This window comes from Bradyrhizobium sp. LVM 105 (genome assembly GCF_003957705.1).
In the GTDB taxonomy this organism is placed as follows: Bacteria; Pseudomonadota; Alphaproteobacteria; order Rhizobiales; family Xanthobacteraceae; genus Bradyrhizobium; species Bradyrhizobium frederickii.
This window is the reverse complement of record NZ_QZMV01000005.1, coordinates 280,579-338,249: the sequence shown is the minus strand read 5'-3', so window position 1 is coordinate 338,249 and position 57,671 is coordinate 280,579. Positions and strand designations below refer to the sequence as shown.

Annotated in this window: 48 protein-coding genes and 1 tRNA gene (2 of these 49 only partly in view); 25 read left to right on the top strand and 24 right to left on the bottom strand. The window is 63.8% G+C overall.

The genetic code is table 11. The features are described 5' to 3' along the window. The 17 genes from fusA to D6B98_RS16880 form a co-directional block, all read right to left on the bottom strand. Positions 1 to 1,197, bottom strand: the 5' portion of a protein-coding gene (fusA, locus tag D6B98_RS16960; RefSeq protein WP_126258103.1) for an elongation factor G. Its footprint begins 876 nt before the window's first position; 1,197 of the gene's 2,073 nt are visible here — the first part of the coding sequence; it begins with the start codon at positions 1,195 to 1,197; its stop codon lies beyond the left edge, outside the window. Between the two features lie 33 nt (positions 1,198 to 1,230). Next, entirely contained in the window at positions 1,231 to 1,701 is a 471-nt protein-coding gene (rpsG, locus tag D6B98_RS16955) for a 30S ribosomal protein S7 (RefSeq protein WP_008136420.1), read from the bottom strand. Positions 1,702 to 1,716: 15 nt separating this feature from the next. Next, complete coding sequence (gene rpsL / locus D6B98_RS16950; protein WP_007603006.1) at positions 1,717 to 2,088, bottom strand: 30S ribosomal protein S12; 372 nt, start codon at positions 2,086 to 2,088, stop codon at positions 1,717 to 1,719. A gap of 884 nt (positions 2,089 to 2,972) precedes the next feature. After that, a complete protein-coding gene (locus D6B98_RS16945) occupies positions 2,973 to 4,994 on the bottom strand; it encodes an ABC transporter ATP-binding protein (RefSeq protein ID WP_126258102.1) in 2,022 nt (673 codons plus the stop codon). Between the two features lie 133 nt (positions 4,995 to 5,127). Further along, on the bottom strand, positions 5,128 to 7,188 hold the full coding sequence (locus tag D6B98_RS16940; RefSeq protein ID WP_126258101.1) for an FAD-dependent oxidoreductase: 2,061 nt from the start codon (positions 7,186 to 7,188) through the stop codon (positions 5,128 to 5,130). Positions 7,189 to 7,381: 193 nt separating this feature from the next. Then, complete coding sequence (rpoC, locus tag D6B98_RS16935) at positions 7,382 to 11,578, bottom strand: DNA-directed RNA polymerase subunit beta' (protein ID WP_126258100.1); 4,197 nt, start codon at positions 11,576 to 11,578, stop codon at positions 7,382 to 7,384. Positions 11,579 to 11,707: 129 nt separating this feature from the next. Continuing rightward, on the bottom strand, positions 11,708 to 15,826 hold the full coding sequence (rpoB, locus tag D6B98_RS16930) for a DNA-directed RNA polymerase subunit beta (RefSeq protein ID WP_126258099.1): 4,119 nt from the start codon (positions 15,824 to 15,826) through the stop codon (positions 11,708 to 11,710). Positions 15,827 to 16,341: 515 nt separating this feature from the next. Beyond that, positions 16,342 to 16,719 (bottom strand): 50S ribosomal protein L7/L12, encoded by a 378-nt coding sequence (gene rplL, locus D6B98_RS16925; RefSeq protein ID WP_100177007.1) that lies wholly within the window; start codon positions 16,717 to 16,719, stop codon positions 16,342 to 16,344. Positions 16,720 to 16,773: 54 nt separating this feature from the next. Next, positions 16,774 to 17,292, bottom strand: a complete 519-nt coding sequence (gene rplJ / locus D6B98_RS16920; RefSeq protein WP_126258098.1) for a 50S ribosomal protein L10 — start codon at positions 17,290 to 17,292, stop codon at positions 16,774 to 16,776. Between the two features lie 586 nt (positions 17,293 to 17,878). After that, complete coding sequence (locus D6B98_RS16915) at positions 17,879 to 18,832, bottom strand: 2-hydroxyacid dehydrogenase (RefSeq protein ID WP_126258097.1); 954 nt, start codon at positions 18,830 to 18,832, stop codon at positions 17,879 to 17,881. Between the two features lie 90 nt (positions 18,833 to 18,922). Next, positions 18,923 to 19,615: a 50S ribosomal protein L1 gene (gene rplA, locus D6B98_RS16910; protein ID WP_126258096.1), complete on the bottom strand. Its 693-nt coding sequence runs from the start codon at positions 19,613 to 19,615 to the stop codon at positions 18,923 to 18,925. 6 nt (positions 19,616 to 19,621) lie between these two features. Next, positions 19,622 to 20,050 carry a 50S ribosomal protein L11 gene (gene rplK / locus D6B98_RS16905; RefSeq protein WP_006611824.1) on the bottom strand — a complete coding sequence of 143 codons (429 nt, stop codon included), beginning with the start codon at positions 20,048 to 20,050 and terminating at the stop codon, positions 19,622 to 19,624. Between the two features lie 131 nt (positions 20,051 to 20,181). Then, the gene (gene nusG, locus D6B98_RS16900) at positions 20,182 to 20,736 is read right to left on the bottom strand and encodes a transcription termination/antitermination protein NusG (protein ID WP_007602985.1); all 555 of its coding nucleotides are present in this window, start codon (positions 20,734 to 20,736) and stop codon (positions 20,182 to 20,184) included. Continuing rightward, positions 20,736 to 20,927 (bottom strand): preprotein translocase subunit SecE, encoded by a 192-nt coding sequence (secE, locus tag D6B98_RS16895; RefSeq protein WP_028137033.1) that lies wholly within the window; start codon positions 20,925 to 20,927, stop codon positions 20,736 to 20,738. Before secE ends, nusG begins: the two co-directional genes overlap by 1 nt. Before the next feature lie 369 nt (positions 20,928 to 21,296). Beyond that, positions 21,297 to 22,565, bottom strand: a complete 1,269-nt coding sequence (locus D6B98_RS16890) for a class I SAM-dependent methyltransferase (RefSeq protein WP_126258095.1) — start codon at positions 22,563 to 22,565, stop codon at positions 21,297 to 21,299. Between the two features lie 85 nt (positions 22,566 to 22,650). After that, the gene (locus D6B98_RS16885; protein ID WP_126258094.1) at positions 22,651 to 23,670 is read right to left on the bottom strand and encodes a lysylphosphatidylglycerol synthase transmembrane domain-containing protein; all 1,020 of its coding nucleotides are present in this window, start codon (positions 23,668 to 23,670) and stop codon (positions 22,651 to 22,653) included. 12 nt (positions 23,671 to 23,682) lie between these two features. Further along, on the bottom strand, positions 23,683 to 24,270 hold the full coding sequence (locus D6B98_RS16880) for an SIS domain-containing protein (protein WP_245481408.1): 588 nt from the start codon (positions 24,268 to 24,270) through the stop codon (positions 23,683 to 23,685). A 165-nt stretch (positions 24,271 to 24,435) separates the two neighbouring features. Between D6B98_RS16880 and D6B98_RS16875 the strand changes: the two genes are divergently transcribed. The 18 genes from D6B98_RS16875 (at position 24,436) to D6B98_RS16790 (ending at position 42,874) form a co-directional block, all read left to right on the top strand. Continuing rightward, complete coding sequence (locus D6B98_RS16875; RefSeq protein ID WP_126258092.1) at positions 24,436 to 25,452, top strand: SDR family oxidoreductase; 1,017 nt, start codon at positions 24,436 to 24,438, stop codon at positions 25,450 to 25,452. Positions 25,453 to 25,534: 82 nt separating this feature from the next. Further along, complete coding sequence (locus D6B98_RS16870) at positions 25,535 to 27,100, top strand: PfkB family carbohydrate kinase (RefSeq protein ID WP_126258091.1); 1,566 nt, start codon at positions 25,535 to 25,537, stop codon at positions 27,098 to 27,100. Positions 27,101 to 27,127: 27 nt separating this feature from the next. After that, entirely contained in the window at positions 27,128 to 28,129 is a 1,002-nt protein-coding gene (locus tag D6B98_RS16865; protein ID WP_126258090.1) for an NAD-dependent epimerase/dehydratase family protein, read from the top strand. 5 nt (positions 28,130 to 28,134) lie between these two features. Continuing rightward, positions 28,135 to 28,746, top strand: a complete 612-nt coding sequence (locus D6B98_RS16860) for an HAD family hydrolase (RefSeq protein WP_245481407.1) — start codon at positions 28,135 to 28,137, stop codon at positions 28,744 to 28,746. Then, positions 28,743 to 29,780 carry an aminoglycoside phosphotransferase family protein gene (locus D6B98_RS16855; protein WP_164718670.1) on the top strand — a complete coding sequence of 346 codons (1,038 nt, stop codon included), beginning with the start codon at positions 28,743 to 28,745 and terminating at the stop codon, positions 29,778 to 29,780. Before D6B98_RS16860 ends, D6B98_RS16855 begins: the two co-directional genes overlap by 4 nt. After that, a complete protein-coding gene (locus tag D6B98_RS16850; protein WP_126258088.1) occupies positions 29,755 to 30,603 on the top strand; it encodes a transketolase in 849 nt (282 codons plus the stop codon). Before D6B98_RS16855 ends, D6B98_RS16850 begins: the two co-directional genes overlap by 26 nt. A gap of 10 nt (positions 30,604 to 30,613) precedes the next feature. Continuing rightward, positions 30,614 to 31,573: a transketolase family protein gene (locus D6B98_RS16845; RefSeq protein ID WP_126258087.1), complete on the top strand. Its 960-nt coding sequence runs from the start codon at positions 30,614 to 30,616 to the stop codon at positions 31,571 to 31,573. 8 nt (positions 31,574 to 31,581) lie between these two features. Next, positions 31,582 to 32,688 (top strand): DegT/DnrJ/EryC1/StrS family aminotransferase, encoded by a 1,107-nt coding sequence (locus tag D6B98_RS16840; RefSeq protein ID WP_126258086.1) that lies wholly within the window; start codon positions 31,582 to 31,584, stop codon positions 32,686 to 32,688. Further along, positions 32,678 to 33,796, top strand: coding sequence for a DegT/DnrJ/EryC1/StrS family aminotransferase (locus D6B98_RS16835; RefSeq protein WP_126258085.1), 1,119 nt, complete (start codon positions 32,678 to 32,680; stop codon positions 33,794 to 33,796). The genes D6B98_RS16840 and D6B98_RS16835 overlap by 11 nt, the downstream gene beginning before the upstream one ends. Further along, positions 33,793 to 34,599, top strand: a complete 807-nt coding sequence (locus D6B98_RS16830) for a sporadic carbohydrate cluster 2OG-Fe(II) oxygenase (protein ID WP_126258084.1) — start codon at positions 33,793 to 33,795, stop codon at positions 34,597 to 34,599. The genes D6B98_RS16835 and D6B98_RS16830 overlap by 4 nt, the downstream gene beginning before the upstream one ends. Continuing rightward, positions 34,592 to 34,984 carry an LIC12192 family sporadic carbohydrate cluster protein gene (locus D6B98_RS16825; RefSeq protein WP_126258083.1) on the top strand — a complete coding sequence of 131 codons (393 nt, stop codon included), beginning with the start codon at positions 34,592 to 34,594 and terminating at the stop codon, positions 34,982 to 34,984. Before D6B98_RS16830 ends, D6B98_RS16825 begins: the two co-directional genes overlap by 8 nt. 25 nt (positions 34,985 to 35,009) lie before the next feature. Continuing rightward, positions 35,010 to 35,675 carry a class I SAM-dependent methyltransferase gene (locus tag D6B98_RS16820; protein ID WP_126258082.1) on the top strand — a complete coding sequence of 222 codons (666 nt, stop codon included), beginning with the start codon at positions 35,010 to 35,012 and terminating at the stop codon, positions 35,673 to 35,675. Next, the gene (locus D6B98_RS16815) at positions 35,653 to 36,240 is read left to right on the top strand and encodes a WbuC family cupin fold metalloprotein (RefSeq protein ID WP_126258081.1); all 588 of its coding nucleotides are present in this window, start codon (positions 35,653 to 35,655) and stop codon (positions 36,238 to 36,240) included. The genes D6B98_RS16820 and D6B98_RS16815 overlap by 23 nt, the downstream gene beginning before the upstream one ends. Before the next feature lie 4 nt (positions 36,241 to 36,244). Continuing rightward, positions 36,245 to 38,005 carry a hypothetical protein gene (locus tag D6B98_RS16810; protein WP_126258080.1) on the top strand — a complete coding sequence of 587 codons (1,761 nt, stop codon included), beginning with the start codon at positions 36,245 to 36,247 and terminating at the stop codon, positions 38,003 to 38,005. 202 nt (positions 38,006 to 38,207) lie between these two features. Further along, the gene (locus tag D6B98_RS16805; RefSeq protein ID WP_126258079.1) at positions 38,208 to 39,179 is read left to right on the top strand and encodes a lysylphosphatidylglycerol synthase transmembrane domain-containing protein; all 972 of its coding nucleotides are present in this window, start codon (positions 38,208 to 38,210) and stop codon (positions 39,177 to 39,179) included. Positions 39,180 to 39,416: 237 nt separating this feature from the next. Continuing rightward, a complete protein-coding gene (locus D6B98_RS16800; protein ID WP_126258078.1) occupies positions 39,417 to 40,634 on the top strand; it encodes a class I SAM-dependent methyltransferase in 1,218 nt (405 codons plus the stop codon). After that, positions 40,627 to 41,820: a class I SAM-dependent methyltransferase gene (locus D6B98_RS16795; RefSeq protein ID WP_126258077.1), complete on the top strand. Its 1,194-nt coding sequence runs from the start codon at positions 40,627 to 40,629 to the stop codon at positions 41,818 to 41,820. The genes D6B98_RS16800 and D6B98_RS16795 overlap by 8 nt, the downstream gene beginning before the upstream one ends. A gap of 13 nt (positions 41,821 to 41,833) precedes the next feature. Beyond that, positions 41,834 to 42,874: a Gfo/Idh/MocA family protein gene (locus D6B98_RS16790; protein WP_126258307.1), complete on the top strand. Its 1,041-nt coding sequence runs from the start codon at positions 41,834 to 41,836 to the stop codon at positions 42,872 to 42,874. Here the strand turns inward: D6B98_RS16790 and D6B98_RS16785 are convergent. Beyond that, positions 42,858 to 44,519, bottom strand: coding sequence for a hypothetical protein (locus tag D6B98_RS16785; RefSeq protein WP_126258076.1), 1,662 nt, complete (start codon positions 44,517 to 44,519; stop codon positions 42,858 to 42,860). The genes D6B98_RS16790 and D6B98_RS16785 overlap by 17 nt on opposite strands. A gap of 168 nt (positions 44,520 to 44,687) precedes the next feature. Here D6B98_RS16785 and D6B98_RS16780 point away from each other — a divergent pair, with 168 nt between their 5' ends. The 3 genes from D6B98_RS16780 (at position 44,688) to D6B98_RS16770 (ending at position 46,604) form a co-directional block, all read left to right on the top strand. Continuing rightward, positions 44,688 to 45,188, top strand: coding sequence for a hypothetical protein (locus tag D6B98_RS16780; protein WP_245481405.1), 501 nt, complete (start codon positions 44,688 to 44,690; stop codon positions 45,186 to 45,188). Between the two features lie 8 nt (positions 45,189 to 45,196). Then, a complete protein-coding gene (locus tag D6B98_RS16775) occupies positions 45,197 to 45,703 on the top strand; it encodes a hypothetical protein (RefSeq protein ID WP_126258074.1) in 507 nt (168 codons plus the stop codon). 139 nt (positions 45,704 to 45,842) lie between these two features. After that, a complete protein-coding gene (locus D6B98_RS16770; RefSeq protein WP_126258073.1) occupies positions 45,843 to 46,604 on the top strand; it encodes a glycosyltransferase family 2 protein in 762 nt (253 codons plus the stop codon). A gap of 666 nt (positions 46,605 to 47,270) precedes the next feature. Here the strand turns inward: D6B98_RS16770 and D6B98_RS16765 are convergent. Further along, a tRNA-Trp gene (locus tag D6B98_RS16765) sits at positions 47,271 to 47,346 on the bottom strand. 150 nt (positions 47,347 to 47,496) lie between these two features. On the opposite strand from D6B98_RS16765, the gene D6B98_RS16760 reads away from it, so the two are divergent. Next, positions 47,497 to 48,732: a serine hydrolase domain-containing protein gene (locus D6B98_RS16760; protein ID WP_126258072.1), complete on the top strand. Its 1,236-nt coding sequence runs from the start codon at positions 47,497 to 47,499 to the stop codon at positions 48,730 to 48,732. Between the two features lie 189 nt (positions 48,733 to 48,921). On the opposite strand, the gene D6B98_RS16755 is transcribed toward D6B98_RS16760, so the two are convergent. Both D6B98_RS16755 and D6B98_RS16750 read right to left on the bottom strand, forming a co-directional pair. Further along, on the bottom strand, positions 48,922 to 49,689 hold the full coding sequence (locus D6B98_RS16755; RefSeq protein ID WP_126258071.1) for an SDR family NAD(P)-dependent oxidoreductase: 768 nt from the start codon (positions 49,687 to 49,689) through the stop codon (positions 48,922 to 48,924). 120 nt (positions 49,690 to 49,809) lie between these two features. Continuing rightward, positions 49,810 to 50,508, bottom strand: a complete 699-nt coding sequence (locus D6B98_RS16750; protein WP_164718669.1) for a histidine phosphatase family protein — start codon at positions 50,506 to 50,508, stop codon at positions 49,810 to 49,812. Positions 50,509 to 50,640: 132 nt separating this feature from the next. Here D6B98_RS16750 and D6B98_RS16745 point away from each other — a divergent pair, with 132 nt between their 5' ends. Further along, positions 50,641 to 51,426 (top strand): SDR family NAD(P)-dependent oxidoreductase, encoded by a 786-nt coding sequence (locus D6B98_RS16745; protein WP_126258070.1) that lies wholly within the window; start codon positions 50,641 to 50,643, stop codon positions 51,424 to 51,426. Between the two features lie 1,112 nt (positions 51,427 to 52,538). After that, a complete protein-coding gene (gene argE, locus D6B98_RS16730; RefSeq protein WP_126258068.1) occupies positions 52,539 to 53,717 on the top strand; it encodes an acetylornithine deacetylase in 1,179 nt (392 codons plus the stop codon). Between the two features lie 150 nt (positions 53,718 to 53,867). Here argE and D6B98_RS16725 read toward each other — a convergent pair whose 3' ends face one another. From D6B98_RS16725 to D6B98_RS16715, 3 genes are all read right to left on the bottom strand, one after another. Further along, the gene (locus D6B98_RS16725) at positions 53,868 to 54,494 is read right to left on the bottom strand and encodes a LysE family translocator (RefSeq protein ID WP_126258067.1); all 627 of its coding nucleotides are present in this window, start codon (positions 54,492 to 54,494) and stop codon (positions 53,868 to 53,870) included. A 63-nt stretch (positions 54,495 to 54,557) separates the two neighbouring features. Continuing rightward, complete coding sequence (locus D6B98_RS16720; protein WP_126258066.1) at positions 54,558 to 55,616, bottom strand: phosphotransferase family protein; 1,059 nt, start codon at positions 55,614 to 55,616, stop codon at positions 54,558 to 54,560. 160 nt (positions 55,617 to 55,776) lie between these two features. Beyond that, positions 55,777 to 57,012, bottom strand: coding sequence for an acyl-CoA dehydrogenase family protein (locus D6B98_RS16715; protein WP_126258065.1), 1,236 nt, complete (start codon positions 57,010 to 57,012; stop codon positions 55,777 to 55,779). A gap of 334 nt (positions 57,013 to 57,346) precedes the next feature. Here D6B98_RS16715 and D6B98_RS16710 point away from each other — a divergent pair, with 334 nt between their 5' ends. Next, positions 57,347 to 57,671, top strand: the 5' end (the start) of a protein-coding gene (locus D6B98_RS16710) for a TetR/AcrR family transcriptional regulator (protein ID WP_126258064.1). The gene runs 338 nt beyond the window's last position; the window shows 325 of its 663 coding nt (coding positions 1-325); the start codon lies at positions 57,347 to 57,349; the stop codon falls past the right edge of the window.

Below are 57,671 nucleotides of genomic sequence, written 5' to 3'. Positions count from 1 at the left end.
CTTCTCCAGGATCACCTGCTTGTCGGGATCGCACAGCGTGTCACCGGTGCGCGCTTCCTTCAGGCCGGCCAGCGCGACGATGTCGCCGGCATAGGCTTCCTTGATGTCTTCGCGGTTGTTCGCATGCATCAACAGCATGCGCCCGATGCGCTCCTTCTTCTCGCGCGTCGAGTTCACGACGCCGGTGCCGCTCTGCAGCACGCCGGAATAGATGCGGCAGAAGGTGATGGTGCCGACGAACGGGTCGTCCATGATCTTGAACGCGAGCAGCGCCAGCGGCTCCTTGTCGTCCGCCTTGCGCACGACCTCGTTGCCGCGGTCGTCGGTACCCTTGATCGCGGGCACGTCGATCGGCGACGGCAGATAGTCGACGACGGCGTCGAGCAGCGGCTGCACGCCCTTGTTCTTGAAGGCCGAGCCGCACAGCACCGGATAGAACGCGCCGGTCAGCACCGCCTTGCGGATCAGCCGCTTCAGCGTCGCCTCGTCCGGCTCCTTGCCGTCGAGATAGGCGGCCATGGCGTCGTCGTCGAGCTCGACGGCGGCTTCCACCATCTTCTCGCGGTATTCCTTGGCCTGCTCGACGAGATCCTCGGGAATGTCGACATAATCGAACTTCGCGCCGAGCGATTCATCGTTCCAGATGATGCCCTGCATCTTCACGAGGTCGACGAGGCCCTTGAAGTTGTTCTCGGCGCCGATCGGAAGCTGGATCGCGATCGGCTTGGCGCCAAGGCGGTCGACGATGTCGGTCAGGCACTTGAAGAAGTCGGCGCCGGTCTTGTCCATCTTGTTGGCGAAGACGATACGCGGAACCTTGTACTTGTCGCCCTGGCGCCAGACGGTCTCGGTCTGGGGTTCGACGCCCTGGTTCGAGTCGAGCACGCAGACGGCGCCGTCGAGCACGCGCAAGCTGCGCTCGACCTCGATGGTGAAGTCGACGTGGCCGGGGGTGTCGATGATGTTCAGGCGCTTGCCGGCCCAGAACGCGGTGGTCGCAGCCGAGGTGATCGTGATGCCACGCTCCTGCTCCTGCTCCATCCAGTCCATCGTCGCGGCACCTTCGTGCACTTCGCCGATCTTGTGGCTCTTGCCGGTGTAATAGAGGATGCGCTCGGTCGTCGTGGTCTTGCCGGCGTCGATATGCGCCATGATACCGAAGTTACGGTAGTCCTCGATGGCATGTTGGCGGGGCATGAGTCGTTCCTTGCGAGTCCGAGTGTGTCGCCGTTACCAGCGATAATGCGAGAAGGCGCGGTTGGCTTCCGCCATCCGATGCACGTCTTCACGCTTCTTGACGGCGTTCCCGCGGTTGTTCGATGCGTCCAGCAGCTCGGCCGAAAGCCGCTCGGTCATGGTCTTCTCGTTGCGCTCGCGCGCGGCCGAGATCAGCCAGCGGATGCCCAGCGCCTGCCGGCGGGTCGAGCGAACCTCGACCGGAACCTGGTAGGTCGCGCCGCCGACGCGGCGGGAGCGAACCTCGATCGTCGGCATGACGTTCTCGAGCGCCTGCTCGAACACGCCGAGCGGGTTCTGCTTGGTCTTGGATTCGATGATACCGAACGCACCGTAGACGATGCCCTCGGCGACCGACTTCTTGCCGGCATACATCACCGAGTTCATGAACTTCGTGACGATGATGTTCCCGAACTTCGGATCGGGAAGGACTTCGCGCTTTTCCGCTGAGTGGCGACGAGACATAGAGCTGGTTCCCGCTTACTTCGGACGCTTCGCGCCGTACTTCGAACGACGCTGCTTACGGTTCTTGACGCCCTGGGTATCCAGAACGCCGCGGAGGATGTGGTAACGCACGCCGGGCAAGTCCTTGACGCGGCCGCCGCGGATCATGACCACCGAGTGCTCCTGGAGGTTATGGCCCTCGCCGGGGATGTAGCCGATCACCTCGAAGCCGTTGGTCAGGCGCACCTTGGCGACCTTACGAAGCGCCGAGTTCGGCTTCTTCGGGGTCGTGGTGTAGACGCGGGTGCAAACACCACGCTTCTGCGGCGACTGCTGCAGCGCCGGCACCTTCTTGCGCGACTTCTGCACTTCACGCGGTTGAGCGATCAGCTGGTTGATCGTCGGCATCCTGGCCTTACCCTTTGTTCTGTCGCGGCCCCTTCCGGATCCGCTGTCTTGCCGCAGCCCGTTGCCGGGACTGCAAATTCTTTCGAGCCACCTGCCCGACGAGGCCGCCTTCCGCGGAACTATCCGCACAAAGCGAAATCGCGCCAACCGCCCCATCAACGGGCGGAAAGCGCTTCGACGCCACAGAGGACCGCAGCATTAAGGCCGGTCAGCGTAGAGCCGCGGCCTGCGTACTGAGGTCATGCATCCGAATTCGATCTCAAGAGAACTTGCTCAAGAGACCTAGAATCGCACTGGCATTGCCTAGCTATGATCGACAGCGTTTGAGCGGCATTCGTCGAGGTTGGTGCCCGCCTTGAGCGATCCCTTGTGGACTTGGTCCTTGGGGATCTAACGGGTGGCCCGTTCCGACGCTGGCGATGCTCACCGCCTGTCGTTAAGTGAGGCGCTTTCTATAAGTGAGAGTCGCTCAAGTCAAGGCGAAACGACAGTCACGAAGCGCTTCAGGAGCCTGTCAAAATCGCTGTTTGCCACCCTTGCCGCGCTCCCCTGATATGGGAGGCCAGTCTCCACTTGGCCAGCCTGGTTGCAATTTATACCCGGGTAAAACGCAACTTTATAACCATTGGCAGGGCTTTTTCTTGCTCGCCGTGCGTTAAGGGGCGTTAATCTCTCCGCTTCGGCAGTCATCGGCACCAGAGATTTCACCGGGGAGCTCCCGAAGTTGCCGCGCGACCAACGCCCGCGACGGCGGCCACGCGGACGTTTCGACGCTGACGATCAATTCGAATGAGAGCTCTCCGACAAAGTTTTCGAATCGAAAACTCGTCGTCTGGTGCGGACCGCGCCGATGCCGGTCACCGGAATCACCGAATCGCGGCCGGTCATTCCTCGTCGTCGTCTTCGTCGTCCTCGTCTCGGCCATCGTCGACGGGGGCGGCTGCGCCGTGCGGCTGGTGGATCTGGTCGTTCCACAGCTTGCGATAGGTCCCGTTCTTGGCGAGCAGCTGGGCATGAGTGCCGCGTTCGATCGCCCTGCCCCCGGAAATGACGATGATCTCGTCCATCTCGACCACCGACGTCAGACGGTGGGTCGACCAGATCATGGTGCGGCCCTTGGCGACCTTGAGCAGCGTGCGGTTGATCGCAGCTTCCGTGGTCTGGTCCAGCGCCGAGGTGGCTTCGTCGAGCAGCAGCACAGATGGGTTGCGGATGATCGCGCGCGCGATCGCGATGCGCTGGCGCTGGCCGCCCGACAGGGTGTCGCCGCGCTCGCCGACCGGCGTGTCGTATCGCTGCGGCAGGCTCATGATGTAGCGGTGGATCTCGGCCTTCTTGGCCGCCTCCTCCACCTCCTCGTCGGTCGCGCCCTCCTTGCCGAGCCGGATGTTCTCCCGGATCGACATGTTGAACAGCATGTTCTCCTGGAACACCACCGCCATGCTCCGGCGCAGCGAATCCAGCGTCACCTTGCGGACGTCGACGCCGTCGATGGTGACGCGCCCCTCGTCGGGCACGTAGAGCCGCAGGATCAGGTTGAGCAACGTGCTCTTGCCGGAGCCGCTCGGGCCGACGATCGCGATGCGCTTGCCTGCGTCGAGCTTGAGGCTGAGATTATCCAGCACCGGCGTCTGACTGCCCTCGTACTGGAAGGTGACGTGGTCGAAGGTGATGTCGTTGGTGATGCGCGGCAAATCGGGCGCACCGGCCCGATCGGCGCCGCGGGTCGGCTCGTCCAGCAGCTCCTGGATATGGCGGATCGCGGCGGCCGAGGAGATCGACACCGGGATGAAATGCATCAGATGGGCGATGTTGTAGGAGACCTCCCAGAACGCGCTCTCGAAGGTGACGAAGGTGCCGATGGTGATCTGGCCCTTGGTCGCGAGATACGCGCCGATCGCGAGCACCACGAGGTGCAGCAATAGCACCGAGATGGTGACCGTCCGCTCCACCATCGTCGACAGGAAAGCGGCCGAGGCGATCCTGCTGCGGGTCTCGTCGTTGCGGAAGGCGAAGAAGCCGAACATCTTGCGCTGCAGGCTGAATGCCTTGATCACGGCCTGCGCCGCCACGTTCTCCTGCACCATGCCGAGCAGCGCGCTCTCGTTGAGCTTCTGCTCGTAATTGGCCTGCACTGCCTTGGGCGTCAGGATCCGCGGGCCGATCAGCGTGATCGGAAACACGAGCAGCGCGACCACCGCGAGCTGCCAGTTCAAGAACACCATCAGGACGATGCCCGCGATCAGTTCCAGAAACGGCAGCGCGGCGCTGTTGGCGAAGGTCTTCACCGAGCCTTCGAATGCCGAGAGGTCGACCGAGAAGCGCGACAGAATCTCGCCGCGCTTGGTGCGGCCGAAATAGGCCGCGGGCAAGTCCTGAACGTGCTCGAACAGGCGTTTGCGGACGTCCGAGATGATGCAGGCGGCCAGCCGCGCATCCCAGCGCTCGTACCAGACCGCGACGATCGAGGTGAAGATGCCGGCGACGGCGAGCACGCCGAGGATCTTGTACAGCGCCTGGAAGTCCTCCTCGCCGAGCGCCTCGTCGATGAGAAACTTGAGGCTGAGCGGCATGATGACGTTGAACAGCGTCTCGACGAAGACGCCGAACGCCACGAACGACAGCATCCGCTTGTAGTTCGTCAGATAGGGTTTGACGAAGCCGAGGATGGTCGCGAGCGCGCCGGCGGCTTCGCGGGCAGTAAAGACGACGAGGTCCTCGTCCTCATCGTCGTCATCGAGTTCCTGCCCGTCGTCCGCCTCGTCCTCGTCATCCTCCTCGTCGTCGAGGTCCGGCTTGGCCGCCGCGGCGTGCTTGTCGTCGAGCTCGGCCGCTTTTTCTGCGGCGAGCTTCTGTTTGTCGGGAGAGAGAGGCTTGTCGTCGGGCGAAAGAGGCTTGGATGCCATGAAACCAACCGATGCTGACGGCCGGCATGACCGCAGAGAAAGCAGGATATAGCGGCAACCGCTATTGCACCGATTCTATGCGATCAAGATGAATTCGGCAAAACAATTGGCGAATTCGACGCGTGTCCCGCGGCTATTCCTCGTCCTCGTCCTCGACCTTGTCGAAGAAGGAATAGCGCAAGCTGTCGGCGTCGGCGTACCACTGCCCCGGCCCCTTGTTGGCGGCGAGCGTCGCCTCCCAGAGCGCATCGGTGCAATCCTTGCGGTGCATCGAGAGGTCGAAACCATTACCGAAGAACAGTTCGGACCATTCCCACCATGTGCCGAGTTTCTTGACCCCGCGCAGCAGGTCGTAGCGGTCGATCAGGGCGGGAGCCATGTCCGAGGTGATCGATCCGAACACGAGGCCGGTCTTGACCACGCGGTTGAGCTCGCGGATCGCGCGGACCAGCTGCTTCGGGGAAACGTGGCAGAGGCTGGTCTCGAACACGAAGTCGAACGCGCCGTCCTTGAATGGCATGTCGGTGATCGAGCCGAGCTTGTTGTACTTCTTCAGCGCCTTCGGCGTCTTGGCGTGGATGGCGCGGTTGTTCTCGATGCCGAAGGCATCGATGCCGCGCTCGCGCAGCGCGCCGACCAGCTCGCCGCTGGCGGAGCCCGCGACGAGCAGCCTGACGCCCTTCGTCTTGCCCCAGACGATGCCGAGCAGCTTGGTGAGATAATCGGGGTCGGTAAAGTGGCGCCACGCCTCGTGATAAGGACCGAGGCCGCGATAGTTCTCGAAATAATCGCGATCGATCTTGTCGGAGAGCGGCTTGTCCTCCTGCGCGCGTTCCCGGCGCAGCCGCATCATCTCGGTCAGGATGATGTCGGTAGCGGCGTCGGAGGAGTCGAGCAGGCCGTTGAGCGTGGAGTCGAACAGATAGTCGCCGACCACCACGATGCCCGGATGCTCCTTCGGCTCCGGCCGGTGATTGGTCATGACGTCGCGCACGGGCAGACCGCCCGGTATGGCGTTCACTGACGACAGCCAGCGGTGGATCTTGCCTTCCATGAAATGCGAACGCGCATCGCCGAGCGAGGCCGGCAGCGACTTCAGCGCGGCGTCGATCAGCTCCTGGTCCGACAGGTTGGCGAAGGCCAGCGCGTCGGAGCCGGGAATCAGCCAGTTCAGCACGCCGTGCCTGCCGACGTCGTGACGCGCGCCCTCGTTGTAGACGCAGCAGCCGCCGAAGGCTTCCGACATGAACCAGGCGCCAGGAATCTTCTCGCCCCAGAACGGCGTGTCGAACAGGATCGAGACGCGCAGGTAATGCGCGGGACGGTCGAAATAGGAGACGTGCTTGACCATCGACTTGCGCAGCTGCTCGCCTTCCCAGCCGAGCGTGGCGAGCCAGGAATGCGGCAGGCAGACCAGCACGAGATCGAAGTCGCGGGTCTCCGGTCCCTTGCCGTTCATCATCTTGAGCTGGTAGCGGCCGGTCGGCGCCTTGCCCACGGCGAGCACGCGATGATTGAGCTGGATGTCGGCGTTGACCTCCGACTGCAGGCACTCGATCAGCTGCTCATTGCCGTTCTGGATGGAATAGAGGCCGATATAGCCGTCGACATCCATCAGGTAGTTCTTGAGCGCGTTGAGGCCGTTGGTGTTGTGGCTCTCGGTCGCGATGTCAGAGCGCGCCATCACCTTGAAGAAGCGCTTGGCGGTCTCGTCCTCGACCTCCTCGTCGAGCACCTGCTCGGCGGTCTTGTAAGCCCAGGGATTCTCGTTGTCGTGCGCGCCGACGCCCTCGTAATATTCGACCGGCGACAACACCTCGGTGCAACGCTTGCGAAAGGCCTCGATCGCAGCCGCGGTCTTGGCGCCGTATTTGCGGCGCATGCCGGCCACATCGTTCAGCAGCTCGCCGCCAAGATGCACCTGCTCGGCGTCCATCGGGATGGTTTGCAGGCCGAAATGCTGGATCAACTCGCGCAGCGGATCCGGACCCGTCATCGAGTAATCGTAGATCTCGGCCACGCCGGCCTCGTAGATCGCGGGCGCCGAATCGAACTTGCGCGTGACGATCTTGCCGCCGAGCCGGTCCGAGGCCTCGTAGATGGTGACGCGGCAGAGATCGCCAAGCTTGCGCTTCAGGTACCAGGCGCTCATCAGCCCGCCGGGACCGCCGCCTACGATTGCGAGATCAAGCATATGAGTTCCGTGGTCTCCCGGTCCGCCCCCCTTCGCGGGACCACCGGTGTAAACTCTCCTAGCAGAAGCCCTTTTACGCCTGAAGGAAAGATGAACAAAGGCTGATCCTGCATTGCAGCAAGCGAGGAATGCAGCAAAAAGGCCGGCTTGCGCCGGCCCTTTCATTGTCCTCAGTATTCCTACGGATGAACGATCATTCCGCGGGCGGCAGCGCGGGAAGCTCCGCTTCCGGCGCGGGCGACACGACGGCCGCCTGCTTCTCGCGTTCGTCCAGGATCAGCTTGTCGCGCTTCATGGCGACTTCGCGGATCTTGGCCATGGAGGCGCCGGTACCTGCCGGAATCAGCCGGCCGACGATGACGTTCTCCTTGAGGCCTTCGAGCGGATCGACCTTGCCGTTGACCGCCGCTTCCGTGAGGACGCGGGTGGTCTCCTGGAACGAGGCCGCCGAGAAGAACGAACGGGTCTGGAGACTCGCCTTGGTGATGCCGAGCAGAACCGGCGTTCCCGTGGCGGGCTTCTTGCCCTCTTCCTTGGCCTTCTCGTTCAACGCGTCGAACTCGATCTTGTCGACCTGCTCGCCCGAGATCATGTCCGTATCGCCCTGGTCGGTGACTTCCACCTTCTGGAGCATCTGACGGACAATCACCTCGATGTGCTTGTCGTTGATGAGCACGCCCTGGAGCCGGTAGACCTCCTGGATCTCGTTGACCAGATAGGCCGCGAGTTCCTCGATGCCCTTGACCGCCAGGATGTCGTGCGGCGCCGGGTTGCCTTCGACGATGAAGTCGCCCTTTTCGACGACGTCGCCGTCCTGAAGGTGGATGTGCTTGCCCTTCGGGATCAGGTACTCGCGCGGCTCGTCGGTCTTGTCCATCGGCTCGATCGAGATGCGACGCTTGTTCTTGTAGTCGCGCCCGAACCGGATGGTGCCCGCGATCTCGGCGATGATCGCCGCATCCTTCGGACGCCGTGCCTCGAACAGTTCCGCCACCCGCGGCAGACCGCCGGTGATGTCACGCGTCTTGGCGCTTTCGGTCGAGACACGGGCGAGAATGTCGCCCGGATTGACCTTGGCTCCGACGTCGACCGAGAGAATGGCGTCGACCGACAGCATGTAGCGGGCATCGCCGCCACGGGCGAGCTTGAGCACCTTGCCGTCCTTGCCCTTGACCACGATGGCCGGACGCAGGTCCGAGCCGCCGCGGGTCGAGCGCCAGTCGATGACCACGCGCTTGGCGATACCGGTGGCTTCGTCGAGCGTTTCCGAGATCGACTGCCCCTCGACCAGATCCTCGAAGCCGATGGTACCTTCGACTTCGGTGAGGAGCGGACGGGTGTAGGGATCCCACTCGACGATGCGCTGGCCGCGCTTGACCATGTCGCCCTCGTCGACGTGCAGGCGCGAGCCGTACTGGACACGGTGCGTCGCACGCTCGGTGCCGTCGGCATCGACGATCGCCACCACCATGTTGCGCACCATCGCGATCAGGTGACCTTCGCTGTTGCGGGCGATGGCCTTGTTCCTGATCACGATCTTGCCGTCGAAGTTGGCTTCGACGAAGGACTGCTCGTTGAGCTGCGCCGCACCGCCGATGTGGAAGGTGCGCATGGTGAGCTGGGTGCCCGGCTCGCCGATCGACTGCGCCGCGATGACGCCTACGGCTTCACCGTGGTTGACCGGCGTGCCGCGGGCGAGGTCGCGGCCGTAGCACTTGCCGCAGATGCCGTTGACGAGCTCGCAGGTCAGCGCCGAGCGGATCTTCACCTCCTGCACGCCACCCTGCTGGATGGCGTCCAGATGGCTCTCTTCCATCAGCGTGTCGCGCTTGATGATCACCTTGCCGGAGCTGTCGCGGATGTCTTCGCAGGCCGTGCGTCCGAGGATGCGCGAGCCGAGCGAAGCGACCACGGTGCCGGCATCGACGATGGCGCGCATCTTGATGCCGAGCTTGGTGCCGCAATCGCTCTGCGTGATGATGCAGTCCTGCGCGACGTCGACCAGACGACGGGTCAGGTAGCCGGAGTTGGCGGTCTTCAACGCGGTGTCCGCGAGGCCCTTGCGGGCGCCGTGGGTCGAGTTGAAGTACTCGAGCACCGAGAGGCCTTCCTTGAAGTTCGAGATGATCGGCGTCTCGATGATCTCGCCCGACGGCTTGGCCATCAGGCCGCGCATGCCGGCGAGCTGGCGCATCTGGGCCGGCGAACCGCGGGCACCGGAGTGAGCCATCATGTAGATCGAGTTGATGTCGGCATCGGCCCCGCTCGCCGTCTTCTTGGTCGAGGAGATCTCCTTCATCATCGCCTTGGCGATTTCTTCCGTGGCCTTCGACCAGGCGTCGACGACCTTGTTGTACTTCTCGCCATGGGTGATCAGACCGTCGTTGTACTGCTGCTCGAAATCCTTCGCCAGCGTACGGGTGGTGTCGACGATCTTCCACTTGCCGTGCGGCACGACCATGTCGTCCTTGCCGAACGAGATGCCGGCCTTGAACGCGTTGTAGAAGCCGAGCGCCATGATGCGGTCGCAGAAGATTACCGTCTCCTTCTGACCGCAGTGACGGTAGACCTGGTCGATCACGCCCGAGATCTCGCGCTTGGTCATCAGCTTGTTGATGATCTCGTACGAAATCCGCGGGTTCTTCGGCAGCAGATTGCCGAGCATGACGCGGCCGGCGGTGGTCTCGATCCAGCGCGTCGAGACCTTGCCGGTCTCGTCCATGCCCTGCCAGCGGTACTTGATCTTGGTGTGGAGGTGGATGACCTTCGCGTGCAGGGCGTGCTCGAGCTCGGCCATGTCGCCGAAGATCTTGCCCTCGCCGGGCAGACCTTCGCGCATGATCGAAACGTAGTAGAGACCGAGCACGATGTCCTGCGACGGCACGATGATCGGCTGACCGTTGGCCGGATGCAGGATGTTGTTGGTCGACATCATCAGGACGCGCGCTTCCAGCTGCGCTTCGAGCGACAGCGGAACGTGCACGGCCATCTGGTCGCCGTCGAAGTCGGCGTTGAACGCCGAGCAGACCAGCGGGTGAAGCTGGATCGCCTTGCCCTCGATCAGCACGGGCTCGAACGCCTGGATGCCGAGGCGATGCAGCGTCGGCGCGCGGTTGAGCAGCACCGGATGCTCGCGGATCACCTCATCCAGGATGTCCCAGACCTCGGGCCGCTCCTTCTCGACCAGCTTCTTGGCCTGCTTCACCGTGGTGGACAGGCCCTTGGCGTCGAGCCGCGAATAGATGAACGGCTTGAACAGCTCGAGCGCCATCTTCTTCGGCAGGCCGCACTGATGCAGGCGCAGCTCGGGACCGACCACGATCACCGAACGGCCCGAATAGTCGACGCGCTTGCCGAGCAGGTTCTGGCGGAAGCGGCCCTGCTTGCCCTTGAGCATGTCGGCGAGCGACTTCAGCGGACGCTTGTTGGCGCCCGTGATGACGCGGCCGCGGCGGCCGTTGTCGAACAGCGCATCGACCGCTTCCTGAAGCATGCGCTTCTCGTTGCGGATGATGATGTCCGGCGCGCGCAGCTCCATCAGCCGCTTCAAGCGGTTGTTGCGGTTGATGACGCGGCGATAGAGGTCGTTGAGGTCCGAGGTCGCGAAGCGGCCGCCGTCCAGCGGCACCAGCGGACGCAGGTCCGGCGGAATCACCGGGACCACGGTCATGATCATCCATTCCGGCTTGTTGCCGGAGTGGCGGAACGCTTCCACGATCTTCAGGCGCTTGGCGAGCTTCTTGTGCTTGATGTCGGAGTCGGTCTCCTGCATCTCGACGCGCAGCGAGGCCTCCAGCTTCTCGAGGTCCATGCCCTTGAGCAGCTCGCGGATCGCTTCGGCGCCGATCATGGCGGTGAAGCTGTCCTGGCCGTATTCGTCCTGCGCCTTCAGATACTCGTCCTCGGACAGCAGCTGACGGTCCTTGAGCGCGGTGAGACCCGGCTCGAGCACGACGTAGTATTCGAAGTAGAGGATCCGCTCGAGATCCTTCAGCGTCATGTCCAGCAGAAGGCCGATGCGCGAGGGCAGCGACTTCAGGAACCAGATGTGGGCGACCGGGGCTGCGAGCTCGATATGACCCATGCGCTCGCGCCGGACGCGCGACAGCGTGACCTCGACCGAGCACTTCTCGCAGATGATGCCCTTGTACTTCATGCGCTTGTACTTGCCGCACAAGCACTCGTAGTCCTTGATCGGCCCGAAGATGCGGGCGCAGAACAGGCCGTCGCGCTCGGGCTTGAAGGTGCGGTAGTTGATGGTCTCCGGCTTCTTGATCTCGCCGTAGGACCAGGACAGAATCTTCTCTGGAGACGCGATCGAGATCCGGATCTGGTCGAAGACCTGAGCCGGCGTCGTCGGGTTGAAGAGATTCATAATTTCTTGGTTCATCGTCTTCTCCTCGCGTGCCGGTCGCCTCCGGCCGCAAATTCGAAAATCACTTCAAGCAGGCGCCCTGCCCTCAAGGCCTTGGGCGGGGCGCCGGTGCCCGGCCGCAAAGGCCGGGCATGACAGGTCGAATTACTCGGCCGCTTCCGACGTCGGCGCCGGTCCTATCTTGGAGTTGTGCAGGTCGACGTTGAGGCCGAGCGAGCGCATTTCCTTGACCAGCACGTTGAACGATTCCGGAATACCGGCCTCGAACGTGTCGTCGCCGCGCACGATCGCCTCGTACACCTTGGTACGGCCGGCGACGTCGTCCGACTTCACCGTCAGCATCTCCTGGAGCGTGTACGCCGCGCCGTAGGCCTCGAGCGCCCACACCTCCATTTCGCCGAAGCGCTGGCCGCCGAACTGCGCCTTGCCGCCCAGCGGCTGCTGGGTGACGAGCGAGTACGGACCGATCGAACGTGCGTGGATCTTGTCGTCGACCAGATGGTGCAGCTTGAGCATGTAGATGTAGCCCACCGTCACCTTGCGATCGAACGGATCGCCGGTACGGCCGTCATAGACGGTCGACTGGCCCGAGGCGTCCAGACCGGCAAGCTTCAGCATCTCCTCGATGTCGGCTTCCTTGGCGCCGTCGAACACCGGCGTCGCGATCGGCACGCCGCGGCTCAAGTTGTGGCCGAGCTCGAGCAGCTCATTGTCGTTGAGCGACTTGATCGTCTCGTCGTCGCCGTAGACCTTCTTCAAGGTCTCCTTCAGCGGCTTGATGTCCTGCTTCGACAGGTACGCATCGACGGTCTGGCCGATACGCTTGCCGAGGCCGGCGCAGGCCCAGCCGAGATGGGTCTCGAGGATCTGTCCGACGTTCATGCGCGAGGGCACGCCGAGCGGATTGAGCACGATGTCGGCATGCGTGCCGTCTTCGAGGAACGGCATGTCCTCGATCGGCACGATCTTCGACACCACGCCCTTGTTGCCGTGGCGGCCGGCCATCTTGTCGCCGGGCTGGATCTTGCGCTTCACCGCGACGAAGACCTTGACCATCTTCATCACGCCGGGCGGCAATTCGTCACCGCGCTGAAGCTTCTCGACCTTGTCGAGGAAGCGCTGTTCAAGCCCCTTCTTCGACTCGTCGTACTGCTTCCGCATGGCCTCGATCTCGGCCATCAGCTTGTCGTTCGGCGACGCGAACAGCCACCACTGCGACTTCGGGTACTCCTCGAGCACCGCGCGGGTGATCTTGGTGTCCTTCTTGAAGCCCTTGGGACCTGCAATGCCCTGCCGTCCTTCGAGCAGCTCGGCAAGACGGTTGTAGACGTTGCGGTCCAGGATCGCCTGCTCGTCGTCGCGGTCCTTGGCCAGACGCTCGATCTCTTCCCGCTCGATCGCCAGCGCACGCTCGTCCTTGTCGACGCCGTGACGGTTGAACACGCGCACTTCCACGATCGTGCCCTGCACGCCCGGGGGAACGCGCAGCGAGGTGTCGCGAACGTCGGAAGCCTTCTCGCCGAAGATGGCGCGCAGCAGTTTCTCTTCCGGCGTCATCGGGCTCTCGCCCTTCGGCGTGATCTTGCCGACCAGGATGTCGCCGGCGCGCACTTCCGCGCCGATGTAGACGATACCAGCTTCGTCGAGGTTCTTCAGCGCTTCTTCCGAGACGTTCGGAATGTCGCGGGTGATTTCCTCAGGGCCAAGCTTGGTGTCGCGCGCCATCACCTCGAACTCCTCGATGTGAATCGAGGTGAAGACGTCTTCCTTCACGATCCGCTCGGAGAGCAGAATCGAGTCTTCGAAGTTGTAGCCGTTCCACGGCATGAACGCGACCAGCACGTTCCGCCCCAGCGCGAGCTCGCCGAGATCGGTCGACGGACCGTCGGCGATGATGTCGCCCTTCTTGACGATGTCGCCGACCTTCACCAGCGGACGCTGGTTGATGCAGGTCGACTGGTTGGAGCGCTGGTACTTCATCAGGCGGTAGATATCGACGCCCGACTTGGTCGGATCGAGATCTTCCGTGGCGCGGATGACGACGCGGGTGGCGTCGATCTGGTCGATCACGCCCGAACGGCGCGCCGCGATCGCAGCACCCGAGTCGCGCGCGACCACGCCTTCCATGCCGGTGCCGACAAACGGCGCCTCGGCGCGAACCAGCGGCACCGCCTGGCGCTGCATGTTCGAGCCCATCAGCGCGCGGTTGGCGTCGTCGTTCTCGAGGAACGGGATCAGCGCCGCGGCGACCGAAACCAGCTGCTTCGGCGACACGTCCATGTAGTCGACCTTGTCCGGCGTCACCGGCAAGACTTCGCCGGCATGACGGCAGACCACGAGGTCTTCGGTGAAGCGGCCCTTCGGGTCGAGCGGCACGTTGGCCTGCGCGACCGTGTAGCGGCCCTCTTCCATCGCCGACAGGTACACGACCTCGTCGGTGACGCGGCCGTCCTTGACCTTGCGATACGGCGTCTCGACGAAGCCGTACTTGTTCACGCGCGCGAAGGTCGCGAGCGAGTTGATCAGGCCGATGTTCGGACCTTCCGGCGTCTCGATCGGACAGATGCGGCCGTAATGCGTCGGATGCACGTCGCGCACCTCGAAGCCGGCGCGCTCGCGGGTCAGACCGCCCGGTCCAAGTGCCGACAGGCGGCGCTTGTGGGTGATCTCCGACAGCGGGTTGGTCTGGTCCATGAACTGCGAGAGCTGCGAGGAGCCGAAGAACTCGCGCACGGCGGCAGCCGCCGGCTTGGCGTTGATCAGGTCCTGAGGCATGACCGTGTCGATGTCGACCGAGGACATGCGCTCCTTGATCGCGCGCTCCATGCGCAGCAGGCCGATGCGGTACTGGTTCTCCATGAGCTCGCCGACCGAGCGCACACGGCGGTTGCCGAGATGGTCGATATCGTCGATCTCGCCCTTGCCGTCGCGCAGGTCCACCAGCGTCTTGATGACGGAGAGGATGTCTTCCTTGCGCAGCGTGCGCTGGGTGTCCGGCGCATCGAGGTCGAGGCGCATGTTCATCTTGACGCGGCCGACCGCGGAGAGGTCGTAGCGTTCGGCGTCGAAGAACAGCGACTGGAACATGGCCTGCGCCGAATCCAGCGTCGGCGGCTCGCCCGGACGCATCACGCGGTAGATGTCGAACAGCGCGTCCTCGCGCGTCATGTTCTTGTCCGCCGAGAGCGTGTTGCGGATATAGGGGCCGACATTGACGTGGTCGATGTCGAGCAGCGGCAGCTCCTTGTAGCCCTGCTCGTTGAGCGCCTTCATCAGCTTGTCGGTGATTTCCTCACCGGCTTCGGCGTGAATCTCGCCCGTCTTCGGGTTGACGAGGTCCTCGGCGACGTAGTTGCCGACCAGCTCCTCATCGGACATGCGCAGCGCCTTCAGCCCCTTCTCCTGGAGCTGGCGGGCGGCACGGACGGTGAGCTTCTTTCCGGCCTCGAGCACGACCTTGCCGGTGTCGGCATCGATCAGGTCGTTGACGGTCGAATAGCCGCGGAAACGGTTGGCGTCGAACGGAACGCGCCAGCCTTCCTTGGTCCGCTTGTAGAGAATCTTCTTGTAGAACGTGGACAGGATCGCCTCGCCGTCGAGGCCGAGGGCGAACATCAGCGACGTCACCGGAATCTTGCGGCGACGGTCGATACGCGCATAGACGATGTCCTTGGCGTCGAACTCGATGTCGAGCCAGGAGCCGCGATACGGGATCACGCGGGCGGCGAACAGCAGCTTGCCCGAGGAATGGGTCTTGCCCTTGTCGTGGTCGAAGAACACGCCGGGCGAGCGGTGCATCTGCGAGACGATGACGCGCTCGGTGCCGTTGACGATGAAGGTGCCGTTCATCGTCATGAGCGGGATGTCGCCCATGTAGACGTCCTGCTCCTTGATGTCCTTCACCGACTTGGCGCCGGTTTCCTCGTCGATATCGAACACGATGAGGCGCAGCGTCACCTTGAGGGGAGCCGCGAAGGTCATGCCGCGCTGACGGCACTCGTCGACGTCGTATTTCGGCTGCTCGAACTCGTAGCGGACGAATTCCAGCATCGAGGTGCCCGAGAAATCGGAGATCGGAAACACCGAGCGGAACACCGCCTGCAGACCCTCGTCGAGACGGCCACCCTGGGGTTCATCGACCATCAGGAACTGGTCATAGGACGCCTTCTGAACCTCGATGAGGTTCGGCATCTCGGCCACTTCCTTGATGTGTCCGAAGAACTTGCGAACGCGTTTGCGACCGGTGAATGTCTGCTGCGCCATCGTGGCCTCTCATTTTCGTCGCCCGATCTGGGCGCGCCGTCCAGGACGCGGCTGCCACCGCTCCCCGGGTTGAATTTTTCGAACCCGTTTTGGGGGCCGCAGACTCAGTTTCAGGCGAGAATGTCCTGAATCTGTTCTTCAGACCTTCAAAACGCAAAACGACGCGCGGGGCGCTGGTGCGCGCCCGCCCGTCACAACGATCGTCTTCACGGACTGCAAAAGCCCGAAATAGCCTGCTCTCCCAACGGCTTACAGGGATCCGGAACCCCCGCCACCGCGCTTTCGTGCTGCCGACCCGATATGGGGCGACAATAGTGGAGATTCGAGGGGTAAACCCTCAAATCCCCACACTTTTTCGTGTTCAGCCCGCGTCGGGACGTTCCGTCGCACGCCTTTTGCATCTGGCGCCCGTCGTTCCGATCGTCATGACCGGGCTTGACCCGGCCATCCGCGATCTTGGGACGAGATCCCGGGTCTCGCTTCGCGAGCCCGGGATTTCGCTGAAGTAACTTGCGTTACTTCAGCTCAACCTTGGCGCCAGCCTTCTCGAGCTGGGCCTTGATCTTGTCGGCTTCTTCCTTGTTCACGCCTTCCTTCAGCGGCTTCGGAGCACCCTCGACGAGGTCCTTTGCTTCCTTCAGGCCGAGACCGGTGATGGCGCGGACTTCCTTGATGACCTCGATCTTCTTGTCGCCGGCGCTGGCGAGAACGACCGTGAACTCGGTCTTCTCTTCCGCCGGAGCGGCAGCAGCGCCACCGCCAGCCGGACCGGCCACGGCGACAGCCGCGGCAGCCGAAACGCCCCACTTCTCTTCGAGGAGCTTCGCCAGTTCAGCAGCTTCGAGCACGGTGAGGCTCGAGAGGTCGTCAACGATCTTCTGCAAGTCAGCCATTGTTCAGTTTCCTTACGTGTAAGTCTGGTTCGGGTTTGAGTTTTGCGAAGGGCGTCAGGCCGCTTCGCCCTTTGAGGCATGAGCCTGGATGACGCGCGCGAGCTTGCCCGCGGGCGCATTGGCGAGCTGAGCCAGCTTGGTCGCCGGGGCCACGATGAGGCCGACGATCTTGCCGCGCAGTTCATCAAGCGACGGCAGCGAGGCAAGCGCCTTCACGCCGTCGACATTCAGGACGGTCTTCCCCATCGAGCCGCCGATGATGACGAACTTTTCGTTCGCCTTGGCGAATTCGATGGCGACCTTTGGCGCCGCTACCGGATCGTTCGAAGTGGCGATCACGGTCGGTCCCTTCAGCATGGGGCCGATGGCAACGACGTCAGTGCCTTCAAGAGCAATTTTGGCGAGACGGTTCTTCGAGACCTTCACCGCGGCACCCGCCTGCTTCATCTGCTGGCGCAGCTTCTGCATCTGGGCGACGGTGAGGCCGGAATATTGAGCAACGACCGCGACGCTCGTGGTCTTGAAGACCTCATTGAGCTGTTCGACCGCCTCTTTTTTTGCCGCTCGTTCCACAGCAAGCTCTCTCCGGTTGGCGGTCATCGCGAAAGCGGGACCGCCGGGTTGCACCCATCGTCCCACCCAAAACCTGAACCTCGGGGCCAAAGACCCTTCGGACACGCGCCGGGCGAGACGACAATTCAAAGCCTGCCCTCCGGGAGCACCTGAAGGCGCCCACGGCGTGTCGAGGTCCGAACCAGACCCGTTTCGCGAACCAGCCCTTAAAGCTGGATGCGAAGTGAAATCCGGTCTTCACCCGTCTATGCAGGCCATGCGATTAAGCCGTTGAGAAATCGAAATTTCCCGCAGGCGCCTGCAGTCTTGGACAGGACAAGGTCAGCCGGCGAACCGCCCGACCCCTGCCCACATTCCACCAACCGACGGGTTTTCCTTCCTTTTCGGGCAAATCCTTACGGACGTCCTGAAAAGGAATGATCTCCTGTCGTGTCGGGTTTTCGGAATGCGTGCACGAACGCGCCCGCCGAAGCCGGCACGTCCGGAAGCGGTTCTTTAACCGCTCTCTGCCGGCTTGCCAAGAGCAAAATTCACACCAGTTCCGATCCGTTGCCCGCAGGCCCTGGGGCGGCCGATATGGACCGATTCAGGCCGATCTGACCGCGTAAGGCAGCGGCTTGCCCGCGAAGAACGCGGTCAGGTTCGCCAGCACGCAAGCTTGCATGGCAACGTGCGATTCGAGGGTGTGGCCGCCGATATGGGGGGCGAACACCACGTTCGGCAGCGCGGTCAGGGCATCGGGGCGGTGCGGTTCCTTCTCGAACACGTCGAGGCCGGCGCCGGCGATGGTCTTGTCGGTAAGGGCCGCCACCAGGGCCTTCTCGTCGATCACCGAGCCGCGGGAGATGTTGACGACATAGCCGTCCGCGCCGAGGCGCTTCAGGACGTCGGCGTCGACGACGTGCTGGGTCTCGGCCCCCGCCCGGACCGCGATCATCAACACGCTGCACCAGTCGGCCAACGCCTCCAGCGACGGGAAATATCGATAAGGCAGATCGTATCGGGTGCGGCTGAAATAGCCGACCTCGCTCTCGAAAGCGGCGCAGCGCGCCGCGATCTTGCGGCCGATCTCGCCCATGCCGTAGACGCCGATGCGGCGGCCGGGCATGCCGGCCTGCGGGCGCATCATCGGCGACGGCTTCGAGGCGGCCCAATCGCCGCTGCGGACATATTGGTCGGCGACCAGGATCCGTCGTGTCGTCGCCAGCATCAGGGTCATCGCGATGTCGGCGACCGAGGCGGCGTTGGCGCCGGGACTGTGGCCGACCGCGATGTTGCGGCTGGCGGCCGCCTTCAGGTCGACGCCGTCATAGCCGGTGCCGTAGCAGACGATGGCACCGAGCTTGGGAAACAGGTCCATCGCCTCCGCGCCGAGCGGTGTGCCGCCGGCGGTCAGCAGCGCGCGGATGCCGCCGAGTTCCTCGGCCGGAAACACGTCGCGAGCGGGCTTGCCGCCGGTGTCGAGCAGTTCGAAGCGCTCGGCGAAGCGCGCCATCATCGTCTTGGGAAAGCGCGAATAGATCAGAACCTTGTCAGCCATTATTCTTGTTTCCGGTGAGCGCCGCCACAAACGACGAGGGGCGGAATCGGTTGCCCAATTCCGCCCCTCGCCTCACGTCATTTCGAAGCCTTAGCCGAGAATGGTGCCCGGCTCGACCTTCACGCCGGGGCCCATCGTCGAGGACACCGCAACGCGCTGGATGTAGGTACCCTTGGAACCGGCCGGCTTTGCCTTGGCGACGGCATCCGCCAGGGCCTTGATGTTCTCGACCAGCTTCTCCTCGGAGAACGAGGCCTTGCCGACGCCGGCCTGCAGGATGCCGGCCTTCTCGACGCGGAACTCGACCGAGCCGCCCTTGGCACCCTTCACCGCGCCGGTGACGTCCATGGTCACGGTGCCGATCTTCGGGTTCGGCATCAGGCCGCGCGGGCCGAGCACCTTACCGAGACGGCCGACCAGCGGCATCATGTCGGGGGTGGCGATGCAGCGGTCGAAATCGATCGAGCCGTTCTGCACCTTCTCGACCAGGTCTTCGGCGCCGACGACGTCGGCACCCGCAGCCTTGGCCTCATCGGCCTTGGCGCCGCGGGCGAACACGCCGACGCGGAGCGTACGGCCGGTGCCGTTCGGCAGGGTCACGACGCCGCGGACCATCTGGTCGGCGTGACGCGGATCGACGCCGAGGTTGATCGCGATCTCGATGGTCTCGTCGAACTTCGCTTTCGCGCGCTCCTTGACCATCTTGATGGCGTCCGCGAGCGGGTAAAGCTTTTCGCGATCAACACCTTCGCGGGCTTTGTTCAAACGCTTTCCGATTGCCATGACCGCTTACCCCGCAACTTCCAGGCCCATCGAACGGGCGGAGCCCTCGACCATCTTCATGGCCGATTCGATGGAATCGCAATTGAGATCCTTCATCTTCTTCTCGGCGATCTCGCGCACCTGCGCCTTGGTCACCTTGCCGGCCTTGTCGCGGCCCGGCGCCTTCGAGCCGGACTGGATCTTGGCAGCCTGCTTGAGGAAGAACGACATCGGGGGCGTCTTCATCTCGAAGGTGAACGAACGATCGGCGTAGATCGTGATCACCACGGGAATCGGGGTGTTCTTCTCTTCCTTCTGGGTCTGGGCGTTGAACGCCTTGCAGAACTCCATGATGTTGAGACCGCGCTGACCGAGCGCGGGACCGATCGGGGGCGAAGGATTCGCCGCACCGGCCGGGACCTGAAGCTTCAGGTATCCGGTCACTTTCTTTGCCATGTATCACTCCTGTTGGGCCGGCAAGTCGCCGGCGGTTTCAGGTTCGTGGTCGGGATCAACGGCGGCTGGCAACCGCCCTCGTCCTCCCACGCCTCTTGCCGCGCAAGACCGAGGTCTCGCGCAATACCCGGTCAGACCTTCTCGACCTGACCGAATTCCAGTTCGACCGGCGTTGCGCGACCAAAGATCGACACCGCGACCTTCACGCGCGAGCGCGCCTCATCGATCTCCTCGACGACGCCCGAGAACGAGGCGAACGGGCCATCGGCCACGCGCACGTTCTCGCCGATCTCGAACGACACCGACGCCTTCGGCCGCTCCACGCCCTCCTGCACCTGATGCAGGATGCGCATGGCCTCGGCCTCCGAGATCGGCATCGGCTTGTTTTCGGCGCCGAGGAAGCCCGTGACCTTCGGCGTGTTCTTGATCAGATGAAACGCTTCGTCGGTCAGCTTCATCTTCACCAGCACGTAGCCGGGGAAGAACTTGCGCTCGGCGTCGATCTTGCGGCCGCGGCGCACTTCCGTGACCTTCTCGGTCGGCACCAGCACCAGCTCGAACAGCTCCTCGAGCCCGCGCTGCTTGGCCTGCTCGCGGATCGATTCGGCGACCTTCTTCTCGAAGTTCGAATAGGCGTGAACGATGTACCAGCGCTTGTCGGACAGTTGAGCGGTTGCTGTTGCCATCATTGAATGCCCAGAAGGAAGGTGATGAGGACGCGGATGACCTGGTCGGCGGCGAAGAAGAAGATCGAGGCCACGGCGACCATGACGAACACCATGATGGTGGTGATCGTGGTCTCGCGGCGGGTCGGCCAGGTGACCTTGGCGGTCTCCGAGCGCACTTCCTGCAAGAACTTGAACGGGCTGACTGCCATCGTTTTGATGTCCAACGTCCGTCGACAGACGCGAATGAATTTCAGGGATCCGAACAGCCGCCGTTGGCCCAGCCCTCTGTCTCGAAGGATGAGCCGGAAACCGGGCTCGATTGTTCGGGGATTTCAAAGCCGCGCCGGAGATCCGCGTCTAACGGGCCGGCTGCGAGTGCGGGGTATCTACTGCGGATAGGAGCAAAGGTCAAGATATAGAGGGCGCGCCCAGGCGAGCCGATCGCTCCAGGCGGGAGATCAGAGCCAAGCCGGATCAAAGGCTTATCTGCCCCACCCTGGCACGGCGTGACCGCGGCTTCCAACCGCCTCCCCCAGAGCGCCCCGTCGGGGGGCACTCCCGCTTCCGCCGCCACGGGATCAGTCGGCCCGGTCGACCATCGAAACGCCCGGCAGCGGCACCACGAACTTTCCGCCTTCGGCGAAATAGCGGGCGTGCTTGGCCCGAATCGGGTCGACATAGCGCCAGGCGAAGACGACCACGAACGCCGGCTTGCGCTCGTAAAGGGCGGCAGGCGGCAGGATCGGGATGTCATAGCCCGGGCCGGCCATCACGTTCCCCTTCTTGGGGTCGTCGTCGACCAGGAAGTCGATCTTGTTCTCCAGGCCGAACTGCGGCAGCAGGGTCGTGGTGCCGACCGAGACGCCGTAGCCGGCGACGAGCTGACCGCGCGCATGGGCGGCGTCGGCCATCGCGACCAGCTCGTCGCGGATGGCCGCGATCCTCTTCACGTAGGGCGCATAATAGGCAGGCTGATCGACGCCGAGCCGGTCTTCCTCGGCAACGAAGCGCGCGACCTCCGCCGACGGTTTCTTGGCGCCCCCGGCGCGCTGCACGGTCACGCGGATCGAGCCGCCCTTGGTCCAGATGTGCTGGACGTCGATCAGCTCCATGCCGAGCCGGGCAAAGAAACGGATCAGCGGCTTGATGTTAAAATACGACAGGTGCTCGTGATAGACGGTGTCGAGCAGGTTCTTCTCGGTGACGTCGACGCCGTATTGCGTTTCGAAGACGAACAATCCGTCCGGCGCGAGCACGTCGCGAACGCCGATCACCAGGGGATCGAGATTGTCGACATTGGCGATCATGTTGTTGGCGATCACGACGCTCGCCGCACCGTGGCTCTGCAGGATGCGACGTCCGATCGCATCGGTGAAGAAATCGCCGATGGTCTCGATCCCCGCCTCCGTCGCGCGCCGCGCGATCTCGACGGCGGGATCGACGCCGAGCACCCGCATCCCGCGCTCCTTAAAGAAGCCGAGCAGCGATCCGTCGTTGCTGCCGAGCTCGACGACCAGCGAGCCCGGCGCGATGGCGAAGCGGCTGACGACGTCGTCGGCATAGCCCGCGAAGTGCTCCCGCAAACCGAGCGAGAGCGACGTGGTGTAGACGTAATTGCGGTACTGGATCTCCGGATTGCCGACATGGAGAATCTGGAGATGGCCGCAATCCCTGCACAGATGCAGCGCCATCGGCACCGCGGCGCGGAACACGGGATCGTCGACGCTGGCGTCAGGGACCTGGAAGTTCGGCGTGCCGATGGGCATGCCCGCCATCGGGACGACCAGCTCTTGCTTGTCCGAATGGCAGAGGCGGCAGGTTTGGCGGACGTAGAACAGATTTTTCATCGTGGAACCGAAAATTGAGACAGGCGATCGGGTGAGGCAATCCCACCCCGTGAAAACCACACCGGCAGCAATGGGCTCAAGCGGGTCATGGTTGGCTCGAGACTTCCCTGCCCAGCCCGTCGTAGCTGGGGGCTTCCTCCGCCGCCTTGGCGGCGTTGTCCGCGGAATACGATCCGCGCTCCGGACTTGCCAGCCAGATCGCACCTCCGACAAGCCCGATGATGACGCTAATGGCGCCCAGCAGCAGCGAGACCGACAGCGCTTGCTCGGAAGGGACGCCGGCCAGACCGAGGCAGGCGACCATCGCCCCCTCCCGAACGCCCCAGCCGCTGATCGAGATCGGGACCGCCGTCAGCAGCACCACCGGCGGAATCAGGACGCCGGCGTCCGTCATCGAGAGCTGGGCGCCGACACCGCGCGCCAAGGCGTAGCAGGCCGCCGCGGTCACGAGATGGATGAGGAGCGCCGATCCGAACAGCAAAGCGCGACTCTTCGACTGCAGGAGAAGGAACCTGACCAGCGTTCCGAACCGGACGAAGCTTGCGATCGCCGGATGCGCAACGAGGCGCCTGGGCAGGCGGTCGAGCGTCAACAGAATTGCAGTGCCGGCCACGCCCGCCAGCGTCAGCCCGCCGATGGCCAGGATCGCGGCCGGATTGGACACGCGTGACGTGAGGAACGGCAATCCGGCCACCATCAGCACGATCAGCCCGATCAAGGCCGTGAAACGATCGGCCGCGACGCCCTTGACCGCCTCGGACCAGTGCACGCCGCGCTGGCGCAGCAGCCAGATCCGCACGGCGTCGCCGCCGACCGAGGACGGCAGCACCTGATTGAACCAGAGGCTGATCATGAGGATGCGCCAGCCGGCGAGCCAGTCCAGCGAGACGCCGAGCGCACGCATGATCAGCTCCCACCGGCCGTTGAGCACGAAGGTCTGGAAGAAAATCAGCGTCAGCGCGAGGACGAACAGGAAAGGATCGACCGAGACAAGATGGCTGCGCAATTGTTGCAGGTCGAGACCGCGCGCGATGTAGACCAGCACGGCGATCGACAGCAGCAGCTTTACCGAAAACAGGGCCGCCTGCTTGAACCGCGACTGCATCGGGTGCCCGCCTCAGGATGCCGGATATTCCGCGCGACCGATGACAAGGTCGATCGCGGCCATCATCCAGAACTGGTGCGTCGTCTCGACAATGTTGTAGCTGCGGCTGTCGACGAAGAAATTGACGTCGCCGAGATTGCGCAGGGGATTGTCCGCATTCATCCCCGACAGCGTGATCACGTCGAGCTTCATCGTCCGCGCCTGCGCAACCGCATTGAGGATGTTCTTCGAGCGCCCGGACGAGCTGATCGCGACGAGGCAGTCGCCGGCACGCGCGTTCAATCGCACGGCGTGCGCGATCCAATCTTCGAAGCCGTAATCGTTGGCGAGGCACGACATCATGCTCGCGTCGCTGAAGCAGAGCGCAGGCACCGCTGCGTTCTTCGCCAGATCGATCGCCAGATGCGAGGCGATGCCCGCCGAACCGCCGTTGCCGATGAAGATGACGCGGCCGCCCTGCTCGCGCGCGCGCAACCAGATGGCGCGGGTGGCGGAGATCCTGGCAAAAACGCCGTCGTCGACAGCCGTCGCGCGATGCAGGCGCCCCACATAATCGATGAGGAAAGCCTTGTGATCGGGATCGACGGACTCGGCAGGCATGGGCTGGCGGCTCGGCTGCAACATGATGCCCTGATACCGGCTATCACTAGGGATTGCAAAGGCATAATGCTTGCAAAGTCGGCGAGCGGCTGATAGTCGGCTTTCGGGTTTCACTCAACATTGGCCGGCCTGTTTCGCTGGGCATTCGCGTCACGGATGTTCCCCATGAAATGCATTGTCACTGGTGGCGCAGGTTTCATCGGAAGTCACCTCGTCGATCGCCTCCTCGACGATGGCCACGAGGTGGTCGCGCTCGACAATTTCGTCATCGGCCGCCCGGAAAATCTGGCCTCGCGCGCCAATTCGAGCCAGTTGAAGGTCGTGCGGGCGGACGTCACCGACCTCGACTCGATCAGACCGTATTTCCACGGTATCGACTGGGTCTTCCACCTCGCGGCACTGGCCGACATCGTTCCCTCGATCGAGTCCCCGATCCCGTATCATCGCGCCAATGTCGACGGCACGGTCAACGTTCTCGAGGCGGCACGGCACGCCGGCGTCCGCCGCTTCGTATATGCCGCATCGTCGTCCTGCTACGGCATTCCCGACGTCTACCCGACGCCGGAGAGCGCCGAGATCCGTCCGATGTACCCCTACGCGCTTACCAAGAATCTCGGCGAGCAGTGCGTCATGCACTGGTGCCAGGTCTACAAGTTGCCCGCGGTCGCGCTCCGCCTGTTCAACGTGTACGGGCCGCGCCATCGCACCACCGGCACCTACGGTGCCGTGTTCGGTGTGTTCATGGCGCAGAAGCTCGCCGGCAAGCCCTTCACGGTGGTCGGCGACGGCGAACAGACGCGCGACTTCACCTTCGTCAGCGACGTCGCAGACGCCTTCGTGACCGCCGCGCGCTCCTATATCTCGCACGAGATATTCAACGTCGGCTCGGACAACACTTACAGCGTCAACCGGCTGGTCGAGCTTCTCGGCGGCGACAAGGTCCACATCCCCAAACGTCCGGGCGAGCCCGATTGCACCTACGCCGACATCACCAAGATCAAACGGGTCCTGAACTGGACGCCGAAGGTGAAATTCGAGGACGGCGTTGCGACGATGCTGAAATCGATGGACCAGTACAAGGACGCGCCGCTGTGGACGGTCGACAAGATCGCCGACGCCACCAAGGACTGGTTCAAATATCTCGGTGACGACAACGACTCGGCCCAGAAGGCAAGCTCTTGAACAGGTGCGCGGGATATTCTTGCCGCGATTCGATCATTTCCGGGCGGCCATCTGAGACCTACCGGCGCTTTGGGTAATTCACATGGCTAATGCTGAGACAGACAAGCCGGCCGTCCATCCGGCACCGCACGACAAGATCAGGACGATCGAGGAACTCGGCGAGATCGCGCGTGCCGCGCAGGCAAAGGGCCTGACCGTCGCGCTCTGCCACGGCGTGTTCGATCTGGTGCATCTCGGCCACGTCCGGCACATCCTGGCGGCGCGCAACGAGGCCGACGTGGTCATCGTGACCATCACCGCCGACCGTTTCGTCAACAAGGGCCCGGGACGGCCGATCTTCCCGGAGAACATGCGTGCCGAGATGCTGGCCGCACTCGGCACGGTCGACTGGGTCGGCATCAACCAGACCTCCAGCGCCGAGCCGGTGCTCGATACCGTGCGCCCCGACATCTACGTGAAGGGCTCGGACTACGAGAATCCCGAGGACGACGTCACCGGCAAGATCGCCATCGAGCGCGAAGCCGTCGAACGTCATGGCGGGCGGATCGTCTTCACGCGCGACGTGACCTTCAGCTCGTCGTCGCTGCTGAACCGCTACTTCGACATCTACGATCCACCCCTGCGCGACTACCTGCAGAAGGTGCGCGAAGGCGGCGGCGCCGAGCGGCTGCTGAAGCTGATCGACAATATCCAGGACATGCACGTCGTGCTGGTCGGCGATACCATCATCGACGAATACCAATACGTCACGGCGCTCGGGAAGGCTTCGAAGGAGAATATCGTCGCAACCCTGCTCAAGAACGGCGAGCAATTTGCCGGCGGCGTCATCGCCGCGGCCAATCACGTCGCGAGCTTCTGCAAGTCGGTCGAGATCGTCACGACGCTGGGCGGCAACGACTACCCTGAAGAGTTCATTCGCGCGCATGTCCGCCCGAATGTCACGCTGACGCCGATCCGCATTCAGGGCCGTCCGACTACCCGCAAGTTGCGGTACGTCGAGATGGGCTATCTGCACAAGCTGTTCGAAGTCTATACCATGGACGACACGCCGCTCGAGGAGACCACGCGCAAGGAGATCGACCGCGTCACCGCCGAGCGCGTGCGCGCCGCGGACGTCGTCATCGTCACCGATTTCGGTCACGGCATGATCGCGTCCAGCACGATCGAGGCGTTGAGCGCGAACTCCAAGTTCCTGGCGGTCAATGCCCAGAGCAACAGCGGCAACCACGGCTACAACCTGATCACGAAATATCCGCGGGCCGACTACGTCTGCATCGACGCACCGGAAGCGCGGCTGGCCGCCACCGACAAGTTCAGCGACATCGCATCGGTGATCGAGGACGGCCTGCACCGCAAGATCGACTGCGACAACATGATCATCACGCACGGCTCCTTCGGCTGTTACCCCTTCTCGTCGAAGACCGGCGTCGCGCGCGTGCCCGCTTTCACCAAGACCGTGGTCGACACGGTCGGCGCCGGCGACGCCTTCCTGACGATTACGGCGCCGCTGGTGGCGGCCGGCGGCAATATCGAGGACGTCGCCTTCATCGGCAATGCGGCGGGCGCGATCAAGGTCGGCATCGTCGGTCACCGCAACTCGGTTGAAAAGGCACCGCTGGTCAAGTTCGTCACCGCGTTGTTGAAGTAACGCGAACGAAAAATCTGGAGAACGACAGTGATTGATCGGAAATGGAACGTGATGGTCACCGGTGGCGCCGGCTATGTCGGCAGCGTGCTGGTTCCCCAGTTGCTGGCGGCCGGCCACAAGGTCACGGTGCTCGACCTCTTCATGTACGGCGACGACGTCTTCAACGCCGTTCGCGACAATCCGAACCTGCGCCTGATCAAGGGCGACATCCGCGATGAGGCCGCCGTCAACGAGGCCCTGCGCGGCAACAACGCCGTGATCCACCTCGCCTGCATCTCCAACGACCCCTCGTTCGAGCTGGATCCGGCGCTCGGCAAGTCCATCAACTACGATTGCTTCCGGCCGATGGTGCGCGCCGCGAAGAAGGCCGGCATCAAGCGCTTCATCTACGCCTCCTCGTCGAGCGTCTACGGCATCAAGGACGAGGCCGAGGTGACCGAGGAACTGTCCTGCGAGCCGCTCACGGACTATTCCAAGTTCAAGGCGATGTGCGAGACCGACCTCGCCGAAGAGGCGGCGTCCGGCTTCGTCACCTGCACGGTTCGTCCCGCCACCGTCTGCGGCTACGCACCGCGGCAGCGTCTCGACGTCGTCGTCAACATCCTGACCAATCTCGCCGTCAACACCGGCCGCATCCGGGTGTTCGGCGGAACGCAGAAGCGGCCCAATCTGCACATCCAGGACATGTCCGCGGCCTATCTGTTCCTGCTGCAGCAGGATGACGCGAAGATCGACGGCAAGACCTACAACATCGGCTACGAGAACCACTCGCTGATGAAGATCGCCGACATCGTCAAATCGGTGGTGGGAGACAGCGTCGACGTCGCCGTCGAGCCGACCGACGATCTGCGCTCCTACCACGTGTCGTCGGAGAAAATCCGCCGCGAGCTCGGATTTGCGCCAACCCACACGATCGAGCAGGCCGTGTCCGGCCTCGTGGACGCCTTCAAGGCCGGCCGCCTGCCGAACTCGCTCAACGATCCCCGGTATTTCAACATCAAGATGATGCAGAACATCAGCCTGAAGTGAGCGGCGTGCGGATCGGCATCGATTTCGACAACACGATCATCTGCTACGACAAGGTCTTTGCCGCCGTCGCGCGTCAGCGTGGGCTGGTGCCGGAGGGCTGGGAGGGGCTGAAGACCGAGGTACGGGATCTCTTGCGGTCCCGTGCCGGCGGCGAGCTGGCCTGGCAGGGGCTGCAGGGCTTCGTCTACGGCAAGGGCATTGGCGGCGCCGAGATCTATCCTGGAGTCCGCGAGTTCCTCGCAAGCTGCCGCAAGGCCGGCGCGAGCGTCTACATCGTCAGCCACAAGACGCAGTTCGGCCATCAGGACCCCGACCGCGTCGACTTGCGCGAGGCCGCGCGCGGTTGGTTGAAAGCTGCAGGTCTCATCGACGCCGCCGATGCAGCGCTGGCGGCGGGCAATGTCTATTTCGAGGATACGCTGGTGGCCAAGGTCGAGCGGCTTGCGAGCCTGAAGCTCGATATCTTCATTGACGATCTCGTCGATGTGTTCGAGCAGCCGCATTTTCCGAAGACGACGCGGTCGATCCTGTTCACGCAGTCGCGGCCTCCCCATCCTGATCATTGCGAGCCGATTGCGAGCTGGGCGAATATAAGCCGCGAGGTGTTCGCGCAATGAGCGAGCCGGACCTGAACGCGCTGGATGCAATTTCGATCGGCAGCCGCCTGGCCGGAGCGCAGGTCGTAGCCGCTCAACCGGCGCGGTCCGGCGGCAACAACAGGGTGTTTCGGCTGGAGATGGCGAAGGGACCGCCCCTCGCCCTCAAGCACTATCCGTCCGACGGGCGCGATCGCCTGGGACAGGAATACGACGCGCTCACGTTTCTATCGCGCCACGGCATCTCGTCGACGCCGCGGCCGATCGCAAAGGACGCAGATGCGTTCTGCGCGCTGTATCAATGGTTCGACGGTGACGCGGCGGTCCTGCATCCCCGGGAGGACGATGCCGACCAGCTGGCCGATTTCCTGATCGAATTGCAGAAATTGCGCGACGCCGAGGGTGCACAGACCCTGCGGAACGCCTCGGCCAGCATCTTTTCGCCCGAGCAAGCCATCGCCCAATACGAGCAGCGCCTCGACGGACTGAGGCGGGCCTCGGACGATCATCCGGATCTGCGTGCGTTCATCGACGGCAGCCTGGTTCCCAGCACGGCCGCCGCCGTTCGACGCCTCCGTCGACGTTATGCGGAACTCGGACGAAATCCCGCAGCGGACCTTTTGCCCGCTCATCGCGCATTGAGCCCCTCGGACTTCGGTCTGCACAACGCGCTGCGCGCCGAGGACGGCAGGCTGCGCTTCATCGACTTCGAATATTTCGGGTGGGACGATCCGGTCAAGCTCGTGTCCGACACCGCGATTCACCCAGGCAGCGATCTGCCGGAGGCCAGCGCGAACCGATTGATCGAGAGGCTCTCGCGCGCGTTCGACGCTGGGGATGACGCGTTTGCGATCCGCCGTGACGTACTGTATCCTGTCTTCGGGGCGATTTGGTGCCTGATTGTCCTGAATGCCTATTTGCCCGAAAGCCGCTCCCGGCGCGCCCTGGCTGCGCAAGGTGGCGATCTGACGGTCCGCCTTGCCGGTCAGCTCGACAAAGCCCGCCGGCTTCATCAAACGATTTGCCAACGTGATCCAGATCTCACCCCACGCTGAAGCCGCCCTCACCTGCACGCTGGACGAGCGCAGTCTGTATTTGCGCCGCCTCGTCCTCGGTTCTGTCCGCTCCGCAGGACGCGGCCATGTCGGTCCGGCCCTGTCGCTGATCGAGATGGTCCGCGTGCTCTACGACGACGTGCTGCGGATCGACCCGAACAACCCGGGCGATCCGGAACGCGACCGCGCCATCCTCAGCAAGGGACACGGCTGTCTGGCGCTCTATGCGCTGCTCGCCGATCGCGGCTTCTTCCCGCTGTCGGAACTGGACGGGTTTTGCGGCTCCGACAGTATCTTGGGCGGACATCCCGAATACGGCATGGTGCCGGGCGTCGAGGCATCGACCGGCGCGCTCGGCCACGGCCTGTCGATCGGTGTCGGACTCGCGCTCGCCGCGCGCATGCGCGAGCGCAGCTACCGGACCTTCGTCCTGCTCGGCGACGGCGAGATCAACGAGGGATCGGTGTGGGAAGCCGCCATGGGTGCGGCCAAGCACGGGCTCGATAACCTGGTCGCGATGATCGACTACAACAAGCTCCAGAGTTATGGGCCGACCGACTACGTCCTGCCGCTGGAGCCGCTCGCGGACAAGTGGCGCAGCTTCGGCTTCGCCGTGCAGGAGCTCAACGGCCACGACGTCGGCGCGCTGCGCACCGTCCTAAAGCAAGTCCCGGCCGTTCCGGGCAAACCGACCGCGATCATCTGCCATACCGTCAAGGGCAAGGGTCTGCCGGCCGCGGAATCCAACGCCGATTGGCATCACAAGAACAAGCTGACCGACAGCGAGCTCGACGCCATTCGCGTCGCCGTCGGCGATTTTTGATCGGCTCCCCATGCGCAACACCGCGATGAACATGGTCCACAAGCTCGCCGCGCGCGACGAGCGTGTGCTCTACATCGGCTCCGATCCCGGCGCCGGCACGCTGCGCGCCATGAGCAAGGAGTTTCCCAAGCGCCATCTGATCGAGGGCATTTCGGAGGCGCACATCATCGGCATGTCGGCTGGTCTGGCGATGGAGGGCTTCGTGCCCTACGTCAACACCATCGCGACATTCCTCACCCGCCGCTGCTACGAGCAGGTCGCCGTCGACCTCTGTCTGCACAACCTCCCGGTACGGCTGATCGCCAATGGCGGCGGTCTCGTTTACGCGCCGCTCGGCCCCACCCACCAGGCGATCGAAGACATCGCCATCATGCGGGCGCTGCCGAACATGACGGTGGTCTGCCCGTGCGACGCCGATGAGGCCGCGCGGCTGATGGAAAAGACGCTCGACTGGACCGGGCCGATCTACATCCGGCTCGGCAAGGGCGGCGACGCGATCGTCTCGAAGGCCGAGCACGGCTTCGAGATCGGCAAGGCCATCCTGATGCGGCCGCCGGGCGAGGTCCTCATGGTGACCACCGGCATCATGCTTCAGCGCGCAATCGCCGCCGCCGACCAGCTCGCCGCGCAAGGCATTCGCGCCGGCATCCTGCACATGCATACGGTGAAGCCGCTCGACGCCGAGGCGCTGCTCCAGGCGGTGCGCGGCACCAAGCTCGTGGCGACGCTGGAGGAGCACGTGCCCTCCGGCGGCCTCGGCAGCGCCGTCGCCGAAGCGCTGATCGACCGGCTCGGCTCCGGCTTCCCTACGATGCTGCGGCTGTCGCTGCCGGACCGCTTCATGCACAATTACGGCTCGCAGGATTCGCTGCTGAAGAAGCACGGACTGTCCGCCAGCGCCATCGCGACGTCGATCGAGCACGCGCTCGCGGCGTCGCGCAGCTCCGCTCCTCAACTTCATTCCATCTGACGGGTCACATGTACGACGTTCGATATTCCTATCTGCTCGAGCAGTTCTCCGACCCCGCTCCGATCCTGGCCGAGATCGGCCGGCTGGTTGCGACCGGTGACTTCACCCTTGGCAAGCCCGTTGCCGAATTCGAGAAGCGCTTTGCCGAACTGATCGGCGTGCGTCACGCCATCGGCGTCGGATCGGGCACTGACGCGCTCAAGCTGCCGCTCAAAGCGCTCGGCATCGGTCATGGCGACGAGGTCATCACCGCCGCCAACACCTTCATCGCCACCGTCGGTGCGATCGCGGAAACCGGCGCGACGCCGGTGCTGGTCGACTGCGACGATTCCTTCTGCATGAACGTCGACCATGTCGAGGCCGCGATCACTGAGAAGACCAAGGCGATCATGCCGGTTCAGTTGACCGGCGAGGTTACCGACATGGGGAAGCTGATGGCGATCGCGCAGCGTCGCAACCTGCCCGTGGTCGAGGACGCCTGCCAGGGCATCCTGTCGGAGTTTGCGGGAAAGCGTTCCGGCACCCACGGCATCGCGGCCGGCTTCTCCCTGCATCCGCTCAAGAACCTCAACGTCTGGGGCGATGCCGGCGTCGTCGTCACCAATGACGACGGCATGAACGAGAAGCTCCGCCTGATCCGCAACCACGGCATGAAGAACCGCGACGAGATCGCGATCCTGGGCTGCAATTCGCGGCTCGATTCCCTCCAGGCGGTCGTCGGCAACTGGCTGATCGGTCAGACCAGCGAGATCACGCGGCGCCGGATCGAGAATGCCGCCTATTACGACGCGGGCCTTGCCGGCCTGCCTGGCCTGCGCGTCCCGCCGCGCCGGCCCAACGTGAAGCACGTCTACCATCTCTACATGGTGTTCGCCGAACGCCGCGACGAGCTTTACAAGTACTGCCTGGACAACGGCATCGAGGCCAAGATCCACTATCCGATCCCGCTGTATCAGCAGGAAGGCCTGAAGCATCTCGGCTACGCGCCCGGCACCTTCCCGGTCACCGACCGCCACGCCAAGGAGGTCATCAGCTTCCCCGTCGACCAGCATCTGACGCGTGCGCAGCAGGACCGCGTCATCGAAACCGTCAGGAAGTTCTGCCATGGACGCTGACACCGGCCGCCGGCGCATCGGTTACGTCAATCTTCCCGCGCAATTCGAGGAAGAGCGCGCCGAGATCATGCAGGCGGTCGAGGGCGTGTTCCAGCGCGGCGATTTCATCGGCGGCGCGGCAGTCGGAAAGCTCGAGGAGGAATTGTCGGCCTATCTCGGCTCGCCGCATGTGGTGACGCTGAATTCCGGCACCGACGCACTGATCCTCGCCTTGCGGGCGCTCGACATCGGCCCCGGCGACGAGGTCATCACCCCCCCGAATTCGTTCGTGGCGTCGACCGCCGCGATCATCGCGGTCGGCGCCACGCCGGTGTTTGCGGATGTGCTGCCGGACCAGAACATCGATCCGGCCGCGGTCGAGGCCGCCGTCACGGCGCGCACCAGGGCGATCATGCCGGTGCATCTGACCGGGCGCATGGCCGACATGACCCCGCTGATGGCGATCGCGGACAAGCACGCGCTCGCCGTAATCGAGGACAGCGCGCAAGCCGTCGGCTCGACCTATGACGGCCGGATGAGCGGCACCATCGGCACGTTCGGCTGCTTCTCCGCCCATCCCTTGAAGAATCTCAACGCGGCCGGCGATGCCGGTTTCCTCGTCACCGCCGACGCCGGCTTCGCCGCCAGGATCCGCCGGCTGTGCAATCACGGCCTGATCAACCGCAGTGACGTCCAGGAATGGGGCATCGTGTCACGGCTCGACACGCTCCAGGCCGAGGTGCTGCGCATTCGCCTGCGTCACCTGCCCTCGGTGATCGAACGCCGGCGGCGCAACGCCGCGCAATACCGCGCCGAGCTCGAAGGCCTGCCTCTGTTCATTCCGCCCTGCCGCAACATCGAGTTCAACACCTTCCATACCTTCGTGGTGCAGACCGACCGCCGCAACGACTTCCAGAAATATCTGGCCGACAAGGGCGTCGAGACTGCCATTCACTATCCGGTCCCGATCCACCTGCAGCCGGCGGCGGCGCATCTGGGTCATGGCCGCGGCGCGTTCCCGGTGACCGAGCGGCAGGCCGACCAGATCCTCACGCTTCCTATCAACCAGTTCCTGTCGGCCGCCGACATCAGCTATATTTGCGCGACCGCCCGGGAGTACTTTGCATGACGGATACGGACTTCCTTCAGGCCGGCGAGCAGGCGCTGGCGCAGCGCTTCATCGACGACGGCTTCGTCACCACGCCGGCCGACGATCGCGCCGGGCTCGACCGCATCCAGCGGCGCGCCGCGGAGCTCGCGGCGGACTATCTGAAGCTGCCGCACAGCAACGATCCCTACGCGATGCTCGACACCATCCACACGCGCGTGAGCGTGGACGATCTCAACGGCCTGCGGCTGCACGTCTTCAACGGCCTCAATGCCGAGCCGTGGTTCCGTCCGACCTATTTCCGTCTGGCGCGCTCGACGATCGAGACCATCGTCGGCAACGAGCTCTGCATGCAGCGCCGCGTCAACCTGAGCATTCAGCTTCCCGGCGACAGCTCGTCGCTGCTCGCCACCCATTCCGACGTCTGGTCGGGCGACTCGCCGTTCGAGGTCGTGGTGTGGGTGCCGCTGGTCGACGTGCACCGGACCAAATCGATGTATCTGCTGCCGCCGTCCCTGAACGGCGAGATGCAGGACCGGATGGCGACCTTGCGCAGCGCCGAGGAGCTGTACAAGACGATCAAGCCGCACGCGACCTTCATCGAGATTCCCTACGGTCACGTGATGCTGTTCAACCAGACCCTGATGCACGGCAACCGCGTCAACGAGGAAGCCGGCACGCGCTGGAGCATGAACTGCCGCTTCAAGAGCATCATGTCGCCCTACGCCGACAAGCGCTTCGGCGAGTTCTTCGAGCCGATCCTGCTGCGCCCGGCGACGCGGGTCGGCATGCAGTACAAGCTGCCGGGAGGCTTCCATGGCTGAGCGCACCGGCCATCGCGGCTATATCGGCGCCCGGCCGCTGAACGGCAGCCGCACCCCGCAGCACGTCCAGAACATCGTGATCCGCGACTATGCGCGGCGGAAGAACCTGCACTATCTCCTCAGTGCCGCCGAGCACACCATGCCCGGCAGCTACATGGTGCTCGAGGACATCCTGGACGAGCTGCCGCAACTGCGCGGCATGATTCTCTACAGCATCTTCATGCTGCCGCCCGACGAGGCTCGCCGGCGGGAAATCTACGACCGGGTGCTGCGCGAAGGCTGCGACCTCCACGCAGCCGTCGAGGAGATCACGCTGTCGTCGCAGAAGGACATCCAGGCGGTCGAGGACATCCTGCTGGTCAACAAGTACGCGACCATCCTGTGACCATGCCGCGGACCGGTTGAGCCCCATGAGCGAGATCAACCTGCTCCAGCCGATGCACGCCTCGACCAGGCGGAACTACGTCCAGCGCGTAGTCGAGCACGACAAGGCGGAATCCGCCACCGTCGCGCGGCAATGGGGACGCGACTACTGGGACGGCGACCGGCGCTACGGCTATGGCGGCTATCGCTATGACGGACGCTGGCGCCCGCTCGCCCAGACCCTGATCGATCGCTACGGCATCAAGCCCGGCATGAGCGTGCTCGATGTCGGCTGCGGCAAGGGTTATTTGCTCTACGAGTTCACCCAGCTCGTCCCCGACCTCACCATCGCCGGCATCGACATCTCTGACTACGGCATCGCCAATGCCAAGGAGGAGGTCCGGCCGCAGCTCCAGGTCGGCAACGCCGTCGAGCTGCCCTACCCCGATCACAGCTTCGATCTCGTGGTGTCGCTCGGCGTGCTGCACAACCTTCCGCTCGAGGACGTGTTCCGCGCGGTGCCCGAGATCGAGCGCGTCGGACGCGGCACCTCGAAATATCTGATGGTGGAATCCTTCCGCAACGAGCGTGAGAAGGCCAATCTGCTCTACTGGCAGCTCACCTGCCTGAGCTTCCACGGCCCGGAAACCTGGGCGTGGATCTACGACAAATGCGGCTACCGGGGCGACCATGGGTTCATCTTCTTCGAATGAGGCGACGGGCCTGCGCCGGCCGACCTCTCTGCGCATGCAGAATCCCGAGGTCTATTATTCTGACGACGCCATCGTCACGGCGGATGACGCCACGATCGCGGAACTGAAACGCATCGCCGCCGGCAACCCGCGTCTGCGCAGCCGGCTGTGCACGCATCCGGATCCCTCGTCCGGCCTGCACGAGATGCTGATCGTGCACCACCGGGAGGCCTATGTGCGGCCCCACAAGCATCTTGGCAAACCTGAATCGTTTCACGTCATCGAGGGCACCGCGCAGGTCGTGATCTTCGAGGACGACGGCCGCATTCGCGAGGTGCTCGAGATGGCGCCCTACGGCCAGGGCAAGCGCTGCTACTACCGCATGCCGGAAAAGGTCTTCCATTCGATCCTGATCACCTCGGAATGGCTGGTGTTCCACGAAACCACCGCCGGTCCGTTCGATCCCTCGCGGACGGCTTTTCCGGACTGGGCCCCCGATGGCAGTGACGCCGCCGAAGCGCGCGACTACATCACGCAGATCGGCAGGCTCGTCATGGAACATCAAGGCCGCGATGCGAAGGCCTGAGGCCATGATCGAGCCGGTCCGTCCCGACGGCCTCCGCCGGAAGACGATCCCAGACGCCGCGCTTTCCTACATGCGCGAGCGAATGGGTATTGGATATGTCTGGGTCGGTGTGGTTCTCGCCCTTGGTGCGAGCTTGCCTGCACTGTTCGCACGCGAGGTCTTCGGCGACGATTGGAGCGTTTACTACACCTACTGGACTGAGGGCCTCCCCGGACTTTTCCGCGTGCTGCGGGAAGCGGCTCATGCCGGCTTCATCGTGCCGATGTCGCTGCTCGTCGTTCTCTTGCCCGATATGCCCGACGTCGCTGCGCGGTTAGCAGGTCTGGGTTGCCACCTCGCGAACGGCCTGTTGCTCTACTCCATCCTCCAGAGGTCACCGCACACGAAGCCGATAGCTGCATTGTTTGCGGCTCTCTTCCTGCTCAGCCCGTTTTACGTCATTCGCCTTTCGCAGAACGCCGTCTACGACGTTTTCCTGCTTTTCTATTTGTTGTCTTACGAGTTGACCTATTCGAAAGTACGGGCGCTTCGATGGGCCGCACCGTTCTGCCTGTTCTTCTCATTGTCGCTGGAGACCTTGATCGCCCTCGAGCCACTCCGGGTCGTGCTGGCCCGATCTGCCGGCGAACGTTGGACACGGACACTTGCGCGGCTCGCTCCGTTCTGGCTGGCCATCGCGACCATCATCTTGCTGCGGCTGACGATTTTGGGCAAGAGCGGTCATTACGCCGGACAATATGGTTTCGTGTCTGACCCTGTCGTCATCCGAGAAGCGCTGGCGGCCCATTTCATGGCCTTTTGGACCGGCCTGGACTACGCCTATTCCCGCGGGTTCGGGCTACTGGGAAGCCGCAATTCCGCAGCCCTGGCATTGGCCGCCATGGTCGGCTCGGCCCTGCTCTCCGTGAGCGCTTTCTGGACACCATGGCTGCTGAGGAGCTTCGTCTCGTCCGCCAACGCGATATTGCTGTTGGTGCTGGGAGCCGCAATCGCCCTCCTCGGTGCGATGCCTTACGCCATCACCGGAATTTATGGCGACGTGATGCGGGCGGAATCGAGACTGCTCTTTCCCTCGCAGTTCGGCATCTTGATGCTGATGGCGACGTTCATCCAGGCGGTTCCGGGAGCACGATTGCGCGCCGGTTTGGCTGGCGGCCTGCTCACCGTCTTCGCGCTGTCCATGGTGCAGGACTCCAAATGGCTTCTCTACGACGGGCTGATCAGCTCGGATCTCCAGCGGCAAGTTCGAGCAGCCTTGCTTGCTGACCCCGAACCAAAGGTCGTGAGGCTCCATATAGAGAATGTCCATATAATCTCGTATCGCTCCCGCTGCCTTGGCGCCCCTGACATGAATGTCGCACAGATGGCGCTGCGCGATGCAAATCGAGAGCGATCGTTCGTGTACACGGATTATTGTGGAGATTTCGACAGTTCTGGGGCTGTACGGAGTGAAGGCTGCACGATCTCCTACCTTGAATTTTTTCCCTGCCCCCCACGACGAGAGACCTGGCGCTACCGCGCGGCGCCCGGAATTCCGCCGCCCGATCGCATCGGACTGCTCGAACTGATGAGGGCCGTCCTTGAGGATGCGCCGTCGGCCACGCAAGGTCGCGGCGAGCTCATGCAATTGAAGGACGATCTGGCAATTCCGCTAGCAAGAGCAGAATACCGGCCACCTTGCCGCCGGCCCGGAGTACGTGGAGCCGCCTGGCTGCTGGCGTTACCCGCGCCAGCCTGCGAGGACTCCGGCTCCGGAGCTCGATAGGCAAATCGCGATGCTCATACTATGGCTCCCGTTGATCCTCCTGGTAGGTTTCCCTGGAAAGGACCAGTTCGACTTGAGCCATTGCACCCATGCTCGCCAGAGCTAGCGCCGCGGCTCTCCATCGCCCTCCTCCGGCCGGTCGCATTCAGCCAATGCGCGAAGCCGGGAAGGACTGGCTGCTGACGGGTGGAACGGGCTGACGATGCCTCCTGGCAAGAAGACGATCATTGTCCTGACCAAGTTCATGGTCTCAGCCGGCATTATCATTCTGGTTGCACGCGACCTCGATCTTTCGTCACTCAAGGCCGACCTTCTCGCTGTCAAACTACACATGCTCGCGCTGGCGATGCTGCTGCTGTTCGCGCAGACGTTCGCCTTGTGCAACCGCTGGATTCTGATCCTCCGCGCGATCGGCGTGTCCCTGAATTGGGTGGCCGGATGGCGCATCGTACTTGCCAGCGCCTGGTTCAATCAGGTGTTGCCCTCCGGCGGCGAAGCAGTCCGTATATGGATGTTGCGGCGCCATAGAGTAAAGTGGTCGCAGACCCTGAGCAGCATTGTCGCAGATCGGTTCATCGGCCTTCTGACCCTTGGCTTGCTCATTCTGGCGGGAATGCCGTTCTTGATCTCGCGCATTCATGACGACGTCTTGCTGTTCGCCGTCGCAGCTGTCGTCGCCGCCGCATATTTCGGCGCAATCGTCCTCCTGATGTTGAATCGATTGTCGGCCCGAGCGACTGCAGGTCTTCCCGTCCGGATCATGCAATTTGCGGCGCTTCTCGAAGCTCCGCTACTCGCGAGAGCGGGACGTAAAGCCTTGTTAGGTTCGGCCATTGTTGTTCATCTTCTGACCATTACGGCGTCTTATGCTCTCGCGATCGGGCTGGACGCCGGGTTGTCCGCACTCGACGCATTCGTCCTCGTGCCGCTGGTGATCATGGCGGCCGCCGTCCCGCTCTCCATCGGAGGATGGGGCATCCGTGAGGGAGCGATGGTCGGCTCGCTCGGGCTTGTCGGCATCGCATCCGACAAGGCGCTCGCGATATCGATCTTGCTTGGGCTCGGCAATCTCATTGTCGGCATCATCGGGGGCGCTGTGTGGCTGCTTGCGCCCGAGCGTGCGGCTTACGACGCCGAACCGGATGATACGGCTCCACCGCTCCATCAGCGGTAATTGCGGGTACCTGAACAAGGTGCAACCGCACGGAACTGCCGCAGCAACCCGACGGGCCGGATGCCATCGATCGAAGGCGATCGTGCCGTGGCGCGGCGCTGTTCCGACCTTGGTGGCGCAGGGACAAGACAACTTAGGAATTGTGGCGCAGGCTGAGCCACTATATAGCCTTCAGCCAGTTCGGAGTTTCACCCGGGGGCTGTGCCTCCAATGTTGTTCCTGCAAAGAGCCTGACCAGTGACCGACCATTGCCGCCTTTGCCATTCGACCAACCTGCGTCCGGTCATTGACCTCGGATTGATGCCGATTGCGCACCGACTTCGGCATAGCCGAAACGAGCAAGAGGAACGCTATCCGTTCGAAGTGCTGGCCTGCGGCGATTGCGGCCTGCCACAGATCGTCAAGCCGATCGATCCGGAAATTCTGTATCGCCAGTTCAACTACAATTTCAGCAGCTGGAAACCGGAGCCGCATCAGGCGGACGAGCTCGACACCATCGCGAAATTCTCCAAGCATCAATCCGTGTTCGAGATCGGATGCAACGACGGCCTGTTCATGGACAAGCTGCGCGAACGCGGTGCGAAGACCTTGGTGGGCGTGGAGCCCAACCCGGTGTCGGGCAAGATCGCCCGCGAGCGCGGCATCAAGGTCTATGCCGACATGATCAGCCCGGCGTTGTGTCACGATGCGGTCGCGAGTGCCGGCAAGTTCGACCTCGTGGTCTCGCGCCAGGTGCTGGAGCACATCGTCGATTTCGAGAACTTCTTCGACTGCGTCAAGATCGCGCTCAGCGACGACGGCCTGCTGTTCATCGACGTACCTGATTTTGCTCCGGGCTCGGCGGTGGGAGACCTCTCGGTCCTCTGGGAGGAGCACGTCAGTTATTTCACCGAGCCGACCTTGCTCGCGCTGCTGGCGCGCCACGGCTTCGAGGCGGTGTCCGTGAAGAAATACAATTTCAGCGGCGGCAGCCTTGCGATCGCCGCCCGCCGTGCCAAGGGCGACGTGGCGTCGCCGCCCGCGCCGTCCGGCGTCGGCGAGAAATTCGGTCAGCGCGCGAGAGAGTATGGCGCGCGTCTCCGCCCGATTTTGGCGAAGGCCCGCGCCAACGGCGCGGAGATCGCCATCTACGGCGCCGGCTGCCGCGCCTGCACCTTCACCAACGCCCACGAGCTGGCCGATCTCGTCGATCTCTCCGTCGACGACCAGAAGGAGCGCCAGGGACTGTTCCTGCCCGGTACCGGCATTCCGATCCGTTCGCCCGAGGATCTCGCAGGCAAGTCTGGGCCACTCGTCTGTCTTCTCGCCGTGAACGAGGAGAACGAGGCCAAGGTCAGCAGCCGGCTGCGCGAGAACGTGAAGCGACCGTTGCAGATCGTTTCGATCTTCGCGCCCTCGGACATCTGGAGCGAGCTCGACCGTCTCGAGGCGGCCGCAAGGTCGCGGCATGGCTGACGACAAGCTCTTCAACTATTACGAACGTCAGGACGTCCTGCCGACGTTCGGGAACTTCAAATCGTCGAGCGAGCTCGAGGCCTATGCCGCCCAGCGGCGCGAGCTGTTTTCGGACAAGCTGGTGCTGCCGCCGCGACTGTTTTGCGATGCCGAGGTGCTCGAATTCGGTCCTGATTCCGGCGAGAACGCTCTGGTGTTCGCGGGCTGGGGCGCGAACATGACACTCGCCGAACCGAACCGGCTGGCGCACCCGAAGATCGAGGCCTATTTCGCGCGTTTCGGTCTGACCGGACGTCTTCGCGAACTCGCGCTGGCCGACGTCGAGGGCTTTAGCAGCGACCGCCGTTTCGACATCATCGATGCCGAGGGCTTCATCTACACCGTGCAGCCGAGCGAAAAATGGCTCGCAATCTTCCACCGCCTGCTCAACCCGGACGGTTACGCCGTCGTTTCCTATTACGAGCGCTATGGCGGCTTCTTCGAGCTCGCGCTCAAGGCGATGCATGCGGCCGGCAAGGCATTGACCGGCCGTCCTGCGCTTGAGACGGCGAAGATGCTGTTCGAGACGAAGTGGAACAGCATTCCGCACACCCGCAGCTTCGAATCCTGGCTGATGGACGTGCTGGAGAATCCGTTCGTCAGGCATCGCTACTTCCTCGACGCGACCGCATTGTGCACGGCTGCGCACGACAGGGGATTCGACGTCCATTCGGCATGGCCGGCCTACCGCGACAGCCTCGACATCTACTGGCACAAGAAGGTGCTGCCCGGTGACGAGAAGCTGCGTCGCGCCGCGCGCCATCTCGATCGCAGCCGCCTGAGCTTCCTCGGCGGGGGAAAGCTCTATCTGGTCGGCAAGGCCGATGCCGTGCAGGCGATTTCCGCGTCGATCGAGGCGCTGGTTCGCGACGTCGATGCGATGATCGACGATCCCTTCGGCGAGAGCCTGCCGCGCGTCGTCGCGGGCCTTGCATCCTTGCGCGAGACGATCGGCACGACGGACGTTCTCGCCGACGACGCGGCCGACATCGAAGCCATCGCGGCTACGCTCGACAGCTTCCACCGCATCTTTGCTGCAATCGGGCGGCGGGACGCGTCTACCGTCGCCGCCCTCACCCGGTCGGATGCAGCATTCATCAGCGCCTGGGGACAGCCGGCGCATTTCCTCGTCATCCGGAAGCGCTAAGGGAGCGCAGCCATTGAGGCCAGGCATTGGCATCATCGGAACGGGCATGGTCGGCCAGATGTGCCACCTCGCCAATTTCGTCGCCAATCCCGCCTGTCGCGTCGTCGCGATCGCAGACCTCCGGCCGGATCTGGCGGCTGCGGCCGCGCATAAATTCGGCATCTCGCGAATTTACGGCTCGCACCGGGAGCTGCTCGCGGACAGCGCGGTATCCGCCGTCGTGGTGGTGACCAAGCGCCGGGCCACTGGTCCGATCGTGCTGGACGCGCTCAACAGCGGCCGGCACGTGCTCTCTGAGAAGCCGATGGCTTACACGACCGCCCAAGCCATGTCGCTGGCCGAAGCCGCACGGCAGCATAACCTTGTCTACAGCATCGGCTACATGAAGCGTCACGACGCCGGCGTGGCACGGGCGCTTGAGGTGCTGACGCGCTTGCATCATGACGGCTCACTCGGACGCATCGTCCGGGCAAAGGGCTGGTGCTTCGGCGGCGACACGGGGCGGTCGCAGGACAATTTCGTGATGACCGGCGAAGCACGCCCGGACGGGCTCGAACTCTGGCAGGATGGTCCGGACTGGATGCCGCGCGCGATGCGCCCCGGCTACGACAATTTTCTGAACGTCTTCAGCCACATCATAAACCTGTCGCGCTATTTGCTCGGATCGTCGCCCGCGGTCGCCGAAAGCGCGATCGAAGCTTCAGGGGCCGGGCGCATCACCCTCGATTTTGACGGCATCGCCTGCACGCTTGATCTCGTGAGCGGGTCAGACGGAGCCTGGCGCGAAGGACTGACCATCGACTTCGAGCGCGGCGCGGTGACCCTGGAGCTGCCCCCACCCTTTGCAGCAGAAGAGGCGGAGGTGGTTGTCGACAGCAATGGTCAACGCACGCGGCTGGCCGGTGATGCGAGCTGGGCATTTCGGCGTCAGGCCGACGCCTTCGTTTCCGATGTCGCCACGCATGGTACACCGCTGGCCTCCGGCGCGGATTCGGTGACCGACATCGCGCTTGCAGAGACAGTCTGGAAGCGGTGGGCTAGCGGCCTGGCTTGACACTCTCGCTTGCGCGGTCGAGCGGAATGATGCCGGCAATCGGGCCCACCTCGATCGTGACCCGCGCAATTTGAGCCAGAAGCTCTGCAACATCACAGCGCGCCAGCAAGCGGCAAGTGTAGTACTTTCGCACCAACGTCCGATCCGACGCAGTCCCAGAGGCCGCCAGCAACAAGATCGTCGCCTGCGGCCCCGACGGATCGAAGTGACGGAATGCAGTTCCCGGAGCGACCCGCTTCTCGGCCATTTCGTAGAGAATATCGGGCCGCTCGGCACGCAAGGCAAACCCGAAGAAGGGCTGATTGCCCCACGCGAGGCGAAGCATGCCCGTGACCTCGGCGAGGCCGAACGGCACGTCTCGCGAAGGATGGCCGAAAAAGTGATCGTCGAGCGCGTAGACCGTGGCCGCGGGCTGCACCCGGTTGGCAAGGCTGCTCGTCAGAGCCTCCTGCTTCAGCGTTCTCGCCTGCATGAAGGCGTAGTCGTTCCACAACATGCCGATCCACAGCATCGCTCCCGATCCGAACAGAAACGCGAAGGCAACGCCAGAGCCGATCCGATGGTCTGCCAGACGCTTGAGCGCGAGCAGCGTCAGCGCCGCCGGAACACCGAACAGCAACAGGTGACGGCTCTCGTAAAAATGCGCGGAAGAGGGTCGCAGGCCAGCGATCAGATAGGGTGACGACAAGGCGAGGAACAGAACCACGGCGAGCGCGAGCGGCAAGGCGATCGCGCGTCTTGATGCAGGCGGCTCCTTGCCGGGACGCAGCAGCAACACAGTGACGGCGACGAGGACAGCAGCGATGGCGAAGGGGGCCGGACTCTGGGACGCTGCCCGAATGGCGTGGATCACGACGTCCCTGTAGCCGGCGTCGAAGAACGCCCGCCATCCATTCGCCATTTCGCCGAGCGTGGGGAGATGGGCGCCATAGTGTTGCGCGTAGAGACCAATCCGTTTGAACCAGATACTGAGCGCGGCCGCATACACCAGAGGAAGCACGATCAATTCCGGATAGCCCAGCGCGCAACGCCAGGCTGCGTGCCAGGTGCGGCGAAGGAAGCCCTCTCCGACGTTTCCGCTCTGCCATGTCGCAACGAACAGCCCAAGCATGACGAAGGCATAGAGCACGACCGTCGAGTTGAGCGCGAAGCTGAGAAGGAACACGAACGCACAAGCGACGCGAAGCGACACAAGCCGCCAGCCTCGGGCGCTGAAAGCGAGGACCAACAACCAAGCGCCAACGAACAACAGCCCAAAGCTGAAAACGTAGACGGCGTTGGCCTTGCCCGCCCAAAGCTGATAGCCGGGATAGGTCCAGACGATCATCGCGACGCCGACCGCTTCGGCGCGATCGAGCAAACCGAGCCTCGTCGCCGTCAGCACCAGACAGACCGCGCCGAAGACGATTCCAGCAAGCGCCAGCGATACCATCACGGCCACTGGTGCGCCCGTCCAGTTCGCCAGCACGTCGTAACTGTAAAAGATCGGATGACCGGCGCCATTCAGCAGGAAGCCGATGTCAATGAAATAGTCCGCACGCGGCTTGAGCACCAGCCAGTCGTCCATGAAGAGGCCGTCGTTCATGAGCATTGGCGCATGTGCAGCCAGCAACACGATGAGGAGGACGACTATCGCACGCAGCAATTGGGGAGCATCTCGAATAAGGGGACGGCGCCGGCAAGGCTTCGCACGCCCACAAGACGTCCGCAAGTCCGGGGGCGCCGGGGCTCTCTTGACCGGAAAAATGCGACCTCCTATAGACTTCCGCTCTGGCTGGGCCTGAGAGCGTCCGGGGCGATTTACGCAATGAACATGCTACCGGGCCCGGCGCAGGCCGCTGCGATTGGTCTCAGCATCGCCTTTCCACTGCTGTTGCTGTGTTACGCGCGCATCGCCGCCACCGGCGGATCCGGCCGCCGCTTCCGGCTGGCCTGCGTCAGCGTCGTCGTGCTTTTCGCGATCGCCTGTATCGCGCTTCCTGGTCAACGCGACGTTGGCGACGTGATTGGCGGTCTCCTGCTGTTGGGGACGGCGATGATGTTTTGCTACATCCTGTTCAGTCTGCTCGCTTGGGGCTTTACGGTCACGCTGCTCACGGCGCTGGTCAAGTCCGGACGTCCCCTCACTTTGGAGCAATGGGCCGAGGCGTACATGCAGGGCGGCGACCTCGGCACCTTCGCGCACAACCGCCTGAAACTCCTGATCAGCTCAAGGCTGGTGGTGACGGCGGACGGCCGGCTGGCCCCGACGGCCAAGGGGGTAGCGGTCGCGCATTTCGTCAAGCTTGTTCGTCTGTCGACGGGTCTTGGGTGAGCGGCACAATGTCCTTCGCTGTCGGATTCGTCGCCGTCGTCGTCTTCGCCCTGCTGGCGCCTGCCTTGCAGCTCATGGCCCGCGCTCGCGCATGGGCGCTCGGACCCGTGATCTTGCTCGCGATCGCCGCGGTCGTCTCGCATGGTCTCGGCGTGATGCTAGGAATTTTCGCCATCCCGCAATTTCAATATTGGAACGCCGCGTCGATTTTCGGATTTTGCGTCCTGGCTTACGTTTTCGCCTTTGGCGCGGTGTATAAATCGGTTTCCCTGGACATCCTGCGCGGCCTCGTCGACCGGCCCGGTCGCAGGGCCCCGGTTTCGGACATTGCCGAAAGGCAGGTTCCGGATCTCTTCCGGGGACGAATTGGGAACCTGGTCGATGGCGGCCTGGTCGAACCGGTCGATTCGCACTTCAGGGCGACGGCGGCGGGCCGGAATATGGCAGGCCGCATCGGACGGCTGCGCCGGGCCTTCGGCATTGGCGATACCGGCCTCTATGATTTTTCCGACTAGTTGCGCGAAACACACACATCCCGGCTTTCGTGTCCGGTTGTGTGGACCATGTCCGGGCCACATTGTTCGTCCGGCTCAGATGACCTAGAGTTGCCCCGGGGTTCTACCAGTCAAGGGTAGCCGGCAACGGCGGCATAAGATGACACCTTCCAGGGCGGCAAAGCGGCTTACGATCGTCATCCCTGCTCTGAACGAGCAGGACAAGATCGCCGACACCATTGGCGGCGTGCTGCCGCTCGCCTGCGAGCTGCTCGACGACTTCGAAATCTTCCTGATCGACGACGGCAGCACGGACGCCACCGGCGCGATCATGGACGAGTTCGCGGCCGGCGATCCGCGCATCATCGTGCAACATAACGTCGAACGGCGGGGCGTCGGTGCCGGCTTCGAATACGCCCTGTCGCGTGCGAAGTTCGACGCCATCACGCTCATTCCCGGCGATCACGCCTTCCAGAACGAAGGTATTGCCCGGATGTTCAAGGCCGCGGGCGCCGCTGACCTCGTCATCACCTATCGCGACAATCAGTCGGACCGTTCGGTCAACCGCTCGCTGCAGTCGCATTCGCTGCGGTTCATCCTGAACTGCCTGTTCGGCTTCTGGCTGTCCGACTACCACAGCATGATCGTCTATCCCGTGAAATGGCTGCGCCAGATCGCGGTGAAGACCGACGGCTACGGTTATCAGATCTGCGCGTTGATCTCGCTGCTCCAGCTCGGCCTCAGCTACGTGCAGGTACCCGTGAGCCTGAACGCGGAATTGAAGGGATCGTCCCGCGCGCTGCGGCTGCACACCTATTTCGAGCTCGTCGGCACCATCGTCTCGCTGCTGCGCCGCGTTCCCATCCGGGACGTCGATCTCAGCCAGGTTCCCCGCGACGCAGGGCGAATCCCGGCCCGCTAGGCGACGCCTCGCCCGCGTGCTCCTCGCCTGAACGGCAGGTGAATGTTCCGTTCAACGGCCGTTGCGCGTGAGGGCGCTATAAGCTCCCCTGTCGGAACTCGCTTCCTGGCCCTTCGTTACAGGATCGATCAAAGAGGGAGAGAAACTGTGCTTATTCAAGCCGTGGTGCTGGCGCTGAGTGCCCTTGGGCCAGTATCGGCCGCGCCTGCTCAGGAGCCTCTGGTTCAACAGGTCCAGTTCCCGGGAAGAAACGGCTGGTGTCCGCGTGGCTATGACTTCAACTATTCGAACGGCTACTGCTATCCCAACGAGTATCACGCCCCCGGCCTCTATGTGAGGCCGGTGCCGCAATATCGTCCCCCACACGGTTATTACCGGCCTCACCGACACGGGTACCCGCCAGGCTATTACGACCGCTACTAGGGGCGTGCGTCCGCATAGAAAGGCCCGCCAGAGCCGGCGGGCCTCGTGACACCAGCCACCCTGCTCCTGGACAAAGGTGCACGCGGATCCGGCGGTGCCGATCAGGGACTACGCAAACGCAAGCAGGCGGCGGGCACATCGGGCGCGGCCGTCATCGACAACCTCTGCCGGAATTTTGGGATCGTGCCCGTTTGGGCCCGGCTCCAGTTCGAGACAAAGAGCCGCTTAAGCCATTGAATTATCTGGCAGGAGTGGCAGGGCTCGAACCTGCGACCCCCGGTTTTGGAGACCGGTGCTCTACCAATTGAGCTACACTCCTACAGACCCTGCGTCGCCTTAGGATCAGGCGCGCTTTCAAGCACAGAGAGCGGCCGGATTGCAAGGGTGAACCGCGCCGGCTTCGCTTGTTTGTGCCGGGGCTTCTGGGCCACAGTCCATTGCCGATAATCAAGAACAACCGGGAGTGCCCATGACCGCCACAGCGACCGCTCCAGCCGCCTCACAGGCCGCCATCGCGCCGTTGACCCCGCCCTTGCCGGAGGCGCGCCCGGAGACCCTCGGGCTGTCGCGTCCCCGCCTCCAGGCCATGTCGGACGCCTTCAAGCGCGAGATCGACAAGGGAACCGTTCCCGGCGTCACCGTGCTGGTGGCAAGAGGTGGCCAGGTCGGCTGGTTCGAGGCGCTCGGCAAGCAGAGCCCGGTGGCCGCCGCGCCGATGGCACGTGATTCGATCTTCCGAATCTTCTCGATGACCAAGCCGATCGTGTCGGTCGCCGTCATGGCACTGGTCGAGGACGGCCGCCTCCTGCTCAGCGATTCCATCGCCAAATTCATCCCGGAATTCGCGAGCCAGCAAGTCGGCATCGTCAAGGACGGCAAGCTGGAGCTGGTCCCTCCGACGCGGCCGATGACCGTGCAGGACCTGCTCCGCCACACCTCGGGCCTCACCTACGAGCACCAGGGCGACGGCCCCGTGCACAAGCTCTATCAGGAGTCCCGCGTCCGCAGCCGCAAGATCAGCAACGCCGAGCATGCCGCGCTGGTGGCGAGCTTCCCGCTGGTCTGCCAGCCCGGCGCGGAGTTCAACTACAGCCGCTCCACCGACATCCTCGGCCGCATCATCGAGGTCGTCAGCGGCAAGTCGCTCGGCGCCTTCCTCACCGAGCGCGTGCTCGCCCCGCTCCAGATGGCCGAGACCGGATTCTCGACCTCCGAGGCCAATGCGGGCAGGCTCGCCGAGCCGTTCGCGGCCGATCCCTGGACCGGCGACAAGGTCGCGCTGTTCAACATGCTCGAGCAGCCGGTGATGGAATCCGGCGGCGGCGGCCTGGTCTCGACCACGATGGACTATGCCCGCTTCTGCCTGATGCTGCGCAATGGTGGCACGCTTGACGGCAACAGGATCATCGGCCGCAAGACGCTGGAGCTGATGGCGTCCGATCATCTTGGGCCGCACGTTCAGATCAACGGCACCCTGCTTGCTCCCGGCCACGGTTTCGGTCTCGGCTTCGCCGTGCGCCGCGAGTCCGGCATCGCGCCGTTCCCCGGCAGCGTCGGCCAGTATTTCTGGAGCGGCATCGCCGGCACGTTCTTCTGGATCGATCCGAAGGAGGATCTGTTCGCGGTGTTCATGAGCCAGGGGCCCGGACAGCGCGACTACACGCGGACCCTGGTGCGGGATCTGGTTTACGCCGCGGTGGAGTAGCGACTCGAACCTTCACCGAACGATCGAGCGGCATATGCGGTGCACCCTCTCCCGCTTGCGGGAGAGGGTGGCGCGAAGCGCCGGGAGAGGGCTTTCTCCTCATTGGGAATCCCACCGCGGAGACACCCTCTCCCCTACCCTCTCCCGCAAGCGGGAGAGGGAGCGCACCGCGTCCGGGAAACGAGACCGTCAGCTGATCGTCGCGCCGCCGTCGATCACCATGGTCTGGCCGGTCATGAAGTCGCCGGCCTTGGAGCCCAGGAACACAGCCGCGCCCGCGATCTCGTCGGGAATGCCGATGCGCAAGAGCGGCGAGCGCGAGGTCGAGGCCTTCAGGTTCTCCGGATTGTCCCACAGCGCTTTCGCAAAGTCGGTCTTGATCAGGCCGGGCGCGATGCAGTTCACGCGGATATTGTGCTTGCCGTATTCGCAGGCGAGGTTGCGCGCGAGCTGCATGTCGGCGGCCTTGGAGATTGCGTAGGCGCCGAGGATGGTCGAGCCCTTGAGGCCACCGATCGAGGAGACGATGATGATGGAGCCGTCCTTGCGCTCGATCATCTGCGGCACCACCATCGAGATCAGCCAGTTGTTGGCGACGATGTTGTTGTCGAGGATCTTCCTGAACTGATCGTCGGAGATGCCGGCGAGCGGCCCGTAATACGGGTTCGAGGCGGCGTTGCACACCAGCACGTCGATCTTGCCGAAGGCACGGTTGCTCTCGTCGACGAGGTTCTGCAGATTCTCCTTCGACGAGATGTTGGCGGCGACCGCGACGGCGGTGCCCTTGCCGAACTTGTCGTTGATCCCCTTGGCGATCTGCTCGCAGACGTCGGCCTTGCGCGAGGAGATCACCACCTTGGCGCCGTGCTCGGCCATGCGCTCGGCGATCGCAAGCCCGATGCCGCGCGTCGATCCCGTGATGACGGCGACTTTCCCCTTCATGTCGAACAAGGTCATGTGTCTCTCCCTGATTGATCTTGGTATTGAATGTCATTCCGGAGCGGTCCGCAGGACCGAATCCGGAATCTCGAGATTCCGGGTTCAATGCGTTGCATCGCCCCGGAATGACAGCTTAACTCAGGCAAGCTTCTTGACTTCCGGCCCCGCCGGCTGGTGCATCGCTGCGTGCGCAGCATCCGCAATCCACGGCTGCTGGTTCACCATCGGCAGCCGCCAGACGGTGCGCTCGGGACTCGCAAAATAGTCCAGCCGCGTCACAGAGCAATTGTCGATGTCGAACGACAGCCCGCGCTCCGGCTGGCCGTCGAGCGCGAGACCCAGCGCCGCCTTGATCGTGCCGCCATGCGCGACCGCGATGATGTCCTGCCCGGCCGCCTCTTTGTTGATCCGCTCAATGGTGCGGCGCGTGCGGTTGTAGAGGTCCATGAAGCTTTCGCCGCCGGGCGCGGGCTCGTTGACGTCGGCGAACCAGCTGGTGCCGACGGGGCGGCTCGCGATGAACTGGGCCCGGTTCATGCCCTGCCAGCGGCCGAGATTCTGCTCCGCGAGATCCGCTTCCCACTTCATCGACGCAGGCCTTGGAAAGCCGGCGGCCCAAATCGCCTCGGCGGTCTGGTGGGTGCGCATCAGGTTGCTCGAATACCAGGCCGCCGTGCGTGGCAGCACCTTGGCAACAGCACTGAACACATAGGTATCGCTGGTGTCGCAGGCGATGTCGGACTGTCCGTAGATGTTGCCGCCGTCGCTACGCACCGGCGCGTGACGGACCCACCACCATCGCGTGACGACCACATTGGGCTTGTCTGCACCTGCCATCGAAACCCTTCCATCCCGTTTGATGTCGCTGTACGTCAGTAGCGAACCCGTCTCAAGACACTTTACCGTTTGAAATCTTGTTTGAAATTCCGTCGCACGGCAAGCGTCGCGCGCGAGCAAAGGGAGAAACGCATGGGCCGCCTGCAAGGCAAATCCGTCATCATCACCGGCGCCGGCAGCGGCATCGGCCGCGCCGCCGCGCTGCTGTTCACCAGGGAAGGCGCCAAGCTGATCGCGGTCGATCGCACCGAGGCGGTGAAGGAGACGGTCGAGGAGGTGAAGAAAGCCGGCGGCGTCGCGGAAGCCATGATCGCGGACGCGGGCTCGGAGACGGACGTCATCGCCGTGATCGACAAGGCGGTGACGACCCACGGCCGGCTCGACGTGATCTGGGCCAATGCCGGCATTTCCGGCGGACTCGTTCCGCTCGCCGAGCAGACCGTCGAACACTGGCAGGAGATCCTGCGCATCAATTTGATCGGGCCGTTCCTCGCGGTGAAGCATGCGATGCCGCATATGGTCAAGCAGCAGTCCGGCGCGATCGTGCTGACCGCATCCGTCGCCGGCCTCAAGGCCGGCGCCAGCGGGCATCCTTATGCGGCGAGCAAGGCCGGCGTGATCAGCCTGGTGCAGACCACGGCCTATTCGCTCACCGGCACCGGCGTGCGCATCAACGCGGTCTGCCCCGGCCTGATCGAGACGGGCATGACAAAGCCGATCTTCGACCGCGCCAAGGAACGCGGCACCCAGGACAAGATCGGCCAGCTCAATCCGCTCAAGCGCCCCGGCCAGCCGCACGAGCTCGCGGCGATGGGACTGTTCCTGGCAAGTGACGAGGCCTCGTATGTCAACGGCCAGGCATTCCCGGTCGACGGCGGCCTGACGGCATCGATGCCGTACACGGGCAAGCCGGTGTAGTGAGGACATCCCGTGTCCCGGACACGCTGCCGCGTTCTTACGCTGCTGCGCAGAGCCGGGACCCAGGGGCGGCGGCACTCGCTGCGACATGGCCCCCGGCTCTGCAGCGCATCGTCGAAGGGACGCTGCGCTGCGTCCGGGGCACGAGAGCGGAGTCCTCGCGCGCAACTGCATCAACGCCGTCATTGCGAGCGCAGCGAAGCAATCCAGAGTCTCTCCGCGGAAAGAGTCTGGATTGCTTCGTCGCTTCGCTCCTCGCAATGACGGAGTGTGGGGCGGTGGGCATCGCTCTTTCGATTCGCATCTCACCCGTAGACACATCTACTCGTTCTCGCGGCTCATCTCGCCCGAGCTTTGCTTGGTTGTCCCACCCTCATGAAAGAGGGCGCAGGGAAGGCCGGGAGCCGGTTGGCTCCCATGGACCGCCATGCCAAGAGCAGACTGCGTGTGCTTCATGCATAGCGGGAAACAGGGCAACCGGGGACATCCCGGCCTTCCCTGCGCAGTGGTTTGACGGCTTATGTCGTGCTCTCCCCGGGGAGCGTTGCCCTATTGCCCCCGTCGCCTTGCGGATGGCTGATGCGCGTGCCCGGTCGGGCCGCCACATCACCGCAACACTTGACGCCAGACCCCGGGCGTCAGGACCACACGATTTTGCCGTACGCCGATCGCACCGGTCGTGTGCGCGAGACGTTTCGCTCACGGCTCTCCGCCCTGCAAAACCCTTCGCGCCGATGCCATCGGCGTCCACCGCCGCCCGGCCCGCGTTCGTGACGATCGCGATACGCCCCTCTTCCTTGGGCCGGGTTGCGGCGACACATACGTCATTTCCGAATTTCGGTAAAGAAGAATATTTTTGGCGAGACCTCTTGACCGATGGTTTGGGTGTTTTGCCCGACGGGCAACGCAAGGTCTGGGAGCTCTTCCCTCGTCATTCCGGGGCGCGAACCCGGACCCCATTTCGCAGTGCCGATGCGGCCCGATGGATTCCGGGCTCGATGCTGCGCATCGCCCCGGAATGACGATTGCGATGGTGATTTGCCCCACCGGCCCCCACGTTGGTATGGTTCCTGCAGGCAAACTCAGCCTCCATCCCCTGACAGAACGAGACAATGCCGAGCTCAAGACCCGACCGTATTCGAAAACTCCTCGCCGACCTCGTGTCATTCGACACCGTCAGCGACCGCACCAACCTGCCCCTGATCGCCCATATCGAGAGCTACCTCGCCGGGTTCGGCATCACCGGCGAGCGCATCGTGGACGCGACCGGGCAAAAGGCCTCGCTGTGGGTCACGATCGGCCCCGAGGACCGTCCCGGCTTCGTGCTGTCGGGCCATACCGACGTCGTGCCCGTCGTGGGCCAGGACTGGAGCCATGATCCGTTCAAGCTGGTCGAGCGCGACGGCAGGCTCTACGGCCGCGGCACCACCGACATGAAGGGCTTTGTCGCGGTGTGCCTCGCCATGGTGCCGGAGATGGTGGAGGCCAGGCTTGCAACGCCGATTCATCTGGCGATCTCCTATGACGAGGAGATCGGCTGCGTCGGCGTGCGGCCGATGCTCGGCGAGGTCGCGAAGAAGAAGATCAAGCCGCTCGGCGCCTTCATCGGCGAGCCGACCGAGATGAAGGTGATCATCGGCCACAAGGGCAAGCACGGTGTGCGCGCGACCTTTCACGGGCTCGCCCGCCATTCCTCGATCGCCCCCGACGGCGTCAACGCGATCGAATATGCGGCCGAGCTGATCGTCGAGATCCGCCGCCGCGCCGAGAAGCTTGCGGCCGTGCGTGCGATGGACAGCCTCTACGACGTTCCGCATTCAACGCTGCTCACCAGCATCGTCCACGGCGGCGCCGCGCTCAACATCGTGCCGGACACTTGCACGGTCGATTTCGAATGCCGCGGCATCGGCATCACCGAGTCGCGCGAGGTGACGGATGCGATCGTCGCCTGGGCCAAGGCCGAGCTCGAGCCGGCGATGAAGGCACGGCATCCGGATTGCGGCATCGGTTTCGAGGAGATCCTCGACTATCCCGCGCTCGACACCGCTGCCGATGCGGCGATCGTCACGCTGGCCAAGAGCCTTGCCGGACGCAACGACCACGCCAAGGTCGCCTTCGGCACCGAAGCCAGCCTGTTCGCGAGCATGGCCGATATCGCCTCGGTGGTGATCGGCCCGGGATCAATCGCGCAGGCGCATACGCCGGACGAGTTCGTGGAGATGGCCGAGCTGGAGAAATGCGCAGGCTTCGTGGAGAGGCTGATCGCGCATTGTGTGAAGGCCGCGGCGTAGGTGCCGTAGGGTGGGCAAAGCGGCTTGTCCGACGTAGCTCGAAGAACGAAGGCGGAAGCGTGCCCACGTATCTTTGCGACCGAGAGAGCTGGTGGGCACGGCGCTACGCGCCTTTGCCCACCCTACTGGAGCGAGCGCGGGCGCGACGCCTCAGCGCTCCTGCAACGCCAGCCGGACGCCGACCGCGCAATAGATGGCCCCCACCACCTTGCCCTGCCATTTCACGACGGCCGGATGGCGGCGCAGGAGATTGCCGAGACGGCCGGCGCCGACGGCAAATACAACGGTGCTAAGTAAGCCGAGCAGCACGAAGACGACGCCGAGTATCGCTAGTTGAATGGTGACCGAACCGTGCTCCGGCCGGACGAACTGCGGCAGGAAGGCAAGAAAGAACAGCGCCGTCTTGGGATTGAGCACCTCGGTCAGCACGGCCTGCCGAAATGCGCGGCCTGCAGTGATCGCCGGCGTGCCGCCATTAAGGCCGATCGGCGCCTTATCGATCATGGCGCGAATGCCGAGGTAGATCAGGAAGCCCGCGCCCGCATATTTGACGATGCTGAATAGCAGCGCCGAAGTGGCGATGATGGCGGAAAGGCCGACGATCGCCATGCTGGTGTGGATCACGTCACCCACCGCGACCCCCGTACCCGTCGCGATGCCAACCCTGGTCCCAGAACTCGCTGCCCGCGCCATCGTGAGTAATGTGGCCGGCCCGGGAATAAAGACGAAGCCGAGGACGATCAGGATATAGGCGATCAACGTCGACAGATCGATCATGTGGTCGGCTCGTCATTCTGCGTCAAATAAAAGGCGCAGCCACCCGCCGCGCCTTCGTCATTTCTACACCGCGCCCGCCTTCTGCGCGTATTCCCATGAGGCCTTCGACAGCGGCACGGTGCGCTTGGCTGATTCCAGCGCCTTGGCGTTGGCGGCGGTGCCGTCGCGGACGCGGCCGGCGATGCCCTGGGTGATGCCGGCGAGACGGAACAGGTTGTAGGCGAAGTACCAGTTGAGATCGGGCACCGTCATCTTGGTGACGTTGCAATAGATCTGCGCGGCCTCTTCCACGCTCGGGATGTTGAGCGCCTTGAGGTCCGCGCCGTCGAGGCCCGGCATGATCCACTGCATCAGCAGATAGGTGAAGTCGGCCATGGGATCGCCGAGTGTCGACAGCTCCCAGTCCAGCACGGCTTGCACGCGCGGTTCCGTCGCGTGGAAAATCATGTTGTCGAGGCGATAGTCGCCGTGGACGATCGAGACGCGCGCCTGCTCGGGCACGGTCTTCGGCAGCCATTCGGCGACCTTCTCGAACTCGGCAATGTGCTGCGTCTCGGAGGCGCGATATTGCTTGGTCCAGCGGTCGATCTGGCGCGCAAAGTAGTTGCCGGGCTTGCCGAAGTCGCCGAGGCCGATCGCGGTGGGATCGAACATGTGGAGTTTCGCCAGCGTCTCGATCTTGCTGGTGAAGATCTTGCGACGGTCTTCCGGCGTCTGACTTGGCAGCGTCGGATCCCAGAACACACGGCCCTCCTCCATCGACATGATGTAGAAGGCGGCGCCGATGACGCCGTCGTCCTGGCACAGCGCATAGGCGCGCGCGACCGGAAAGCCCTGCTTGCCGAGCGCCGCGATCACCCTATATTCGCGATCGACCGCGTGCGCCGACGGCAGCAATTTGCCGAACGGCTTGCGGCGCATCACGTAGGAACGGTTCGGCGTGTTGAGGCGATAGGTCGGATTGGACTGGCCGCCCCTGAACTGCAGCACGACCAGCGGCCCCTCGAAGCCTTCGACGTGCTCGCGCATCCAGGCTTCCAGGCGCAGCTCGTCGAAACGATGCCGCTCCTCGACCGGCTTGGTGCCCGAAAATTCTTCGTCTTTCCTGACGCCGTCAGCCACGATGACGCTCCCTCTTTTTCTTGTCGGTCATTCCGGGGCGGTCCGAAGGACCAGACCCAGAATCTCGAGATTCTCAGGTGCGCAATTGCGCACCCTAGTTCTCGCTTCGCGAGCCCCGGAATGACGGTGGGGAGAGCGCGGTCAGCGCTCTCCGCCGTGCTTAGTGACTCGGAGAATTTGCATACTTCCGAACCTCGAGCCTGGCAATGGCGCGATTGTGCACCTCGTCCGGGCCGTCGGCGAGACGGAGCGTGCGGATGTGGGCGTAGTCCTTGGCAAGACCCGCCTCGTCCGAGACACCGGCGCCGCCGAATGCCTGGATCGCCTCGTCGATGATCTTCAGCGCCATGTTGGGCGCTGCGACCTTGATCATGGCGATCTCGGCCTGCGCGGTCTTGTTGCCGACCTTGTCCATCATGTCGGCGGCCTTGAGGCACAGCAGCCGTGTCATCTCGATGTTGGTGCGGGCTTCGCCGATGCGCTGCTCCCACACCGAGTGCTCGACGATCTTCTTGCCGAAGGCGGTGCGCGAGGACAGACGCTTCACCATCTTCTCCAGCGCCTCCTCGGCCTTGCCGATGGTGCGCATGCAATGATGGATACGGCCGGGACCGAGCCGGCCCTGCGCGATCTCGAAGCCGCGGCCTTCCCCTAACAGGATGTTCTCCTTCGGCACACGCACGTTCTCCAGCAGCACCTGGGCGTGGCCGTGCGGCGCGTCGTCGAAGCCGAACACCGGCAGCATCTTCTCGACCTTGATGCCGGGGGTGTCGAGCGGAACCAGGATCTGCGACTGCTGCTGATGCTTGGCCGCCTTGAAATCGGTCTTGCCCATCAGGATCGCGATCTTGCAGCGGGGATCGCCGACGCCGGACGACCACCATTTGCGGCCGTTGATGACGTAGTGGTCACCGTCGCGCTCGATGCGGGTTTCGATGTTGGTGGCATCGGACGAGGCGACCGCCGGTTCCGTCATCAGGAAGGCCGAGCGGATCTCGCCGTCCATCAGCGGGCGCAGCCATTTGCGCTTCTGCTCCTTGGTGCCGTAGCGGATGAACACTTCCATGTTGCCGGTGTCGGGCGCGGAACAGTTGAACACCTCCGAGGCCCAGCTGATGCGGCCCATCTCCTCCGAGAGCAGCGCGTATTCGAGATTGGTCAGTCCCGCGCCGCGGAATTCGTCGTCCTCATGCTCGGACGGCGGCATGAACATGTTCCAGAGACCTTCGGCCTTCGCCTTCTTCTTGAGGTCCTCCAGGATCGGGATCACCTTCCAGCGCTCGCCGCTGTGATCCTGCTGGTCGTAGATCGGCACCGCCGGGCGCACGTGCTTGGCCATGAAGGACCGCACGCGGTCGAGCCATTCCTTCTGCTTGGGGGACAGATCGAAATCCATGGGACGCTCCTCGTCTCTCTTTTTGCGAACTGTGCTTCGCGGGGCTGTTTTGCGCCGGACTGTCCTCCCGTTGCGTGCGGCCCGCAAGCGCGGGCTTGCGGACGCTTCGGAACACCCATCGCGTTGCGAACGAGTCCCGATTGCGGATTGACATCTCCGGCCTTCAAACGATAGTTTCATACAACTGTTTGAATTGCAACTCCCTCGACTGCTTTGCACCCCCAAGCGTCATTCCGGGGCGACGCGAAGCGTCGAACCCGGAATCCCGAGATCGTGGCGCGAGATTCCGGGTTCGCGACGGCGCCGCGCCCCGGAATGACGAGGTGTCCCAATAATGGCCAGCGATCATACGAGGTCCGCCATCCTGACCGCCGCCGAACGGCTCTATGCCGACCGCGGCTTTAGCGACGTGACGTTGCGCGACATCGTCGCGGAGGCGGGCGTCAACCTGGCGGCGGTGAACTATCATTTCGGCTCCAAGGACGAGCTGATCGCGGAATTGTTCGTCACCCGCTCGATCGCGACCAACCGCGAGCGCCTGCGCGAACTGAAGGCGGCGGAAGAGCAAGGCGGCGGCCGCGCGCCGATCGAGGTGATCCTGCGCGCGCTGGTCGGGCCGACCTTGCGCGGCTGCCTCGGGCCCGAGAACCAGCGCTCGA

What these genes read in the sequence shown, in the direction of transcription:
- rpsG (WP_008136420.1), bottom strand. Translation starts at nt 1,701, where the DNA reads ATGTCTCGTCGCCACTCAGCGGAAAAGCGCGAAGTCCTTCCCGATCCG.
- rpsL (WP_007603006.1), bottom strand. Translation starts at nt 2,088, where the DNA reads ATGCCGACGATCAACCAGCTGATCGCTCAACCGCGTGAAGTGCAGAAG.
- D6B98_RS16945 (WP_126258102.1), bottom strand. Translation starts at nt 4,994, where the DNA reads ATGGCATCCAAGCCTCTTTCGCCCGACGACAAGCCTCTCTCTCCCGAC.
- D6B98_RS16940 (WP_126258101.1), bottom strand. Translation starts at nt 7,188, where the DNA reads ATGCTTGATCTCGCAATCGTAGGCGGCGGTCCCGGCGGGCTGATGAGC.
- rpoC (WP_126258100.1), bottom strand. Translation starts at nt 11,578, where the DNA reads ATGAACCAAGAAATTATGAATCTCTTCAACCCGACGACGCCGGCTCAG.
- rpoB (WP_126258099.1), bottom strand. Translation starts at nt 15,826, where the DNA reads ATGGCGCAGCAGACATTCACCGGTCGCAAACGCGTTCGCAAGTTCTTC.
- rplL (WP_100177007.1), bottom strand. Translation starts at nt 16,719, where the DNA reads ATGGCTGACTTGCAGAAGATCGTTGACGACCTCTCGAGCCTCACCGTG.
- D6B98_RS16915 (WP_126258097.1), bottom strand. Translation starts at nt 18,832, where the DNA reads ATGGCTGACAAGGTTCTGATCTATTCGCGCTTTCCCAAGACGATGATG.
- rplA (WP_126258096.1), bottom strand. Translation starts at nt 19,615, where the DNA reads ATGGCAATCGGAAAGCGTTTGAACAAAGCCCGCGAAGGTGTTGATCGC.
- rplK (WP_006611824.1), bottom strand. Translation starts at nt 20,050, where the DNA reads ATGGCAAAGAAAGTGACCGGATACCTGAAGCTTCAGGTCCCGGCCGGT.
- nusG (WP_007602985.1), bottom strand. Translation starts at nt 20,736, where the DNA reads ATGGCAACAGCAACCGCTCAACTGTCCGACAAGCGCTGGTACATCGTT.
- secE (WP_028137033.1), bottom strand. Translation starts at nt 20,927, where the DNA reads ATGGCAGTCAGCCCGTTCAAGTTCTTGCAGGAAGTGCGCTCGGAGACC.
- D6B98_RS16890 (WP_126258095.1), bottom strand. Translation starts at nt 22,565, where the DNA reads ATGAAAAATCTGTTCTACGTCCGCCAAACCTGCCGCCTCTGCCATTCG.
- D6B98_RS16885 (WP_126258094.1), bottom strand. Translation starts at nt 23,670, where the DNA reads ATGCAGTCGCGGTTCAAGCAGGCGGCCCTGTTTTCGGTAAAGCTGCTG.
- D6B98_RS16880 (WP_245481408.1), bottom strand. Translation starts at nt 24,270, where the DNA reads ATGCCTGCCGAGTCCGTCGATCCCGATCACAAGGCTTTCCTCATCGAT.
- D6B98_RS16875 (WP_126258092.1), top strand. Translation starts at nt 24,436, where the DNA reads ATGAAATGCATTGTCACTGGTGGCGCAGGTTTCATCGGAAGTCACCTC.
- D6B98_RS16870 (WP_126258091.1), top strand. Translation starts at nt 25,535, where the DNA reads ATGGCTAATGCTGAGACAGACAAGCCGGCCGTCCATCCGGCACCGCAC.
- D6B98_RS16855 (WP_164718670.1), top strand. Translation starts at nt 28,743, where the DNA reads ATGAGCGAGCCGGACCTGAACGCGCTGGATGCAATTTCGATCGGCAGC.
- D6B98_RS16845 (WP_126258087.1), top strand. Translation starts at nt 30,614, where the DNA reads ATGCGCAACACCGCGATGAACATGGTCCACAAGCTCGCCGCGCGCGAC.
- D6B98_RS16840 (WP_126258086.1), top strand. Translation starts at nt 31,582, where the DNA reads ATGTACGACGTTCGATATTCCTATCTGCTCGAGCAGTTCTCCGACCCC.
- D6B98_RS16835 (WP_126258085.1), top strand. Translation starts at nt 32,678, where the DNA reads ATGGACGCTGACACCGGCCGCCGGCGCATCGGTTACGTCAATCTTCCC.
- D6B98_RS16830 (WP_126258084.1), top strand. Translation starts at nt 33,793, where the DNA reads ATGACGGATACGGACTTCCTTCAGGCCGGCGAGCAGGCGCTGGCGCAG.
- D6B98_RS16825 (WP_126258083.1), top strand. Translation starts at nt 34,592, where the DNA reads ATGGCTGAGCGCACCGGCCATCGCGGCTATATCGGCGCCCGGCCGCTG.
- D6B98_RS16820 (WP_126258082.1), top strand. Translation starts at nt 35,010, where the DNA reads ATGAGCGAGATCAACCTGCTCCAGCCGATGCACGCCTCGACCAGGCGG.
- D6B98_RS16815 (WP_126258081.1), top strand. Translation starts at nt 35,653, where the DNA reads ATGGGTTCATCTTCTTCGAATGAGGCGACGGGCCTGCGCCGGCCGACC.
- D6B98_RS16810 (WP_126258080.1), top strand. Translation starts at nt 36,245, where the DNA reads ATGATCGAGCCGGTCCGTCCCGACGGCCTCCGCCGGAAGACGATCCCA.
- D6B98_RS16805 (WP_126258079.1), top strand. Translation starts at nt 38,208, where the DNA reads ATGCCTCCTGGCAAGAAGACGATCATTGTCCTGACCAAGTTCATGGTC.
- D6B98_RS16795 (WP_126258077.1), top strand. Translation starts at nt 40,627, where the DNA reads ATGGCTGACGACAAGCTCTTCAACTATTACGAACGTCAGGACGTCCTG.
- D6B98_RS16780 (WP_245481405.1), top strand. Translation starts at nt 44,688, where the DNA reads ATGCTACCGGGCCCGGCGCAGGCCGCTGCGATTGGTCTCAGCATCGCC.
- D6B98_RS16775 (WP_126258074.1), top strand. Translation starts at nt 45,197, where the DNA reads ATGTCCTTCGCTGTCGGATTCGTCGCCGTCGTCGTCTTCGCCCTGCTG.
- D6B98_RS16770 (WP_126258073.1), top strand. Translation starts at nt 45,843, where the DNA reads ATGACACCTTCCAGGGCGGCAAAGCGGCTTACGATCGTCATCCCTGCT.
- D6B98_RS16760 (WP_126258072.1), top strand. Translation starts at nt 47,497, where the DNA reads ATGACCGCCACAGCGACCGCTCCAGCCGCCTCACAGGCCGCCATCGCG.
- D6B98_RS16755 (WP_126258071.1), bottom strand. Translation starts at nt 49,689, where the DNA reads ATGACCTTGTTCGACATGAAGGGGAAAGTCGCCGTCATCACGGGATCG.
- D6B98_RS16750 (WP_164718669.1), bottom strand. Translation starts at nt 50,508, where the DNA reads ATGGCAGGTGCAGACAAGCCCAATGTGGTCGTCACGCGATGGTGGTGG.
- D6B98_RS16745 (WP_126258070.1), top strand. Translation starts at nt 50,641, where the DNA reads ATGGGCCGCCTGCAAGGCAAATCCGTCATCATCACCGGCGCCGGCAGC.
- argE (WP_126258068.1), top strand. Translation starts at nt 52,539, where the DNA reads ATGCCGAGCTCAAGACCCGACCGTATTCGAAAACTCCTCGCCGACCTC.
- D6B98_RS16725 (WP_126258067.1), bottom strand. Translation starts at nt 54,494, where the DNA reads ATGATCGATCTGTCGACGTTGATCGCCTATATCCTGATCGTCCTCGGC.
- D6B98_RS16715 (WP_126258065.1), bottom strand. Translation starts at nt 57,012, where the DNA reads ATGGATTTCGATCTGTCCCCCAAGCAGAAGGAATGGCTCGACCGCGTG.